General features: G+C 71.0%; 40 protein-coding genes and 1 pseudogene (1 of these 41 only partly in view). 20 read left to right on the top strand and 21 right to left on the bottom strand.

Features of this window, described 5'->3' with window-relative positions; translation table 11 throughout:
* Positions 1 to 215 carry the end of an NUDIX domain-containing protein gene (locus ACGFZS_RS03360; RefSeq protein ID WP_393793697.1) on the top strand. The gene continues 259 nt to the left of window position 1, outside the view, so the window shows 215 of its 474 coding nt (coding positions 260-474); its start codon lies off the left edge, out of view; the stop codon is at positions 213 to 215.
* Here ACGFZS_RS03360 and ACGFZS_RS03365 read toward each other — a convergent pair.
* The 3 genes from ACGFZS_RS03365 to ACGFZS_RS03375 form a co-directional block, all read right to left on the bottom strand.
* Positions 203 to 769 (bottom strand): HD domain-containing protein, encoded by a 567-nt coding sequence (locus ACGFZS_RS03365; RefSeq protein WP_393793698.1) that lies wholly within the window; start codon positions 767 to 769, stop codon positions 203 to 205. The genes ACGFZS_RS03360 and ACGFZS_RS03365 overlap by 13 nt on opposite strands.
* Position 770: 1 nt before the next feature.
* Positions 771 to 1,232 (bottom strand): GntR family transcriptional regulator, encoded by a 462-nt coding sequence (locus ACGFZS_RS03370; protein WP_393793699.1) that lies wholly within the window; start codon positions 1,230 to 1,232, stop codon positions 771 to 773.
* A 203-nt stretch (positions 1,233 to 1,435) separates the two neighbouring features.
* Positions 1,436 to 2,680, bottom strand: a complete 1,245-nt coding sequence (locus ACGFZS_RS03375; protein WP_393793700.1) for a hypothetical protein — start codon at positions 2,678 to 2,680, stop codon at positions 1,436 to 1,438.
* A gap of 500 nt (positions 2,681 to 3,180) precedes the next feature.
* Between ACGFZS_RS03375 and ACGFZS_RS03380 the strand changes: the two are divergent.
* Positions 3,181 to 3,267 (top strand): annotated as a pseudogene (locus tag ACGFZS_RS03380) (glutamine synthetase); the annotation flags it as partial.
* Positions 3,268 to 3,403: 136 nt separating this feature from the next.
* Positions 3,404 to 4,510: a PP2C family protein-serine/threonine phosphatase gene (locus tag ACGFZS_RS03385; protein ID WP_393793701.1), complete on the top strand. Its 1,107-nt coding sequence runs from the start codon at positions 3,404 to 3,406 to the stop codon at positions 4,508 to 4,510.
* 27 nt (positions 4,511 to 4,537) lie between these two features.
* Here ACGFZS_RS03385 and ACGFZS_RS03390 read toward each other — a convergent pair whose 3' ends face one another.
* The 4 genes from ACGFZS_RS03390 to ACGFZS_RS03405 all read right to left on the bottom strand — a co-directional run bounded on the left by ACGFZS_RS03390 (position 4,538) and on the right by ACGFZS_RS03405 (position 8,353).
* A complete protein-coding gene (locus ACGFZS_RS03390; RefSeq protein WP_393793702.1) occupies positions 4,538 to 5,569 on the bottom strand; it encodes a TolB family protein in 1,032 nt (343 codons plus the stop codon).
* The gene (locus ACGFZS_RS03395; RefSeq protein ID WP_393793703.1) at positions 5,566 to 6,837 is read right to left on the bottom strand and encodes an MFS transporter; all 1,272 of its coding nucleotides are present in this window, start codon (positions 6,835 to 6,837) and stop codon (positions 5,566 to 5,568) included. The genes ACGFZS_RS03390 and ACGFZS_RS03395 overlap by 4 nt, the downstream gene beginning before the upstream one ends.
* 1 nt (position 6,838) lies before the next feature.
* Positions 6,839 to 7,711, bottom strand: coding sequence for an alkaline phosphatase family protein (locus ACGFZS_RS03400; protein WP_393793704.1), 873 nt, complete (start codon positions 7,709 to 7,711; stop codon positions 6,839 to 6,841).
* Between the two features lie 141 nt (positions 7,712 to 7,852).
* Complete coding sequence (locus ACGFZS_RS03405) at positions 7,853 to 8,353, bottom strand: pyridoxamine 5'-phosphate oxidase family protein (RefSeq protein ID WP_393793705.1); 501 nt, start codon at positions 8,351 to 8,353, stop codon at positions 7,853 to 7,855.
* Between the two features lie 126 nt (positions 8,354 to 8,479).
* Here ACGFZS_RS03405 and ACGFZS_RS03410 point away from each other — a divergent pair, with 126 nt between their 5' ends.
* Positions 8,480 to 11,473 (top strand): bifunctional [glutamine synthetase] adenylyltransferase/[glutamine synthetase]-adenylyl-L-tyrosine phosphorylase, encoded by a 2,994-nt coding sequence (locus ACGFZS_RS03410; RefSeq protein ID WP_393793706.1) that lies wholly within the window; start codon positions 8,480 to 8,482, stop codon positions 11,471 to 11,473.
* On the opposite strand, the gene ACGFZS_RS03415 is transcribed toward ACGFZS_RS03410, so the two are convergent.
* From ACGFZS_RS03415 to ACGFZS_RS03425, 3 genes are all read right to left on the bottom strand, one after another.
* Entirely contained in the window at positions 11,424 to 12,578 is a 1,155-nt protein-coding gene (locus ACGFZS_RS03415) for a sensor histidine kinase (RefSeq protein WP_393793707.1), read from the bottom strand. The genes ACGFZS_RS03410 and ACGFZS_RS03415 overlap by 50 nt on opposite strands.
* Positions 12,579 to 12,597: 19 nt before the next feature.
* Entirely contained in the window at positions 12,598 to 13,317 is a 720-nt protein-coding gene (locus ACGFZS_RS03420) for a VanZ family protein (RefSeq protein ID WP_393793708.1), read from the bottom strand.
* A 78-nt stretch (positions 13,318 to 13,395) separates the two neighbouring features.
* Entirely contained in the window at positions 13,396 to 14,004 is a 609-nt protein-coding gene (locus ACGFZS_RS03425; RefSeq protein WP_393793709.1) for a TetR/AcrR family transcriptional regulator, read from the bottom strand.
* Between the two features lie 180 nt (positions 14,005 to 14,184).
* Here ACGFZS_RS03425 and ACGFZS_RS03430 point away from each other — a divergent pair, with 180 nt between their 5' ends.
* Together ACGFZS_RS03430 and ACGFZS_RS03435 are read left to right on the top strand one after the other, a co-directional pair.
* Positions 14,185 to 15,636 carry an APC family permease gene (locus tag ACGFZS_RS03430; protein ID WP_393793710.1) on the top strand — a complete coding sequence of 484 codons (1,452 nt, stop codon included), beginning with the start codon at positions 14,185 to 14,187 and terminating at the stop codon, positions 15,634 to 15,636.
* 37 nt (positions 15,637 to 15,673) lie between these two features.
* Positions 15,674 to 17,251: an amidohydrolase gene (locus tag ACGFZS_RS03435; RefSeq protein ID WP_393793711.1), complete on the top strand. Its 1,578-nt coding sequence runs from the start codon at positions 15,674 to 15,676 to the stop codon at positions 17,249 to 17,251.
* Positions 17,252 to 17,533: 282 nt separating this feature from the next.
* On the opposite strand, the gene ACGFZS_RS03440 is transcribed toward ACGFZS_RS03435, so the two are convergent.
* Together ACGFZS_RS03440 and ACGFZS_RS03445 are read right to left on the bottom strand one after the other, a co-directional pair.
* Positions 17,534 to 18,391, bottom strand: a complete 858-nt coding sequence (locus ACGFZS_RS03440) for a phosphatase PAP2 family protein (protein WP_393793712.1) — start codon at positions 18,389 to 18,391, stop codon at positions 17,534 to 17,536.
* Positions 18,392 to 18,473: 82 nt separating this feature from the next.
* Positions 18,474 to 19,523 carry a LacI family DNA-binding transcriptional regulator gene (locus tag ACGFZS_RS03445; RefSeq protein ID WP_393793713.1) on the bottom strand — a complete coding sequence of 350 codons (1,050 nt, stop codon included), beginning with the start codon at positions 19,521 to 19,523 and terminating at the stop codon, positions 18,474 to 18,476.
* A gap of 332 nt (positions 19,524 to 19,855) precedes the next feature.
* Between ACGFZS_RS03445 and ACGFZS_RS03450 the strand changes: the two genes are divergently transcribed.
* The 5 genes from ACGFZS_RS03450 to ACGFZS_RS03470 all read left to right on the top strand — a co-directional run bounded on the left by ACGFZS_RS03450 (position 19,856) and on the right by ACGFZS_RS03470 (position 26,558).
* The gene (locus tag ACGFZS_RS03450; protein ID WP_393793714.1) at positions 19,856 to 21,130 is read left to right on the top strand and encodes an extracellular solute-binding protein; all 1,275 of its coding nucleotides are present in this window, start codon (positions 19,856 to 19,858) and stop codon (positions 21,128 to 21,130) included.
* Positions 21,131 to 21,254: 124 nt separating this feature from the next.
* A complete protein-coding gene (locus tag ACGFZS_RS03455) occupies positions 21,255 to 22,259 on the top strand; it encodes a carbohydrate ABC transporter permease (protein ID WP_393655062.1) in 1,005 nt (334 codons plus the stop codon).
* A gap of 13 nt (positions 22,260 to 22,272) precedes the next feature.
* Positions 22,273 to 23,181 (top strand): sugar ABC transporter permease, encoded by a 909-nt coding sequence (locus ACGFZS_RS03460; RefSeq protein ID WP_393793715.1) that lies wholly within the window; start codon positions 22,273 to 22,275, stop codon positions 23,179 to 23,181.
* Between the two features lie 180 nt (positions 23,182 to 23,361).
* Positions 23,362 to 25,023, top strand: coding sequence for a glycoside hydrolase family 13 protein (locus ACGFZS_RS03465; protein WP_393794112.1), 1,662 nt, complete (start codon positions 23,362 to 23,364; stop codon positions 25,021 to 25,023).
* Positions 25,024 to 25,181: 158 nt separating this feature from the next.
* On the top strand, positions 25,182 to 26,558 hold the full coding sequence (locus tag ACGFZS_RS03470; RefSeq protein WP_393793716.1) for an alpha-amylase family protein: 1,377 nt from the start codon (positions 25,182 to 25,184) through the stop codon (positions 26,556 to 26,558).
* On the opposite strand, the gene ACGFZS_RS03475 is transcribed toward ACGFZS_RS03470, so the two are convergent.
* Positions 26,534 to 27,400, bottom strand: coding sequence for a helix-turn-helix transcriptional regulator (locus tag ACGFZS_RS03475; RefSeq protein WP_393793717.1), 867 nt, complete (start codon positions 27,398 to 27,400; stop codon positions 26,534 to 26,536). The two genes, ACGFZS_RS03470 and ACGFZS_RS03475, sit on opposite strands and share 25 nt — an antisense overlap.
* 86 nt (positions 27,401 to 27,486) lie before the next feature.
* Between ACGFZS_RS03475 and ACGFZS_RS03480 the strand changes: the two genes are divergently transcribed.
* Positions 27,487 to 28,272, top strand: a complete 786-nt coding sequence (locus tag ACGFZS_RS03480; protein WP_393793718.1) for an SDR family NAD(P)-dependent oxidoreductase — start codon at positions 27,487 to 27,489, stop codon at positions 28,270 to 28,272.
* Here ACGFZS_RS03480 and ACGFZS_RS03485 read toward each other — a convergent pair.
* From ACGFZS_RS03485 to ACGFZS_RS03500, 4 genes are all read right to left on the bottom strand, one after another.
* Positions 28,269 to 28,460, bottom strand: coding sequence for a DUF4232 domain-containing protein (locus tag ACGFZS_RS03485; protein WP_393793719.1), 192 nt, complete (start codon positions 28,458 to 28,460; stop codon positions 28,269 to 28,271). The two genes, ACGFZS_RS03480 and ACGFZS_RS03485, sit on opposite strands and share 4 nt — an antisense overlap.
* A gap of 122 nt (positions 28,461 to 28,582) precedes the next feature.
* Entirely contained in the window at positions 28,583 to 29,473 is an 891-nt protein-coding gene (locus tag ACGFZS_RS03490) for an RNA polymerase sigma-70 factor (RefSeq protein WP_393793720.1), read from the bottom strand.
* On the bottom strand, positions 29,470 to 30,567 hold the full coding sequence (locus ACGFZS_RS03495) for an NAD(P)/FAD-dependent oxidoreductase (protein WP_393793721.1): 1,098 nt from the start codon (positions 30,565 to 30,567) through the stop codon (positions 29,470 to 29,472). Before ACGFZS_RS03495 ends, ACGFZS_RS03490 begins: the two co-directional genes overlap by 4 nt.
* Before the next feature lie 215 nt (positions 30,568 to 30,782).
* Positions 30,783 to 32,858, bottom strand: a complete 2,076-nt coding sequence (locus ACGFZS_RS03500) for a carbohydrate-binding module family 20 domain-containing protein (RefSeq protein ID WP_393793722.1) — start codon at positions 32,856 to 32,858, stop codon at positions 30,783 to 30,785.
* 189 nt (positions 32,859 to 33,047) lie between these two features.
* Between ACGFZS_RS03500 and pulA the strand changes: the two genes are divergently transcribed.
* From pulA to ACGFZS_RS03535, 7 genes are all read left to right on the top strand, one after another.
* Complete coding sequence (pulA, locus tag ACGFZS_RS03505; RefSeq protein ID WP_393793723.1) at positions 33,048 to 38,420, top strand: pullulanase-type alpha-1,6-glucosidase; 5,373 nt, start codon at positions 33,048 to 33,050, stop codon at positions 38,418 to 38,420.
* A 73-nt stretch (positions 38,421 to 38,493) separates the two neighbouring features.
* A complete protein-coding gene (locus ACGFZS_RS03510) occupies positions 38,494 to 40,119 on the top strand; it encodes a SpoIIE family protein phosphatase (protein ID WP_393793724.1) in 1,626 nt (541 codons plus the stop codon).
* Between the two features lie 514 nt (positions 40,120 to 40,633).
* Positions 40,634 to 43,504: a class IV lanthionine synthetase LanL gene (lanL, locus tag ACGFZS_RS03515; RefSeq protein WP_393793725.1), complete on the top strand. Its 2,871-nt coding sequence runs from the start codon at positions 40,634 to 40,636 to the stop codon at positions 43,502 to 43,504.
* Between the two features lie 46 nt (positions 43,505 to 43,550).
* Positions 43,551 to 43,706, top strand: a complete 156-nt coding sequence (locus tag ACGFZS_RS03520) for a VenA family class IV lanthipeptide (protein WP_165939227.1) — start codon at positions 43,551 to 43,553, stop codon at positions 43,704 to 43,706.
* 75 nt (positions 43,707 to 43,781) lie between these two features.
* Positions 43,782 to 44,906, top strand: coding sequence for an ATP-binding cassette domain-containing protein (locus ACGFZS_RS03525; protein WP_393793726.1), 1,125 nt, complete (start codon positions 43,782 to 43,784; stop codon positions 44,904 to 44,906).
* A complete protein-coding gene (locus ACGFZS_RS03530; protein WP_393793727.1) occupies positions 44,903 to 45,787 on the top strand; it encodes an ABC transporter permease in 885 nt (294 codons plus the stop codon). The genes ACGFZS_RS03525 and ACGFZS_RS03530 overlap by 4 nt, the downstream gene beginning before the upstream one ends.
* Before the next feature lie 50 nt (positions 45,788 to 45,837).
* Positions 45,838 to 46,194 (top strand): isomerase, encoded by a 357-nt coding sequence (locus ACGFZS_RS03535; protein ID WP_355718767.1) that lies wholly within the window; start codon positions 45,838 to 45,840, stop codon positions 46,192 to 46,194.
* Between the two features lie 78 nt (positions 46,195 to 46,272).
* Here the strand turns inward: ACGFZS_RS03535 and ACGFZS_RS03540 are convergent, their stop codons facing one another.
* From ACGFZS_RS03540 to ACGFZS_RS03555, 4 genes are all read right to left on the bottom strand, one after another.
* Complete coding sequence (locus ACGFZS_RS03540; protein WP_355718765.1) at positions 46,273 to 46,962, bottom strand: TetR/AcrR family transcriptional regulator; 690 nt, start codon at positions 46,960 to 46,962, stop codon at positions 46,273 to 46,275.
* A gap of 56 nt (positions 46,963 to 47,018) precedes the next feature.
* The gene (locus ACGFZS_RS03545; protein ID WP_393793728.1) at positions 47,019 to 48,050 is read right to left on the bottom strand and encodes a PDR/VanB family oxidoreductase; all 1,032 of its coding nucleotides are present in this window, start codon (positions 48,048 to 48,050) and stop codon (positions 47,019 to 47,021) included.
* Positions 48,050 to 48,955: a metal-dependent hydrolase gene (locus ACGFZS_RS03550; RefSeq protein WP_393793729.1), complete on the bottom strand. Its 906-nt coding sequence runs from the start codon at positions 48,953 to 48,955 to the stop codon at positions 48,050 to 48,052. Before ACGFZS_RS03550 ends, ACGFZS_RS03545 begins: the two co-directional genes overlap by 1 nt.
* Before the next feature lie 79 nt (positions 48,956 to 49,034).
* Entirely contained in the window at positions 49,035 to 50,963 is a 1,929-nt protein-coding gene (locus tag ACGFZS_RS03555; protein ID WP_393793730.1) for a hypothetical protein, read from the bottom strand.
* Between the two features lie 157 nt (positions 50,964 to 51,120).
* Here ACGFZS_RS03555 and ACGFZS_RS03560 point away from each other — a divergent pair, with 157 nt between their 5' ends.
* A complete protein-coding gene (locus tag ACGFZS_RS03560; RefSeq protein WP_365680123.1) occupies positions 51,121 to 51,528 on the top strand; it encodes a hypothetical protein in 408 nt (135 codons plus the stop codon).
* Positions 51,529 to 51,660 lie beyond the last annotated feature (132 nt).

Raw genomic sequence — 51,660 nt, forward strand, 5'->3', positions numbered from 1 at the left:
ACGTGATGAAGTACGACGACGGCGAGATCCGGCAGCAGTTCAGCATCTGCTTCCGAGCACGGCCGGTCGGTGGTGAGGTCCGTACCAGCAGCGAGACGACAGAGGTCCGCTGGGTTGCCCCGGCGGACCTGTCCACGTTCGACATCCACCCGACCATGCGGCTCCGGATCGAGCACGCCTTGGACCGGACGCGTCCGGCGCCCTACATCGGCTGACGCTTGACGGCCGCCACTCGTTCGAGCACGCGCGACGTGCTCGCGAGGATCTCCGGTTCCGCCCGCCGGATGAACGTACCGATCAGGCTGTCCGGCCCGTACCGTCCGGTGATCTCGTTCACTCTGTCGATCGGGTTCGTGGGCGTGCCGTCCGGCGTGGTGTCCATGTCGCAGTAACAGAGCGCGTCGTTCAGGTGCGCACTCTCCCGCGGGAACTCGGCTTCCAATTCCTCGCGCAGGCCACGCGCCTCCGCCTCCATCCAGGCGCAGGAATGGTGAGCGACCAAGTTGGTGATCCGCGCGTCGGCGTTAGCTACATCCCGGAGGTAGCGCGCGCCGTCCAGCGAGTGAAAGCCTGTCTTGGCCAGGTCGGGAGCGTAGCCGATGTCATGGAGCACCGCTGCGGCCTCCAGCAGATCCGCGTCATCGCCAAGGATGAGCGCGATGGTGCGTGCCCTCTCGGCAACTCCGAGGCAGTGTTTCCACCGTCGCGGCAGCGGCTCGGCGAGAAGGGACTCAGCGAGGGGATAGGCCCAGTCCGTCAACGTCGGCAAGCTACGAACGCTCCTCTCGCGTCGGCACTGCGCGGACCCTCCGCACCTTGCCTTGTCCACCCTCCGCCAGCACGCCGGCGGTCTCCAACTTCTCCAACGCCTTGGTCACTGTCGGGCGCGATACTCCGAACCGCTCAGCCAGCGTGGAAGCGCTTGGGAATGCTTCCCCTACCTGAAGTCTTTCAGCCGTGATGATGTCCGCGAGCCGCTGATCGAGCGGTCGCCGGTCGACTTGCGCCCCCGTGCGCACAACGCGCCAGCGTTCGCCCGGGACCGGTTCAGCCATGCCTTCCTGCCGGAGCACGCCGAAGGCACGGAGGGCGACCCCCCGTGAGACCTTGTGGTCGCGCATGACATCAGCCAGCGACGGAAGCTCCGTCAGGTTCGGGTTGTCCTCAATCTGTCTCTTCACCAAGTCGGCGATCTTCAGGAAGGTTCCCCGAGGGTTGGCCTGCTGCGACACCCGATGTCCCTCTCCGTCCGGCTTCTCATGACTACCAGGGGTCAAGACTCCCATTATGGGACCACCGTACGGAGGCGTGGTGGTGATGTACCTGCACCAGGCGCTGCTCTTGGAAAGCTCGCTGGTGTCGGCCCAGCCTCCGGGCCCCACCCATCTCATGCGACAGTACGGCTCGCAAGCCTTTTGAGCGTCGGTTGCCACCATCAGTCGCCCTGCGGGAAGCTTTCGAGCTCGCGATCGAAGGGCCTTTCCAGGAGCCATGGCTCAACGACGCCCAAGCCGCGAATGGGACGCTGCCACATGACCTTGGCCCGAAATCTCCCGCCTGTTTCCCCCTCTATTCGCAGCGTCGATTCAGATTGAAGTTGTTCTTTCAGTGCTTGGCTGACCAAAACTGCGTCCCTTGGCGCAATTCCGGACAGTCTTTCAGCGAGGCTCACAGATTCGCCGAACATGATTCCGGCAGATGAATAGACGTGCCCATAGCAGAGTCCCACCCGAACCTCGGCGCCTATGTCCTCCCCGGTTTTCATGAGTCCGGATTCGGTCAGCAGCAAGGCTGTCTCTGCGCCAGCACTCGCAGTCGGGGCAACAAACGTAACGTCACTATTTCGCGTGTGGAAGAATCTTGCACCAGTTGTCAGTGCCACTTGCTGGCACAGCCTTCGCAAGCTCCAGACAAGGGTAATTAGCTCCGCCTGGTCGAACCTTTTGACTATACGGGTGAATCCGACTATCTCAAGCATGCCGAATGCCATCACGCCCGGCGTGAAATGGTCGGTCCCATCTGCGCTTTCGAGGGAGGCAAGCTTATTTTCAAGTGACGAGCATTCGGCTTCAAGGTCATTGGCCCGATCCACTGTCATCTTCAGTTGCCCCCTAAGGGCATCCACTTCCTCCCGCAATTGACTCCTCTGTCTTAGTAGCTGGTCACGCTCTTCCGTGAGCTTATCGATCTCCAACTCCATGATGGCATCACGGTGACGGATCTTGCGCAATTGCAGTTCGACGTCATTTAGAAGGGTTTGACGGTCCTGTACCGCCTGTGTGAGGACCTGGATTTGGATAGCACTCTGCTGGGATTTTCGATCTGCTTCAGCCAGTTGGGATTGAGTCAACTTAAGGAGGCTTGTGGGATTCCCTCCGGTCTCTACGGCCATGCGATACTGCTCCCGCAAGAGCTGCAAAGTTTCTTCCTTTATTACCTCGCCGCGATGCGCGGCCACATCTCGGGCCAGATCTAGAACGAATTCCCACGGGGGGAGTCGTGTTCCGTTGAGATACCGTGAAATCGCTCCGGCGTCGCGCGAGCGTCGAGCCGCGTACCGGCGGACAGAAATTTGAAGCCCGTTGAACAGCACGCGCAGGCTGGCAGCCAGATTCCGGGCCTCGACGGGCAACTCGCCATCCAACGGCCTGAGGAGAGCTGGCAGGTTCTCTTCCGTCACTTGTCTCCCCCTGCTCGCGTTGCCAACTCCTTGGCAGCATGTGCCACGTGGCGCAACACTGCACCAGCCGAGAAGTCTAGGCAACGGACCAATCGCCTGCAGAGGAAAGGTGTTGTTCGTTGATCCCCGTCCCTGGCGCCCGCTACCTGGCAGCAGTGCAGCGTGTAGCTGTCGTCTTGATCCTGTTGCCTCCGCTCCTGATCGTCACGGTGGCAAGTGTCCCGGCATTAGTGATCCTGCCGTTCAGTCAAGCAGGCTGTGATCGTGCTGGAATGCTGATCGGACGCCTCGCCGGCTGGACGCGCACCCTCCTTCAGGGCGTCCGCTCGATCGGCTAGAGGACTCCGGAGCGCACGCAGCACGGCGGAGGCAAGTCGGGCCGTCTGCGGGCCGTCGAAGGGCGGCCCACGGCGACCAATGACAACCCATGACGACCGTTCGGCCGCAGGCCAACGCCGCCCCGACATTGATCGCGTGAGGTCACTCCGGGCCGACGCCACTTCCTGCGCAACAAGAAGCAGGAGTGGGAGGAGTACCGCTCCGAGGTCACCGCCTTCGAACTGCGCAAGAACCTGCCGGTGCTGTAGGGGTAGGGGCAGGTCGGGGCGGGCTTCCGCTCATCGGGCGAAGGGGTCGGCGGTCACGGACCGTCGGCCCCCTGGTGTCTGCGCGTGCACTCGTATCGTGAGAAGAGCACGGACACGGTGGCGAGGCAGGAATGTCATGAAGGTACCCGCGGTCGACTACGAGGCCGTGTTCCAGACGCTTCCCGGGGCGGTGGCGCTGGTGACCCCGCAGTTGACCATCGTGGACGCCAACGCGGAGTTCGTGCGTCTGCGGGGCCTTCCGCGTGAGCAGGTGGTCGGCCGGTTCCTGCCCGACGACACTCCGCCGAAGGACCCCACCGAGCCCTTCCTGCTCAAGATCCTGGCGTCGCTGCGGCAGGCGGCGGACACCGGTGAGCACAGCATCGTGGCGATGCAGTACGACCGGGGGGACCCCGACCAGCCCGGGGCATGGGACCAGCGGTACTACGACCTGACCAACACGCCCGTGATCGGGGAGGACGGGCGGGTGACGCTGCTGCTGCACCGGGTGGAGGACGTCACCGAGCTCATCCGCGCCCGTGAGGTCGCGCTGACGCTGCAGGAGGCCATGCTGCCCGCTCCCCGCCCGGTCGGCCGGCATCCGGCGGCCGTGCGGTACCGGCCCGCCGCCGAAGCGCTGAACGTGGCCGGTGACTGGTACGACCTGGTCGACCTGCCCGGCGACCGGATCGCCGTGGCCGTCGGCGACGTCGTCGGGCACGGTCTGTCCGCCGCCGGCGTCATGGGGCAGCTGCGCAGCGCCCTCACCGCCGCCTCCCTGGTCGCCGAGGGCCCCGCCCGCGCCCTGGAGGTCCTCGGGCTGTACGCCCGTACCGTCGACGGCGCCGAGAACACGACCGTGGCCACGGCGTTCGTCGACTGGGAGAGCCGCACCCTCACCTACAGCAGCGCCGGGCACCCCCCGCCCGCGCTGCTGCACGGCGACGGGAGCGTCGAGTTCCTGGACCGGGCCACCGACCCGCCGCTGGCCGCCCGCCCGCAGCACGCGCCCCGGATCCAGGCCGACGTGGCGTTCCAGGAGGGCGCCGTCCTCGTGCTCTACACCGACGGCCTGATCGAACGCCGTGGCGAGGACATCGACACCGGCCTGGCCCGGCTGGCCGACTCCCTCGCCCGCCACCGGGCGGCCGGCCCCGAGGCCCTCGCCGACGCGGTGCTCGACGACCTGCTCCCGCCCGGCGGCGCCACCGACGACACCGCCCTGGTCATCGTGCGCCTGTGAGGAGATCCCGGGCCGCTCCCGGCCTCCTCAGCCGACGCCGGAGCCCACGTACGCCGGGGACACCGCCGAGACGCTGATCCGCCGCGAGGTTCCGGTGCCGTCCGCCGGGACCTCGTACAGGTCCGCCCCGTAGTCGCCCGGCAGGGCGTACACGACCGTGTGGGCGTCCTTCCACACCGCCTGGTCGTCCACGCTCCGGGTCTCCGCGAGGGGGGTTTCGCGCAGGGTGCGCAGGTCCAGGACGTACAGGTGCCAGGGGGCGTCCTTCGGGAGGCCCTTCACCCGCTTCTTGTAGGCGATACGGGTGCCGTCGGGGGAGAGGGACGGGCATTCGACGTTCCGGTGGAGGGTGGTGACCGTGCGGGTGCGCAGGTCGCCCCGGACCAGGTAGGTGGCGCCCTTGGTGGCCAGGGTCGCGTAGAAGGTGGTGTCGTCCGGGGCGAAGGTCACGCCCCAGAAGTTGACGTCCGCCGACCGGTACGCCCTGCCGTCCTTGCGGATGCGGAAGGCCTCCAGTGAGGGGATGTAGGCCCCCGTGCGGGTGTCCACGATCGCCGTGCGGGTCGAGAAGTTCGTGCCGGCGTAGGAGTCGCCGCCGACGAACGCCGTCCACGCCGCGTAGTGGCCGGTGGGGGAGACCCGGGCCCGGGACGGGATGCCGGGGACGTCGTAGCGGGCCCGTTCCTTCAGGTGCGCGTCCAGGATCAGGGCCCGGTAGGTGTCCGAGACCGGGCCGTGGACGGCCTGGAGGCAGACTCCGGTGCCCGAGGCGGCGTAGAAGCGCAGGCATTTGACGCCGGAGGCGGTGCGGGGGCCGGCGGGGTCCGAGGCGGGGGTGGTGGTCAGTTCGTCGCGGTGCGGGCCCCAGGCCATGTTGCGGAAGACCATGCGGCCCGGGGCGGTGAGGGTCACCGTTCCCGGGGTGATCTTCGGGCCGCCCGCCCGGGTGTGGTCGCGGAGTTCCGCCCGGGCCGACGCGTGCAGCACGGAGGCCAGCGCGATCGCCGCCAGGACGGCCAGCGCGGCGGCGAGGATCAGGATGCGGGACCTCAGGGTCATACGGCGGCCTCCCGGAAGGGGCGGAGCGTGAGGGCGTAGACGGCGCAGAGCGCCAGGGCCGCCGCGGCCGCGAGCAGCGCCGTACGGTCGCCCCACAGCGTCCAGGCCGCGCCGAACGCCAGTGAGCAGGCGAAACGTGCCCCGGCCTGACCCGTCTGGACCAGTGCAAGGCCCGAGGAGCGCAGGGCCTCCGGGACGCTGTCCGACGCGGCCGCCATCAGGACCCCGTCGGTCGCCGCGTAGAACGTGCCGTGCAGGGCGAGGACCGCGTACGGGAGCGCCGAGCCGTGCCAGGAGGTGAGCAGCAGCGTGTACGCCGCGAGGAGCGCCCCGTGCCCGGCCAGGAACACGCGCCAGCGGCCCCAGCGGTCCGCCAGCCGGCCGAGCGGTACGGCGAGCAGCAGGAACGCGGCGGCCGTGCCCAGCGGGAGCAGCGGGAACCAGCCGTCCGGGACGCCGAGGCGGCGCTGCAGCAGCAGGTACACGAACGAGTCGCTCACCGTGGCGAGGCCGAGGAGGAGGGCGCAGACGGTGATCCGGCGCAGGTCGCGGTGGGCGAGCAGGCCGAGCGCGGCGCGCAGGGTGGGGCGGGTGCCGGTGTCCGCCGCGGGGGAGCGCCGGCCCGGGACGAACAGCACCAGGACCAGGACCCCGACCACCGCCACGCAGAAGCTGACGGTGAACACCGCGTCGTAGCCGTCCACCGTGGCGCGCAGGATGAGGAACGCGGCCAGCGGGCCGAGCAGCGCGCCCGCCGTGTCCATCGCGCGGTGCACGCCGAAGGCGCGGCCCCGGGTCTCCGGGGTGGAGGAGAGGGAGATCAGGGCGTCGCGGGGAGCCGTGCGCAGGCCCTTGCCGGTGCGGTCCGCCGCCAGGATCAGGCCGATGGGGGTGAGGGTGTGGGCGATCAGCAGCAGGGGCTTGCAGAGCGCCGAGAGGGCGTAGCCCGCGCCGGCCACCCACTTGTGCCGGCCGCCGCCCCGGTCGGCCAGATGGCCCCCGACCAGGCGTACGACCGCCGAGAAGCCGTTGTAGACGCCGTCCAGGAGGCCGAAGCCCAGCGGGGACAGGCCCAGGCCCGTCACCAGGTACAGCGGGAGGACCGCCGTCACCATCTCGGAGGACACGTCCGTGACCAGGCTGACCGTGCCGAGGGCGAGGACGGTGGGGGCGATCGTGGAGCGGTACCGCCCGGCCGCGGTGGGCCGGGCGGTACCTTCCACGGACGCCGTCGCCGGAGTGCTCGCGCGGCTGTCCGCTACGTACACGTCAGGACGCCCAGATCCCGGTGATGTCGGAGGAGGACGCCGCGTTGCCCGCGTGCGCGCTCAGGCCCTGGCCGTCCTCCAGGGTGCGCAGCAGGTCGTAGTGGTCGTAGGTGGTGGCGGAGGACGAGCCCGCCGTCACCGGCTGGCCGTACAGGACCGTCGGGATGCGGTTGCCCGCCAGCCGGTTGTCCTCGTCCATGGTGACGACGAGGAGGCTGTTGTGGGTCTTGGCCCAGGTCGCGTACGCGCCGAGGTTGTTCTTCAGCCAGGTGTCACCGGTGGACACCGAGCAGTCGTGCATGTCGCTGCACAGGTTGGGGACCACGAAGGACAGCTGGGGGAGGGTGGTGTAGTCGGTGGGGAACTGGGCGAAGGTCTTCGCGGTCGACGTCGGGACGTTGCTGAAGCCGAACCACGGGTTGTGCTTGCGCGCGTAGTTGCCGCTGCTGCACGTGGTCGAGCCCTGGCTGGGCAGGGTCTCGTTGTAGCTGGCCCAGGTGCGGCCGGCGGCGAGCTGCTCGGAGGCCAGGTTGGCGGCCGAGGAGAAGCCCGCGGTGTAGCAGCTGTCGTCGGTGATGCCCTGGGTGGAGCCGGAGAACAGGGCGAAGTAGTTGGGCTGGCTCGGGTGGGTCTCGGCGTACATCTGGGTCAGGTTGGCGCCGCCGGAGACCAGCGAGTTGATGTACGGGGCGCTGGACGAGCCGATGACCTGGCTGTAGGCGTGGTTCTCGAAGACCACGACGATCACGTGGTCCGGGGTCGGTACGGCGCTCGCGGCGTGCGCGGACCCGCCGCCGAGCCCGGTCCACAGGCCGACGGCGGCCGCGGTGAAGGCGGTGGCGGAGGCCACCGCCGTACGGGCTCGGCGCAGCATCCCAGGACGTGCGGAACTGCCGGACACATCAACCTCCGGTGCTGGAGAAGGGAGGGGCTGGTGGCGGTGCGGAAAGAGCATGCACACGCCAACATTCCCCTTTTCCATCGCATCGGACCGTGCGGATGAAAACCCGGTGAACTACTCCCACTTCGTCTGGCTGAACGGCTCGCCCTTGCCGAAGCCGAGCACCCTGCGCGGCGCCACGGCGAAGACCAGGGCCCGGCCCGGACCGTGGTGGAAGTACCCGTCGGCCACCTCGTAGTGCCAGAACGGGCCGTACTTCGCCTCCCAGGCCGCCGCCAGCTCGCGCAGCCGCCCGTCGTCGGCGACCCGCACCGCCTCGCCCTCGACCGTGACGTCGTACCCCTCGGTCCAGCTGTCGGTGCCGGTCGTGAGCACGACGTGCGGGTTCCCGGCGAGGTTGCGCGCCTTGCGCTCGCCGGGGCCGGTGCCGAAGTGCAGCGCGCCGTCGTGCCAGACCGCGAGCAGCGGGGTGACATGGGGGCGCCCGTCCGGCCGTACCGTCGAGATCCAGAACAGCTCGGACTCCGTCAGCACCTTCTCCGCCTCGGACCAGTCGTGCGCCGAGGTGCCCTCGCTGCTGTACCGGGCGTCCAGTACGCCCCGGGGTTCACGCATGATGCCTCCCACCGTCGTCTGCCCGTACAGACCACGATCCGGCGCGAAACTCATCGGCGCCCGTGACAGCCTCTGCGGTTAGGCTCGTCTGGCCAGCATGATCGTGATCCCAAGGGGAGGCCGCACATGACGCCGGGGCGCAGGAGCAGTACCTTCACGCGACTGCTGCGGCACGGCTTCACCGATGCCTCGGCCGCCGAGCGGCTGCTGGACAGCCCGGAGCTGGCCGCCGTACGCGACGACCCGGTCCTCCTGGAGGCACTCGGTGCCACCGCCGACCCGGATCTCGCCCTGCACGGCCTGGTACGGCTCCTGGAGGCCCAGCCCGGCCACACCGCGCGCCGGGAACTCCTCGACACCCTGATAGCGGCCAAGCCGCTCCGGGACCGCCTCCTGGGCGTCCTGGGCGCCTCCGCCGCCCTCGCCGACCACCTCGCCCGGCACCCGCGCGACTGGGAGGCCCTGGTCACCTACGAGCCCCGGGACCTGCACCCCGGCGTCGCCGAGTTCGAACGCGGCCTGGCCGAGGCCGCCGACCCGATCTCCCTCCGGGTCGCCTACCGGCGCTGCCTGCTGTCCATCGCCGCCCGGGACGTCTGCGGCACCACGGATGTCGCCGAGACCGCCGCCGAACTCGCCGACCTGGCCACCGCCACCCTGCGCGCCGCCCTCACCCTCGCCGAGCGCGCCGCGCCCGCCGACGCCGCCGCCTGCCGGCTCGCCGTGATCGCCATGGGCAAGTGCGGCGGCCACGAGCTGAACTACGTCTCCGACGTCGACGTCATCTTCGTCGGCGAGGCCGCCGACGAAGATGACGAGGCCAAGGCGCTGCGCTCCGCCACCAAGCTCGCCTCGCACATGATGCGGATCTGCTCGGAGACGACGGTGGAGGGCTCCATCTGGCCCGTCGACGCCAACCTCCGCCCCGAGGGCCGCAACGGCCCGCTCGTGCGCACCCTCAGCAGCCACCTCGCCTACTACCAGCGCTGGGCCAAGACCTGGGAGTTCCAGGCCCTGCTCAAGGCCCGCCCGGTCGCCGGCGACCTCGGCCTCGGCGCGGAGTACATCGCCGCGCTCGACCCCCTGGTGTGGAAGGCCGCCGAGCGCGAGAACTTCGTCGCCGACGTGCAGAAGATGCGCCGCAGGGTGGTCGAGAACATCCCCGCCGCCGAGATCGAGCGCGAGCTGAAGCTCGGCCCCGGCGGCCTGCGCGACGTCGAGTTCGCCGTCCAGCTCCTCCAGTTGGTGCACGGACGCGCCGACGCCACGCTCCGCTCCGGCACCACCCTCGACGCCCTCCAGGCGCTCGCGGCCGGCGGCTACGTGGGCCGCGCCGACGCCGTCCAGCTCGACGACGCCTACCGCTTCCTGCGCTCCATGGAACACCGCATCCAGCTCTACCGGCTGCGCCGCACCCACCTGGTCCCCGAGGGCGAGGCCGACCTGCGCCGCCTCGGCCGCTCGCTGGGCCTGCGCGCCGACCCGGTGACCGAGCTGACCCGCGAGTGGAAGCGGCACTCGGGCGTCGTACGACGGCTGCACGAGAAGCTCTTCTACCGCCCGCTGCTCGACGCCGTCGCCCAACTCGGCCCCGGCGAGGCACGGTTGAGCCCCAAGGCGGCCCGGGAACGCCTGGAGGCCCTCGGCTACGCCGACCCGGCCGCCGCCCTGCGCCACCTGGAGGCCCTCGCCTCCGGCGTCACCCGCAAGGCCGCCATCCAACGCACCCTGCTGCCCGTCCTGCTGGGCTGGTTCGCCGACTCCGCCGACCCGGACGCGGGCCTGCTGAACTTCCGCAAGGTCTCCGACGCCCTCGGCAAGACCCCTTGGTATCTACGGCTGCTCAGGGACGAGGGCGCCGCCGCCGAGAACCTCGCCCGGGTGCTGTCGGCCGGCCGCCTCGCCCCCGACCTGCTGATGCGCGCCCCGGAGGCCGTGGCCCTGCTGGGCGACGGCGACGGCGGCGGACTCGAACTGCGCGGCCGCGCCCAGCTGGAGCAGGAGATCCTCGCCGCCGTCGGCCGCGCCGAGAACGCCGAGGACGGGGTACGGGCAGCGCGCGGTGTGCGCCGCCGCGAGCTGTTCCGTACGGCCGCCGCCGACATCGTCGACTCCTACGGCACCGAGACCAAGCCCGCCGAGGCCGACCAGGGCGCCCTCGTCGACCGGGTCGGCGCGGCCGTCTCCGACCTGACGGCGGCCACCCTGGCCGGCACCCTGCGGGCGGTCGTCCGCGACGGCTGGGGCGACACCCTGCCCACCCGGTTCGCGATGATCGGCATGGGCCGCTTCGGCGGGCACGAGCTGGGCTACGGCTCCGACGCCGACGTCGTGTTCGTGCACGAGCCGCAGGAGGGCGTGGACGAGCGCGAGGCCGCCGACGCCGCCAACAAGGTGGTCGCCGAGATGCGCAGGCTCCTCCAGGTACCGAGCGCCGACCCGCCGCTGCTCATCGACGCCGACCTGCGCCCCGAGGGCAAGTCCGGGCCGCTGGTGCGCACCCTCAAGTCCTACGAGGCGTACTACCGCCGCTGGTCGCTGGTGTGGGAGTCGCAGGCCCTGCTGCGCGCCGACCCGGTCGCCGGGGACGAGGAGCTGGGGCGCCGGTTCGTCGAGCTGATCGACCCGCTGCGGTACCCGGCGGAGGGGCTCGGCGAGGACGCGGTCCGCGAGATCCGGCGGCTCAAGGCCCGTATGGAGTCGGAACGGCTGCCGCGCGGCGCCGACCCGAAGCTGCACACCAAGCTCGGTCCTGGCGGGCTCTCCGACGTCGAGTGGACCGTGCAGCTGCTGCAGCTGCGCCACGGGTGGGCCGAGCCGGGGCTGCGGACCACCCGGACCCGTCAGGCGCTGGCCGCGGCGCGGGCGGCGGACCTGCTGGGGGCCGAGGACGCCGCGATACTGGACGAGGCGTGGGTGCTGGCCACCCGGGTGCGCAACGCCGTGATGCTGGTGCGGGGGCGGGCCGGCGACACGTTCCCCACCGAGAGCCGTGAACTGGCCGCCGTCGGGCGGTACCTGGGCTACGGGGACGGGCACGCCGGGGACATGCTCGACGCGTACCGGCGTACTACCCGCCGGGCCCGGGCGGTCGTGGAGGACCTTTTCTACGGGGCCTGAGGTCCGCCCCGTCCGGCAGCCGGACGGTGACCAGGAGGCCGCCGGCGGGGCGCGGCGCGAGGTCGAGGGTGCCGTCGTGCGCGCGGACGACGCTGCGCACGATGGCCAGCCCGAGGCCGACGCCCGCGTGTTCGTCGCCACGGACGCGGTCGGTTCCGCGCCGGAAGGGTTCGGTGAGGGTCGGTACCAGGTCCGGCGGCAGCGCGGGGCCGGTGTTCTCGACCCGCAGCACGCTCCCGCCGTCCCGCGGTTCGGTGTGGACCGTCACGGTGCCGCCGGCGGGAAGGTTGTGGACGATCGCGTTCTGGACGAGGTTCGTCACCATCCGCAGCAGGAGCGCCGACGAGCCGGCGGCCAGGGCCGGCCCGCCGGTGACGTCGAGCGTGATCCGGCGCCTCTCGGCGAGCGGCAGCAGCGTCTCGGCGGCCTCCTCGGCGAGGAGGGACAGGTCGACGGGCTCACGGCTGAAGCCCCTGCCGTCGGCGCGGCTGAGCAGCAGGAGCGCCTCGGTCAGGTCGATCGCCCGGGTGTTGACCGTCCGCAGGCGTTCGACGAGCGCGCCCTGGTCCTCGGTGGGATCGTGGCCGGCGGCCTCCAGGAGCGCCCGGGTGACGGCCAGCGGGGTGCGCAGCTCGTGCGAGGCGTTCGCGGCGAACCGCTGCTGTTCGCCGACCTGGGACTCCAGTCGTTCGAGCATCGTGTCGAACACGTCGGCGAGTTCACGGAACTCGTCCCTGGGGCCCCGCATACGGATCCGGTGGGAGAGCGATCCGTTCGAGGCCAGCCGGGCCGCGTACGCGATCCGGGTGAGGGGCCTCAGCATCCGCCCGGCCAGGAGCCAGCCGCCCACCAGCCCGAACACCAGGAGGAAGGCCAGCGCGGTGGCCGCGGCGGGGGCGAAGCCGTTCAGGAGGTCGGAGCGCTTGGGGCCGAGGATGATCACGGCGCCGAACCGTTTCTGGATGGACCTGGCGTCGTCGTTGGGCAGCCAGCGCAGCACGAACACCCACATCACGGCCAGCATGAGAACACCGGCGACGAGCAGGAACCCGGCGTAGCTGAGGGTGAGTTTCAGCCGGGCACTGAACTCCGGGCGCTGCTTCACGGGTGCCGCCGCGACGGGCTCAGCGCGCCGGCACCGGCGGCGCGGGGCGCGGCTCGTCCGAGGGCGCCTGCGCCGCGGAACGCCACCAGCGGCGCGACGCCAGCCCGGCCAGCACGGCGCCGACGGTGTTGACCAGGACGTCGTCCACGGAGGACACCCGGTCCAGCCGCAGCACGTACTGGGCGGTCTCCACCAGGACCGAGCAGCCCGCCCCGAGCGCGAGGACCCGGGGCAGGGACGCCAGGGCCGCCCACCGCACCGGGGCGAAGAACCCCAGCGACGCGAAGACCAGCAGGTTGCCGACGATCCCGAGCGCCCCCATCGTGACCAGGTCCCGCAGCGGTACGAGGCTCACCCGGGCCGGGGCGGTGCCGGCCCCCTCGCCGGGCATCATCGTCAGCCACAGGAACGGCACCGTCCCGTGGACCATGCCCACCTCCGCCAGCGACGTCCGCCACGCCCACGGGACACCCGCGGCCCGCCGACGGTGGGCCAGCGCCCAGGCCACCAGCACGGCCAACGGCAGCGTGGCCAACGTCATCAGCACCACACCGTTGAACGTGTCCAAGCAGCCGTGCCACTGCCCGGCCGCGCACCTCGGGGCGGCCATCATGAGCGGCCGCCGCAGGGCGAACGCGGCGCTCGCCAGGCCGAGGACCGCCAGGGAGAGGAGCAGGGCCGTGAGAGTGCGAGGGCGCGTGCGCCGGGCAGGTGCCGGCGGGGGTGCGTTTCGGTTCACGGTCCCATGACAGCCGTCGGGGCGTTGCGGCCGCGTATGCGGTTCTCGATACGCCCGCGATACACGGGACGGTGTACGTCATGGGCGCCGGAGCAGGGCCCGGGCGTGGTCCATGAGGCCCGTCAGGCCCACCTCGAACGCCCGGTCCGCCCGGCCCGCCCCCACCGCCGCCAGGGCCTCCGCCAGGTGCGGGGTCGGTGTCTCCGTGGTCAGTTCCCACATCGTCTCCGGGGCCGCCAGGTCCAGCGCCGAGCCGAGCACCAGGTTCTCCAGGGCGATCAGCAGGGGCATCACGTCCGCCGGGGCGAAACCCGCGGCCAGCAGCACCGTGACCGCGCGCTCGTACTGCTCCAGGACCCGGGGCGCCCGCACCGGCGAGGTCATCAGGAGCGGGATCGCCCTCGGGTGGGCGGCGAACGCGGCCCGGTAGGAGCGGGCCCAGGACTCCACGGCGGTGTCCCAGGGGGCCAGATCCAGGGTCGCGGGGTCGATCGCCGCCGCGACCCGTTCGCGCAGCAGCTCGACGATGCCGTCCCGGCCGTCCACATGGTGATACAGCGAACCGGCCTGGGTGCCGAGCCGCTTCGCGATCTGCGGGACGCTGAAGTCGCCCTGCTCGTCCACGAGTTGCAGCGCGGTCGTGGTGATCCGCTCCCGGTCGAGGAGCGCGGTGCGCGGCCGTCCCATGCGTGTGTTCTCCCCCGGAGGTGTGAAACGGGTCTTCCCGGATGTCCAGGAGGAGGCTACATTGCCAAAACCGAAAGGCTTTAGATTTACGGGTCCGGGGCAGTCCCTGCCCTGGTAGCGCCGGTCATCCCGCACGCCCGGAACCCTCCCCGTCCGTCGCGCTCGAAGGGCTCCCCCTCCATGTCCGTCACCGCTCGCGAGGAGAGCACGCCACCCGCCGTGGCGACCCTCCGCTCCGGCTCGCTCGGCACCGCCGACATCGCCTTCTTCGTCATCTCCGCCGCCGCCCCGCTCACGGTGATGGCCGGCGTCGCCCCCCTTGCCGTCCTGCTCGGCGGCATCGGCGCCCCGGCCGGCTACCTCATCGCCGGCATCACCCTCGCCGTCTTCGCCGTCGGCTTCACCACCATGAGCCGGCACGTCAGGAGCGGCGGCGCCTTCTACGCCTACATCACCCGCGGCCTCGGCCGCCCCGTCGGCATCGGCGCCGCCCTGCTCGCCCTCATCGGCTACAACGGCATGGAGATCGGCGTCTACGGCCTCCTCGGCAGCGCGGGCCGGGACACCGCCAAGGCCCTCTTCGGCATCGACGTCCCGTGGCTGCCGATCGCCCTCGCCGGTCTCCTCCTCATCGGCTACGGCGGCTACCGCTCCATCGAGTTCGGCGCCAAGCTGCTCGGCGTACTGCTGGTCGCCGAGACCGGCATCCTCGTCCTGCTCGCCGGCGGAGTGCTGGTGAAGGGCGGCGCGCACGGCCTGTCCGGCGCGTCCTTCGCCCCCGGCCACGTCTTCGTCTCCGGTACGGCGGTCGTCCTCGCCTTCGCCTTCGCCGCCTTCACCGGCTTCGAGTCGACCGTCATCTACCGCCGCGAGGCCCGCGACCCGAACCGCACGGTCCCGCGCGCCACCTACGTGGCCGTCGCCTTCCTCGGCCTCTTCTACGCCTTCATGGTGTGGATCATCATCCAGGCCTTCGGCAACCAGGACGTCATCGCGGCCGCCGCCAAGGACCCCGGGGGCCTCTTCTTCACCGCCATCACCACCTACGTGGGCGGCTGGGCGGCCGACCTGATGCACGTCTTCATCGTGACCAGCATCATCGCCTCGCTCCTCGCCTTCCACAACGCGATCAACCGCTACGCCCTCGCCCTCGCCGAGGAGGGCGTGCTGCCCGGGACCCTGGGCAGGATCCACCCGCGCCACCGCTCCCCGTACCTGGCCGGCATCGCCCAGACCGTCCTCGGCGCCGTCGTCGTGATCGGCTTCTGGGCGGCGGGCGCCGACCCGTACAACCAGCTGCTGCTGTGGGTCAACACGCCCGGAATGATCGGCCTGTTCGCGCTCCAGCTGCTCGCCGCGATCGCGGTGCCCTGCTACTTCCGGCGGGTACGGCACGAGGAGGGCACCCTGCGCACCGTGGTCGCCCCGACCGTCGCCGCCGTCCTCCTCGCCACCGCGATAGGGCTCGTCATCACCCACATCGACCTGTTCACCGGCGCCTCGGACACGGTCAACACCCTGCTGATCGTCATCGCGCCCGCCGTCTTCGTCGCGGGCCTGGGCCTCGCGTGGTGGCTGCGCCGCGCACGGCCCGAGGTGTACGCGGACTTCGCGTCCGAACCGACCGAGTAGCCGAACAATCCTGCCGAACAAGGGAGTTCACCGCACCATGACCGCCACCGCCGCCCCCGACCTGATCCTGACCGGCGCCGAGGTCCGCACCCTCGACCCCGCCCGGCCGCACGCCACCGCCGTCGCCGTACGCGACGGGGTGATCGCCGCGGTCGGCGACGAGCGGGACGTACGGGAGTGGCGGGGCCCCGGCACCGAGGTCGTGGCGCTGGACGGCGCGCACCTGGTGCCGGGCCTGGTGGACGCCCACAGCCACCCCGTGTGGGGCCTGGACATGGCGACCGGCGCCGACCTGTCCGGCGTCCGCGATCTGGCAGGCCTGCGGGCGGCGCTCACCGGCGCCGAACGGATCGACGGCTGGGTCATCGGCTTCGGCCTCGACCACAACGCGTTCGAGGGCCGCCCCGTCGACCGCGCCCTCGTCGAGGACGTCCTCGGCGGCGCACCCGCCTTCCTCCGGCTCTACGACGGCCACTCCGCCCTGGCCAATGGCGCGGCGCTGGCCGCGGCGGGCGTCACGGGCGCGCGGTCCTTCGCCCAGCGGGCGCAGGTCGTCTGCGATCCCTCGGGCCGCCCCACCGGGCACCTCGTCGAGCACGCGGCGATGCAACTGGTCGAGCGGGTGATGCCCCGCCCGTCGTACGCGGCCCGCCGGGCCCGCCTCGTCGAACTGCTCGCCGCGATGGCGGCCACCGGGCTCACCGGGGCGCACGTCATGGACGCGGGGGACGCGGAGCTGGTCGGGGCGGTGGCCGAGGAGACCGTGCTGCCGCTGCGGCTGCGCTTCGCGCCCTGGTGCATGCCGGGCGTGGACGGGACCGGGCTGGCGGAGCTGGTCGCGGCGCAGGGGCGGGGCGGCCGGCACTGGACGGTCGACGGGGTCAAGTTCTTCATGGACGGGACGGTGGAAGGGGGCACCGCCTGGCTGGAGCACGCGGACTGCCACGGGCAGGGCACGGAGGCGTTCTGGCCGGACCCCGAGGGGTACGCGGCGGCCGTACGGCACCTGCACGCGGCCGGGGTGCGCACGGCCACGCACGCCATCGGGGACGCGGCGGTACGGAACGTCCTGGACGTGGTGGCGGGGCTGGGGCCCGGCGCGGCCGGCCGGCACCGGATCGAGCACATCGAGACGGCGCCGGACGCGCTGCTGCCGCGCTTCGCCGAGCTGGGGGTGGCCGCGTCGATGCAGCCGCCGCACACCGCGTACACGCGCGCCGACCGCACCGACGAGTGGTCCCGCCGGCTGGGCACCGACCGCGCCGACCGCGCCTGGCGCCTCCGCGACCTCCGCGACGCCGGCGCCACGGTCGCCCTCGGCTCGGACTGGCCCATCGCCCCCTACGACGTACGCTCCGTCCTCGCCACGGCCCGCACCCCACGCGGCGCCGCCTCGGGCCCGGGCCTCACCGGCCTGGAGGCCCTCGAAGGCTGCACGAGCCACGCGGCGCGAGCAGCGGGCGAGGAGCAGCTGGCGGGCCGTATCGCGCCGGGCTGTCGCGCCGACCTCACCGCCCTGGCCCTCGACCCGGTGACCGCCCCGACGGACGAACTGACCGAGGCCCCGGTACGACTGACGGTGACCGGGGGCCACGTGGTGCACCGGGGCAAGTGAGCCGCCGGCTGGCCGAGGCGGGTCCGGCACCGCCGAGTTCCGCCGTCGTGGCTGCGCGCCGTGGCGGCGGGGAAAGGGGGCCGACGGCTGGTCTGAACCGGCGGTTCACGAACGACCTCGGCCCACAGCGTCTGCCGGCCCAGATCATCCGCCGATCCGGATCATCTGTCGGCCCCCTTCCCCCGCCGCAACGGCGCTCAGCCACCGCGGTGGTGGTCGGCGGTGCCGAACCGGCCGTTGCTCCGGACCGAAGCCCGCCCGAGCCGACCGCAGGCCCCCGTCTCAGCCGCCCGCGGGGCTTCGCAGCAGGCTCGCCCCCGTCGGCTGCCGGGGCAGGGTGTACGGGAGGGTGCCGTACCAGAGGCGGGCCACGGTGAAGCCGAAGGCGAGGCAGAGGGCGCCGCCGACCGCGTCGAGCCAGAAGTGGTTGGCGGTGGCGACGATGACGAGGAGGGTGGCGGTGGGGTAGAGGAGGCCGAGGAGGCGTACCCAGGGGACCGACGCGAGGGCGAAGACGGTCAGGCCGCACCAGAGCGACCAGCCGATGTGCATGGACGGCATCGCGGCGTACTGGTTGGACATGTGTTTGAGGTCGCCGGAGGCCATCGACCCCCAGGTGTGGTGGACCATCACCGTGTCGACGAAGCCGCCCCCGGTCATCAGGCGCGGCGGGGCGAGCGGGAACAGGTAGTAGCCGAGAAGGGCGACACCGGTCGTGGCGAAGAGGGCGAGACGGGCCGCCGCGTAGCGGCCCGGATGGCTGCGGTAGAGCCAGACCAGGACCCCCAGCGTCACCACGAAGTGCAGCGTCGCGTAGTAGTAGTTCATCCCGACGATCAGCCAAGTCACCGAGTTCACGGCGTGGTTGACCGACTCCTCGACGGCGATCCCCAGCTGGTGCTCGGTCCGCCAGATCCAGTCCGCGTTGCGCAGCGCCTGCGCCCTCTGCTCCGGTACCGCGTTGCGGATCAGCGAGTAGGTCCAGTAACTCACCGCGATCAGCAGGATCTCGAACCAGAGCCGGGGCCGGCGCGGCGTGCGCAGCCGTCGTAGGAACCCCTGTTCCCCCTCGCCCGTGACGGTCCGCGGAAGGGTCTGCTGTGCGCGACCTTCCGGCTCTGTCACGGTCGAGTCACTCATAGGCACAGAGTCTGCCAGAAAAGGCGTCCTCGACAGATCATCCCAAGGTTGGGTTCACGCCGCATGTTCTACGGCAGCGCGACTACTTCGCGAGTACCGCACGGTTGTTTCCCAGGTTCGGCGCGGACGCCGTGGAACCGCGCACCACCAACTCCGGCATGAAGACGAACTCGCTGTGCGGAGCCGGGGTGCCCCCGATCTCCTCCAGCAGGGTGCGCACCGCGGCCTGGCCCATCGCCGGGACCGGCTTGCGGATGGTGGTGAGGGGCGGGTCGGTGAAGGCGATGAGCGGGGAGTCGTCGAAGCCGACCACCGAGACGTCCCGGGGGACGTCGAGGCCGCGCTGCCGGGCCGCCCGTATCGCGCCGAGCGCCATCATGTCGCTGGCGCAGACGACCGCCGTGCAACCGCGGTCGATCAGCGCCGTGGTGGCCGCCTGGCCGCCCTCCAGGGTGTACAGCGAGTGCTGCACGAGCTCGGACTCGATCACGTCCGTCGCCAGGCCCAACTGGTCCTGCATCGCCCGCACGAAGCCCTCGATCTTGCGCTGCACGGGGACGAACCGCTTCGGGCCGAGCGCGAGGCCGATCCGGGTGTGGCCCAGGGAGACGAGGTGGGTGACGGCCAGGGTCATCGCGGCCCGGTCGTCGGGGGAGATGAACGGCGCCTGCACCTTCGGCGAGAAACCGTCCACGAGGACGTACGGCACGCCCTGCGCCCGCAGCCGCTCGTAGCGCTGCATGTCGGCGGTGGTGTCCGCGTGCAGCCCGGAGACGTAGATGATGCCCGCGACCCCGCGGTCCACCAGCATCTCGGTCAGCTCGTCCTCCGTGGACCCGCCCGGGGTCTGGGTGGCGAGCACCGGCGTGTAGCCCTGCCGGGTCAGCGCCTGCCCGATGACCTGGGCGAGCGCCGGGAATATCGGGTTCTCCAGCTCGGGGGTGATCAGGCCCACCAGGCCCTCACTGCGCTGGCGCAGCCGTACCGGACGCTCGTAGCCGAGGACGTCGAGCGCGGCCAGTACGGACTGGCGGGTGGTGGCCGCGACACCCGGCTTCCCGTTCAGGACCCGGCTCACCGTCGCCTCGCTCACCCCCGCCTGCGCTGCGATGTCGGCAAGCCGTGTGGTCACGGCACTGGACTGTACCGGCCGTATGTCCCCTTGCACACCGATCGGGCGCCTGATGCGGCCTGGGGGGCGGCCCGGTCCGGGCTGCTGCGTCATCGCACTCCCTCATGAAACGTGACAGCAAGAGCTTGCAGAGTCTTGCACAACTGGCCGCCGTGGTGCTCTACCGCCGTAAACAAGCGTCTCACGGCGGTCGCCGAGAGGTCACGCACGGATAACTTCGGAGATCTCTTGCACTTTTTTGCTGCAAGGTCTTTCGCAAGGCTTACATCGCTGTTACGTTCCCTGACGCCCGGCGGCAGCGAAGGCCCGGGCATTCACCCCAAGGAGAACTCATGCGGCGTGGCATAGCGGCCTCCGCGCTGGTGGCGTCCCTCGCCCTCACGGCGACGGCGTGCGGCGGGAGCGACAGCGACAGCAAGTCGGACGGCCCGGTCACCATCACCTGGTGGGACACCTCCAACGCCACCAATGAGGCACCGACGTACCAGGCCTTGATCAAGCAGTTCGAGGCCGCCAACAAGAACATCAAGGTCAAGTACGTCAACGTCCAGTTCGACCAGGCGCAGAACAAGTTCGACACGGCCGCCCAGTCCGGCAAGGGCGCCCCCGACGTGCTGCGCTCCGAGGTCGGCTGGACCCCCGCCTTCGCCAAGGCCGGCTACTTCGTGCCGCTGGACGGCACCGCCGCGCTCGCGGACAAGGACAAGTTCCAGTCCAGCCTGATCACCCAGGCCCAGTACGAGGGCAAGACCTACGGCGTCCCGCTGGTCACCGACACCCTCGCGCTCGTATACAACAAGGCGCTGTTCAAGAAGGCCGGCATCACCGCCGCCCCCACCACCTGGGACGAGGTCAAGGCCGACGCCGCCAAGATCCAGGACAAGGCCAAGACCACCGGCTACTGGGGCCCCGAGGCCGCGTACTACACGCAGCCCTTCCTCTACGGCGAGGGCACCGACATGGTCGACGCCTCCGCCAAGAAGATCACCATCACCTCGGCGGCGGCCAAGAAGGGCTACCAGACCTGGCTGGACCTCTACTCCGGCAAGGGCCTGCACAAGGCCGACGTCACCGCCGACGCCTACGCCCACCGCCAGGACGCCTTCGTCAACGGCAAGGTCGCGATGACCATCGAGGGTCCCTGGGAGATCACCAACTTCTACAAGGGCTCCGCGTTCAGCGACAAGTCCAACCTCGGCATCGCCACCGTCCCGGCCGGCTCCACCGGCAAGGCGGGCGCCCCGACCGGCGGTCACAACCTCTCGATCTACGCCGGCATCGACAAGGCCCACCAGGCCGCCGCCGAGACGTTCGTCGCCTTCATGACCTCCGCGAAGTCCCAGACGGAGATCGCCCTGAAGAACTCCACCCTGCCGACCCGCTCCGACGCGTACACCGCCGCGGTCAAGGCCGACCTGGGCATCGCCGGCTACCAGGCCGTCCTCGCCTCCGCCCAGCCGCGCCCGGCGCTCGCCGAGTACTCCTCCCTGTGGGGTCCGGTCGGCACCGAGCTGACCAAGATCGCCGGCGGCAAGGAGTCCCTGGACAAGGGGCTGAGCACCGCCGAACTCGGGATCGAGAAGCTCGTCCCCGACTTCAGCAAGTAGGCCCCGCGTGACCGCCGGAGCGCGCCCCGTTCAGGGGGGAGCGCTCCGGCGGTCACCGGCCTGTGTCCAGGCCGCCCGGCCCGCCCAGCCCGCCCATCCCGGATTTTCCAGAAGGTGTCGAACCATGACAGTCGCCATCGACCGCGCGACCGGCAAACGCCACGGTGACCGCGCGCCCCGCCCCGGGCTGGGCCGGCGCATCAAGAACGGCTACCAGAAGTACTGGTACGCCTACGCGATGATCGCCCCCGTCGCCGTCGTGCTCGGGGCGCTCGTCGTCTACCCGTTGGTGTACGGCTTCTACCTCACGTTGACGGACGCCAACAGCCTCAACACCGCCCGCACCATCGGCGTCAACCACATCGACGCCACCTACAAGTTCATCGGCCTGGACAACTACAAGGACATCCTGTTCGGCCCGACGTCCTACGACCGCTTCTGGTCCCACTTCCTCTGGACGATCGTCTGGACCGCGCTCTGCGTCACCCTGCACTACACGATCGGCCTCGGCCTCGCCCTGCTGCTCAACGAGAAGTTCCGCGGCCGCACCTTCTACCGCATGGTCCTGGTGCTGCCCTGGGCGGTGCCGACCTTCGTCACCGTCTTCGGCTGGCGGTTCATGCTCGCCGACGGCGGCATCATCAACGCGACCCTGCACTTCCTCCATCTGCCGCAACCCGACTGGCTGGAGGACACGTTCTGGCAGCGGGCCGCCGCGATCCTCGTCAACACCTGGTGCGGTGTGCCGTTCATGATGCTCTCGCTGCTCGGCGGCCTCCAGGCCATCGACGGCACCCTGTACGAGGCCGCCGAGATGGACGGCGCGAGCGCCTGGCAGCGGTTCCGGTACGTCACCCTGCCGGGGCTGAGGTCCGTCAGCTCCACCGTCGTCCTGCTCGGCATCATCTGGACGTTCAACCAGTTCGCCGTCATCTTCCTGCTGTTCGGCAACACCGCCCCGGACGCGCAGATCCTGGTCACCTGGGCCTACTACCTCGGCTTCGGACAGCAGCCGCGCGACTTCGCCCAGTCCGCCGCCTACGGCATGCTGCTGCTGGCCATCCTGATCGTCTTCACCTCCTTCTACCGCCGCTGGCTCAACCGCAACGACCAGCAGCTCGCGATCTGAGGCAGGAGTTCCCATGAGTACGACCACCGTCGAGACCTCCGCCCAGGTCGCCGAGGAGACCCCCGTGACCAGCACCCGCCGCCCCCGCGGCCGTGGCGAGCGCGGCCCGCTCGGCACCGCCGTCACCCACGGCGTCCTGGGCGTCGCGAGCCTGATCGCGTTCTTCCCGGTCGGCTGGCTGATCTTCCTGTCCCTCGGCCCGGACAAGGACGACTACCTGCACCCGAGCGGCATCTGGCACAAGATGACGCTGGACAACTACTCCTTCGTCCTCCAGCACACCGGCTTCTGGGACTGGTTCAGGACGACGATGATCGTCGTCGGCGGTACGACGGTCATCGGGCTGATCCTCGCCTCGACCACCGGCTACGCGGTCTCCCGGATGCGCTTCCCGGGCTACCGCAAGTTCATGTGGCTGCTGCTGGTGACCCAGATGTTCCCGATCGCCGTGCTGATCGTGCCGATGTACCAGATCATGTCCCGGCTCGGCCTCATCGACAGCTACCTCGGCCTGATCCTCGTCTACTGCACCACCGTCGTGCCCTACACGGCCTGGCTGCTCAAGGGCTACTTCGACACGATCCCCTTCGAGATCGACGAGGCCGGCCGGGTCGACGGACTCTCCCCCTTCGGCACCTTCGCCCGGCTGATCCTGCCGCTCGCCAAGCCCGGCCTCGCGGTCGCCGCGTTCTACAACTTCCTCACCGCCTTCGGCGAGGTCGCGTTCGCGTCCACGTTCATGCTCAGCGACGACAAGTACACGTTCGCGGTGGGGCTGCAGAGCTTCATCAGTGAGCACGACGCACAGCGGAACCTGATGACCGCGACGGCGGTGCTGATCGCGATACCGGTGGCCGTGTTCTTCTACCTCGTGCAGAAGAACCTGGTGACCGGGCTTACCGCCGGCGGCACGAAGGGGTAACCCCGGTTCACATGCGCCCCGCAAGGGGCGCGGGGAACTGCGCGACCAGCCCCGACGGCGCCGCACCCGAAACCCGAGGCGGCCGCGATGTCCATCCGACCCCGCTGACACCGCGGCCGTCTCGTCATCACCGTTCTACGCACACTTGATCCCATGACCCCCTTACGTACCAAGGAAGCCATGAGCCAGCAGCACTCCGCCATCGCCCCGGCACCGAACCCCGCCAAAGCCAAGCGCAGCGACTGGTGGAGGGACGCGGTGATCTACCAGGTGTATCCGCGCAGCTTCGCCGACAGCAACGGTGACGGCATGGGCGACCTGGAGGGTGTGCGCGCCAGACTCCCGTACCTGCGTGACCTCGGTGTCGACGCCGTCTGGCTGAGCCCCTTCTACGCCTCGCCGCAGGCCGACGCCGGTTACGACGTCGCCGACTACCGGGCCGTGGACCCGATGTTCGGCAACCTGCTGGACGCGGACGCGCTCATCCGGGACGCGCACGCGCTGGGGCTGCGGATCATCGTCGACCTGGTGCCCAACCACTCCTCGGACCAGCACGAGTGGTTCAAGCGGGCGCTGGCGGAGGGGCCGGGATCGCCGTCGCGCGATCGCTACCACTTCCGCCCGGGGAAGGGCGAGAACGGCGAACTCCCGCCCAACGACTGGGAGTCCATCTTCGGCGGGCCCGCGTGGACCCGGGTCGCCGACGGCGAGTGGTACCTGCACCTCTTCGCGCCCGAGCAGCCCGACTTCAACTGGGAGCACCCGGCCGTCGGCGACGAGTTCCGTTCCATCCTGCGGTTCTGGCTGGACATGGGCGTGGACGGGTTCCGGATCGACGTCGCCCACGGCCTGGTGAAGGCGGAGGGGCTCCCGGACATCGGGGACGCCGACCAGCTGAAGCTGCTGGGCAACGATGTCATGCCGTTCTTCGACCAGGACGGGGTGCACGAGGTGTACCGCCAGTGGCGGCATGTCCTCGACGAGTATGCCGGTGAGCGGATCTTCGTCGCGGAGGCGTGGACGCCGACCGTCGAGCGGACCGCGCACTACGTCCGCCCGGACGAGCTGCACCAGGCCTTCAACTTCCAGTACCTGAGCACGGACTGGGACGCGAAGGAGCTGCGGGCGGTCATCGACCGCACCCTGGAGGCGATGCGCCCGGTCGGCGCCCCCGCCACCTGGGTGCTGTCCAACCACGACGTCACCCGGCACGCCACCCGCTTCGCCAACCCGCCGGGCCTCGGCACCCAGATCCGTACGGCGGGGGACCGGGAACTGGGTCTGCGCCGGGCGCGGGCGGCCACCCTCCTCATGCTCGCGCTGCCCGGCTCGGCCTACGTCTACCAGGGCGAGGAACTGGGCCTCCCGGACGTCGTGGACCTGCCCGACGAGGTCCGCCAGGACCCCGCGTACTTCCGGGGCGCCGGCCAGGACGGGTTCCGGGACGGCTGCCGGGTGCCGATCCCGTGGACGCGGGAGGGCTCCTCGTACGGCTTCGGCGGCGGGGGCAGCTGGCTTCCGCAGCCCGCCAGTTGGGGCGAGCTGAGCGTGGAGGCGCAGACGGGGGTGGCCGGTTCGACGCTGGAGCTGTACCGCACCGCGCTGCGCACCCGCCGCGAGCAGCCCGACCTCGGTGCGGGCGACGCGGTGGAGTGGCTGCGCGCCCCCGAGGGCGTACTCGCCTTCCGGCGCGGGGAGTTCGTGTGCGTCGCCAACACGAGCGGGGAGTCGGTGACGACTCCGGCGTACGGCAGGGTGCTGCTCGCCAGCGGTGAACTGACCGAAGCGGACGGCGAGGCGAAGCTACCGGCGGACACCACCGTGTGGTGGACCACCGCCTGACATCGTCTGACGCCGCCTGACGGGGCGTCACCGGGTAACTTCTTGCAGCAACTTCACAGGGCCCGCTACCCATCCGGGGAGCGGGCCCTTAGCATCTGCGCAACCGCAAGGTTTCAGCAAGGTTTCTGCAAGAGCCTTCAAAGGTGAAGGAACCCCACATGGCACGTCGTAAGACACTCTCCGCCGCACTGGCGCTCGCCGCCTGTAGCGTTGTCATGACCCCGTCCGTCGCGTCGGCCTCCCCGCCCGGCACCAAGGACGTCACCGCCGTCCTCTTCGAGTGGAACTACGCCTCGGTCGCCAAGGAGTGCACCAACACCCTGGGCCCCGCCGGCTACGGATACGTCCAGGTCTCCCCGCCCGCCGAGCACATACAGGGCTCGCAGTGGTGGACGTCGTACCAACCGGTGTCGTACAAGATCGCCGGACGGCTCGGCGACCGCACCTCCTTCCAGAACATGGTGAGCACCTGCCACACGGCCGGGGTGAAGGTCGTCGTCGACACCGTCGTCAACCACATGTCGGCGGGCAGCGGCACCGGCACCGGCGGCTCGTCGTACACGAAGTACGACTACCCCGGCCTGTACTCCTCCTACGACTTCGACGACTGCACCTCCCTCGTCTCCAACTACGCCGACCGCTGGAACGTCCAGCACTGCGAACTCGTCGGCCTGGCCGACCTGGACACCGGCGAGGAGTACGTCCGCAAGACCATCGCCGGGTACCTGAACGACCTGCTGAGCCTCGGCGTCGACGGCTTCCGCATCGACGCGGCCAAGCACATCCCGGCCGAGGACCTCGCCAACATCAAGACGCGGCTGACCAACCCGTCCGTGTACTGGAAGCAGGAGGTCATCTACGGTTCCGGAGAGGCCGTCCAGCCCACCGAGTACACGGGCAACGGGGACGTCCAGGAGTTCCGCTACGCCTACGACCTCAAGCGCGTCTTCAACAACGAGAACCTCGCCTACCTGAAGAACTACGGCGAGGGCTGGGGGTACATGAGCAGCTCGGTCGCCGGGGTCTTCGTCGACAACCACGACACCGAGCGCAACGGCAGCACGCTCAACTACAAGGACGGCGCGAACTACACGCTCGCCAACGTCTTCATGCTCGCCTACCCCTACGGCGCCCCGGACATCAACTCCGGCTACGAGTGGTCGGACGCCGACGCGGGTCCGCCCAACAACGGGGTCGTGAACGCCTGCTGGCAGGACGGCTGGAAGTGCCAGCACGCCTGGCCCGAGATCATCCGCATGGTCGCCTTCCGCAACGCGGTGCGCGGCGAGGCGATGACGAACTGGTGGGACAACGGCGCCGACGCGATCGCCTTCGGCCGGGGCGCGAAGGGATACGTGGCCATCAACCACGAGTCGGGCTCGCTGACCCGGACCTACCAGACGTCGCTGCCGGCCGGGACGTACTGCAACGTGCAGGCGAACACCTCGGTGACGGTCGACGCGAGCGGCCAGTTCACCGCCACCCTGGCCTCGAACACCGCCCTCGCGATCTACGCCGGGAAGTCCGCCTGCTGAGGAGCCATCCGCTGGGTGCCGATCACCGACAGCAGCCGCAGCGCCTCCTCGGACGGTGAGCCCGGTGCGGCCGTGTAGATCACGACCTGCTGGTCCCGGTCCGGGACGTCGAGGACATCGCAGTTCACCGTGATGTCGCCGACCAGCGGATGGCGGAAGGTCTTGACCTGGGTCGGCTGGGTGGCCACGTCGTGCGACTCCCACAGTCGCCCGAACTCCTCGCTGCCGGCGAGGAGTTCGGCGACCAGCCCGGACACCTCGGGCGTGTCCGGGTAGCGGGCGGCGGCGGCCCGCAGCCGCTGCGCCGACACCCGGACGAACGCGTCCGGGTCCGACACCCCGTACAGCCGCTCACCCGGCGGCAGCGGATCGAGGAACGCCTTCCGCACCAGGTTGCGCTCGCGCGGCGGCAGCGCGGAGAAGTCCTCCATCAGCGCGGCCGCCAGGTCGTTCCAGGCGAGGATCTCGAAGGTCGCCGACGTCACGATCGCCGCCGCCTGCGGCAGCCGGCACAGCAGGTCGAGCAGACTCTGCCGGACCTCGCGCACGGGACCGCGCGGCGGCCCGGGCGGGGCCCCCGCCAGATGGTGCAGATGGTCCCGCTCGGCGTCCGACAGCCGCAGCGCCCGCGCCAGCCCGCCCAGCACCTCCCGCGACGGCCGCGGCCCCCGGGCCTGCTCCAGACGGGTGTAGTACTCGGTCGAGATGTACGCCAGCTGCGCCACCTCCTCCCGCCGCAGCCCCGGCGTACGGCGGCGCGGCCCGCTGGGCAGTCCCACCTCGCCCGGACCGATCCGCTCACGTCGGCTGCGCAGGAAAGCCGCGAGTTCATGCCTGTCCACGCGTCCAGTGTGCGCCGGGCGCCCGACCCCATCCAGGTACCGCCGGTGCCTGGCTGAGCCCCGCACCCCGGCGCAGGCTGAACGCCATGAACCACACACAGACCACGCATCGGCAGGGCCTGCTGGCCGGCAAGGTCGCCTTCGTCAGCGGCGCCGGACGCGGGATCGGCGCGGCGGCCGCCCGGCTCTTCGCCCGGGAGGGCGCCCGCGTCCTGCTGGCGGCCCGGACGGAGACCCAGCTCAAGGCGGTGACCGAGGAGATCCGGGCGGCCGGCGGCAGTGCCGACCACACGGTGTGCGACCTCGCCTACGCGGCGAGCGTACGGGCCGCCGTCGACCGGACCGTGGAGGTCTACGGCCGGCTCGACCTGGCCTTCAACAACGGCGGGGTGATCCAGCACCCCGGCCCCCTGGACGAACTCCCGGAAGCCGACTTCGACCGGATCACCGCCGTGAACCTCAAGGGCGTATGGCTGGCCATGGCCGCCGAGGTCGAGGCCATCCGCGCCACCGCCTCCGGCGGCGCCATCGTCAACAACTCCTCCATCGGCAGCCTGCGGGCCAACCCGGTCCTGCCGGTCTACGGCGCCCTGAAGCGCGCCGTCAACAGCCTCACCGAGTCGGCCGCCGTCACCTACGGCCCCGAAGGCATCCGCGTCAACGCCATCGCCCCCGGCGGCACCGTCACCGACATGGTCCGCGCCTGGGAGGCGGACACCCCGGGTGTCGTCGACCGCATGAAGGCGCAGACCCCCCTGGGCCGCACCGCCGACCCCGACGAGATCGCCGAGGCCGCCGCGTGGCTCCTCAGCGACCGTGCCTCCTACGTGACGGGCACGGTCCTGCGGGTGGACGGCGGGGCCCGGGCCTAGCTCACGGCGTGACGGAAGGCGAGCGTCCTGTGCTGGGTCGAGGCGGGCGGGGTGATCTCCAGGTAGGAGGCGTGCACGGCGCCCGAGGCGCCGGTGTCGGCGTGGGTCCAGGCGACGACGGCCTCGCCGCTCTGGCCGTCCTTGAGGACCAGGGTCTTCTTGCCCGGGTCCTTGGCGTACTCGGCCACACCCCGGCCGTGACGTCGGATCGACCCGTCCGCAGTCGGGATTCCCGCAGGTGTTGGAGGTGTGAAAGGCAGGAACCAGCCTCAGCTCCGACCCGTACATCCGGCTGGGCTCCCCGCGCGGTTCAGGTCTTGACGGCGGTGAGCTTCTCCGGATTGCGGACGCAGTAGACGGCCGTCACGGCACTGCCGCGGACCTCGATCGACGTCACCTGATCGAGTACGCCGTCGATGAGGACCACGACGGAGTGCATTCCGTTGTAGATGCCGAGGCGGATGTCGAGTTCGCCCAGGTGGGCACCCTTGGCCAGGAGGCCGAGGAGCAGTCTGGCCACCTTGTCGGGCCCGACCACGGGGCGCAGGGCAGTGGTCACGAGCCCGCCGCCGTCACCCAGGAACACCACGCCGGGTGCGAGCACGTCCATCAGACCCTGGACGTCGCCGGTGGCCGCCGCCGTCAGGAACCGTTCGGCGATCTGCCGTGACTCCTCGGGGGTGGCGACCGCGGTGTGCCGTTTCGCGTGCACACTGGTGCGGGCTCGCTGGTTCAGCTGCCGTACCGCGGCCTCGGACCTGCCCACCGCGGCGGCGATCTCCGGGTAGTCGAAGGCGAACACCTCCCGCAACACGAAGACCGCGCGCTGGGCCGGCGTGAGAGCCTCCAGCACCAGCAGCATCGCCGTGGTGACGGCCTCGCCGGTGAGCACATGGTCGATGCCGTCGGGTGCGTGGCCGACCGCGTCGGTCATCAACGGCTCGGGCAGCCACGGTCCCACGTACCGCTCCCGGCGGTGGACGGCCGACCGCAGGACACCGAGCGCCTGCCGGGTGACGATCTTCGCGAGATAGGCCCGTGCGTTCTCCACCGAACTGTGGCTCACCGACCGCCATCGCAGGTAACTGTCCTGGAGCACGTCCTCCGCGTCGGCCACCGATCCGAGGATCTCGTAGGCGATCGAGAACAGCAGGGCCCTGTGCGCGGTGAACTCGTCCTCGGGGTCCGGCCGTTCGCTCACTTCGGGCCCTTCAGCCAGGCGTAGGCGGCGGTCCGGGCGCCGGACCTCGCGTAGCGGCAGAGTCGTTCCTTGCCCAGGGCCGCGGTGCGCCCGGCGAGAAAGAGCCGCCGTACGGTGTCGTCCCTGCGGCCGGCCTGGAGCAGCCCGTCGCGTCGGCCCAGGCTCAGCGACTGCCCGGTGTACCCCATCGAGTAAGGCTCGGGCATACGGCCTTCGATCATCCGCACCAGCGTATCCGCCGCGTGCGCGCCCTGAGGCAGGGCCGTCGCACAGGCCGCTCGGGCGCCGGGAACCGCCGCGCAGTCACCGACGACGAAGATCCTCGGGGCGTTCACGCTGCGCAGGTACTCGTCGACCACGGCACGCCCGTCGGCATCCACCTCCAGCCCGCTGCGGGCGGCCAGCTCGGGCACGCCCCCGATGATCGCCCACAGCGTGAGGTCGGAGGCGAACCGCGCGCCCGAGTGGAGACACACCGCGTCGCCTCCGCTCTCCCCGGCGCCGGGGTCGACCCGCGCGACGGAGTCCTCCACGATCTTCACGTCCAGGCGGCCCAGTCCGGTGCGTACACGCTTCCGCGCCCCCGCCGAGAGGCTCGCGGCGATCGTCCGTCCCACGAGCCGCACTCGGAGGTCCGGGCGGCCGAAGGCGACTTCGGACGCCGTCTCGATGCCCGTCAGCCCGCCGCCGATGACGGTGACCGTCCTCCCGCCGGGCAGCCCGGCCAGCGCGGCCCTGGCCCGCTCCGCGCCCTCCCAGATCCCCACCGGAACCGTGCCCGGCAGCGGTGCGACCGTGCTGCCCACCGCCAGGAACAGGTAGTCGAAGTCGAGACGCGATCCGTCGCCGAGAACAACCTCCGCGTCGCTGATCTTGTCGACGGTGTCCAACCTCGTGGTGACCCCTTCGCGCAGCATCGACGTCAGCGGGGTCGCCGCAGCGCCGGTCCCGGCGATCTGCTCGTGCAGCCGCACCCGCTCGACGAAGTCCGGACGGGGATTGATCACCGTGATCTCCACGGCCTTCACCTTCTTGGCCAGCCGATTCGCCGCGATCGTCCCCGCATAGCCGGCGCCCACCACCACGACCCTCATGAATGCCTCCTGTTGTGGAATCAGCTCAGACACGGGATGCGGCACGTCTCGCGCCCGTGACGGACGGGCCGAGTGATCTGCATCACCGCATGCCGAACTCGCAGGGCGGCGGGCCGCCGGGCAGGTCGGGAAGTTGGAGCGGAGAGAGGCGGACGGACGGGCTCTCGTCGACGTACGCCGACGAGAGCCCGTCCGCAACTGTTGAGCTTGCGCGGCTACTTCCAGGTGTCACTGGCCGTGTAGCCGGACGAGGTGCCGGTCGTGTACGACCGGTTGGTGCCCGACTCCCAGGTCACGTTCCCGGACGAGTCCTTCTTGACGTACTTGTAGGCGAAGGTCGTGCTCTTCGGGACGATCACCAGCTTGCTCCACGTCGGGTACGACTCCGAGGACAGCGGGATCGCGTCGCTGGTGTTCCAGGAGCCCAGGGAGGCGATGGAGCCGACGACGTAGACGTTGGTGCCGTAGTCGGTGGTGGCGTATTCGTTGAAGGTGACGTCGGTGGCGTCGGCGTTCGCCACGTTCCAGGAGTTGTTGAGGGAGACCGCCGAAGTGGTGGTCGTGGCCGACCTGTTGGCGTTGGACTCCCAGGTCACATTGCCTGAACTGTCCTTCTTTATGTACTTGTACGTGAAGGACGTGTTGATCGGGACGCTCGCCGCGCCCGACCAGATCGGGTATCCGGAGGACGAGAGCTGGATGGCCTTCGAGGTGTCCCAGGCGCCGAGGGCGTCGATGGAGCCGACGACGTAGACGTTGGTGCCGGTGGTGGTGGAGGCGTACTCGTTGAAGGTCGCGGTCACCGTGGAGGTGGAGCCGCCGCCACCGCTGCCGCCGTCGTCGCAGCCGACGGTGCAGGTGTAGGAGGAGTTGTAGAAGGCGACGGCGTCCTTCGCGGGGATGGTGATCGACGCGTTGCCGCCGGAGACGGTCACCGTGCTCGCGCCGCCGTCGATGACGTTGGAGTAGGTGCCGTCGGCCATGCCCGTCGCGAAGGTGTAGGTGGCCGACGAGGAGCCGTTGTTGACGGCGAAGAACCCGGCGCCGCTGCGGCCGAAGCCGATGACGTTGGACGACATGGTCTGCCAGTTGGAGACGGCCGCGCTGCCGGCCGCGTTGTGCCAGGCGACCATGCCGACGACGGCGGTGTCGCGGTCGAGGCAGTTCCAGCCGCTGGAGCAGTTCGTGTCGGTGACGAAGCCGGACGAGTTCGGCGGTGCCTGGTCGCTCTGGGTCCACTGCCAGCTGGAGTAGATGGTCGGGGTGGACCACTTGTAGGCCAGCTCGAAGAGGTTGGCGAGCTTGTAGCTGTCGCCGTCCTTGTAGCTCATGTGCAGGCCGTTGCGCTCGGTGTCGTGGTTGGTCACGAAGGACACCGAGTTGGCGGCGGGCAGGATGCCGCTGCTTTCGAGGGAGGAGAGGTCGCTGACGTTGCCCTGGAAGGCCGACTTCATCTTGCTCGCGTAGGTGAAGTCCAGGACGTCACCCGAGCCGTAGTAGTCGCTGGGCTGCGGGGTCGAGCCCGGGTACACCTCGTCGAAGACGTACGGCGCCGTGCCGGACGTGGTGGTGTTCAGCTTGGCGACGATGGCGGCCATGTCGGTGGCCGGGATGTGCTTGGCCGAGTCGACGCGGAAGCCGTCGACGCCCAGCGCGATCTGCTTGTTGAGGAAGGCGGCGAGGCCCGAACGGACGTTGTCCGCGCTGGTCTTGAGGTCGGGCAGGCCCAGCAGTTCGCAGTTCTGGACCTGGGTGAGGTTCGAGTAGTCCTGGATGGTCAGGTCGGAGGTGGGGCAGTCGGCGGAGGTGTGGTAGTCGCTCGGGTCCCAGTCCGGGGTGTCGTACTTGTTGGTGATCGTGGTGCCGTCGTAGCCGGTGCCGGTCTGGGCGGCGGTGTGGTTGATCACCGCGTCGGTGTAGACCTTCACGCCGGCGGTGTGGCAGGCGGTGACCATCGCGGCGAACTGGGTCGCCGTCCCGAAGCGGCTGTTCAGGGTGTACGAGTAGGGCTGGTAGACGTCCCACCAGTAGTAGCTGGACTGCTTGAGGGACTCGGAGGGCGGGGCGACCTGCACCGCGCCGTACCCGGCCGGTCCGAGCACGTTGGTGCACTCGGACGCGATCGAGTTCCAGTTCCATTCCCAGAGGTTGGCGATCACATCGCCCTTGGCGGTGGTGTCCGCCTGCGCGGCGGTGGCCGGCAGGGCGACGACGCCCGCGAGGGCCAGGGCGCCCGCGGCGATCGCGACGGCCGTGCGTCTGAAGACACCCGGGGGTCGGTGTCCGGTCATGTGCGGCTCCGAAACAAGAGGGACAGGCTTCAACAACCCTGGAGCGTGGGCCAGTTGAGACATCGCGTCAATACGACCGGTGAAAGTTCTTGCTGTGAGTTTCAAGCCTCTTGCTGTAAACCTTTCGTCAGCGATACCGTCACGCGGGGTCGGACCCAAGAGAGCCGCTGTCGCTAGGAGTTCACGCCAGTGATACAAGTCAGACGGGTCGCGGCCGTGGCCGCCGCCGCCCTCGCCGCCGCGCTCGTGCAGCCCCTCGCCGCACACGCCGCCGCCCCGCCCGCACCGCCCTCCGACGCGAAGCTGGCCGCCGCGCCCGCCCGGCACGACGACACCCGCGAGCAGTTCTACTTCGTCATGCCGGACCGGTTCGCCAACGGCGACACGGGCAACGACAAGGGCGGCCTCACCGGCTCCCGCCTCTCCACCGGCTACGACCCCACCGACAAGGGCTTCTACCAGGGCGGCGACCTCAAGGGCCTGACCAACCGGCTCGACTACATCAAGGGGCTCGGCACCACCGCCATCTGGATGGCCCCGATCTTCAAGAACAAGCCGGTCCAGGGGACAGGCAGCAACGCCTCCGCCGGCTACCACGGCTACTGGATCACCGACTTCACCCAGGTCGACCCGCACTTCGGGACCAACAAGGACCTGGAGACCCTCATCTCCAAGGCGCACGCCAAGGGCATGAAGGTCTTCTTCGACGTCATCACCAACCACACCGCCGACGTCGTGGACTACGAGGAGAAGTCCTACGACTACCTCTCCAAGGGCGCCTTCCCCTACCTGACCAAGGACGGGCAGCCCTTCGACGACGCCGACTACGCGGACGGGAAGAAGAAGTTCCCGGCGGTCTCCACCGCCTCCTTCCCGCGCACCCCCACCGTCACCAGCGACAGCAAGGTGCCGTCGTGGCTCAACGACCCGACGATGTACCACAACCGGGGCGACTCCACGTACGCCGGCGAGTCCACCACCTACGGCGACTTCTCCGGGCTCGACGACCTGTGGACCGAACGGCCCGAGGTCGTCAGCGGGATGGAGAAGATCTACGAACGCTGGGTGCGGGACTTCGGCATCGACGGCTTCCGGATCGACACCGTGAAGCACGTGAACATGGAGTTCTGGACGCAGTGGGCGACCGCGCTCGACCAGTACGCGGCCCGGCACGGTCGTAAGAACTTCTTCATGTTCGGCGAGGTCTACTCCGCCGACACGTCGGTCACTTCGCCGTACGTCACCCAGGGGCGGCTCGACGCGACCCTCGACTTCCCCTTCCAGGACGCGGCCCGCTCCTACGCCTCGCAGGGCGGCAGCGCGCGGAAGCTGTCGGCGGTCTTCGGCGACGACTACAAGTACACGACCGACAAGGCCAACGCCTACGAGCAGGTCACCTTCCTCGGCAACCACGACATGGGCCGGATCGGGTCCTTCCTGGAGCAGGACAACCCGAAGGCCACCGACGCCGAACTGCTCGCCAAGGACCGGCTCGCCAACGAGGTGATGTTCCTCAGCCGGGGCAACCCGGTCGTCTACTACGGCGACGAACAGGGCTTCACCGGCTCCGGCGGCGACAAGGACGCCCGGCAGACGATGTTCGCCTCGAAGGTCGCCGACTACCTCGACGACGACGAGATCGGCACCGACCGCACGCACGCCAGTGACTCCTACGACACGAGTGCGCCGCTCTACCGGCAGATCAGCGCTCTCTCCAAGCTCCGCGCGGCCAACCCCGCCCTCGCCGACGGCGTCCAGACCGAGCGCTACGCGGCCGACGGCGCCGGGATCTACGCGTTCACCCGGACGGACGCGAAGACCGGCCAGGAGTACGTCGTCGCGTTCAACAACGCCGACACGGCGAAGACGGCGAGCTTCGCCACCGGGTCGGCCGGTATGCGCTACCGCGCGATCCACGGCGCTGACGGCACCCTCACCTCCGGCCAGGACAACGGCCTCACCGTCACCGTCCCGGCCGAGTCCGCCGTCGTCTACAAGGCCGCCGGCGCCCTCGCCAGGCCCACCACGGCCCCCTCCCTGACCCTCACCGCCCCGGCCGCCGGCGCCACCGGCACCGTCGACCTCACCGCGGACGTCACCGGCGGACAGCTCGACCGCGTCGTCTTCGCCGCCCAGGTCGGCAACGGGAAGTGGACCGTCCTCGGCTCCGCCGACCACGCCCCCTACAAGGTCACCCAGACCATCGCCAAGGACGTCCCGGCCGGTACCGCCCTGCGCTACAAGGCGGTCGTGGTCGACTCCGCCGGGCACACCGCCGGCGCCCTGGCCGCGAGCACCAGCGGCACCCCGCCCGCCGCCGAGACGCCCACCGCCTCCTCCCGCGACTACGCGGTCGTCCACTACAAGCGCACCGACGGCGACTACGCCGACTGGGGCCTGTACGCCTGGGGCGACCTCGCCGACGGCGAGGCGACCACCTGGCCCGCGAGCCACCCCTTCACCGGCCGGGACGCCTACGGCGCCTTCGCCTACGTCAAGCTGAAGTCGGGCGCCTCGAACGTCGGCTTCCTCGTCATCGACAAGGACGGGAACAAGGACGTCTCCGCCGACCGCTCCATCGACGTCACCCAGACCGGCGAGGTCTGGATCGAGCAGGGCAAGGCGGACGTCCTGACCGAGCGGCCGGCCGCGGACTACCCCGCCCAGGACACCACCAAGGCGGTCATCCACTACCACCGCGCCGACGGGGACTACGACGGCTGGGGCCTGCACGTCTGGACGGGTGCCGCGAACCCCACCGACTGGTCGAACCCGCTGAAGCCGGTGAAGACTGATGCCTATGGCGCGGTCTTCGAGGTACCGCTCACCGAGGGTGCCACCAGCCTCAGCTACATCATCCACAACGGCGACGAGAAGGACCTCTCCGCCGACCAGTCGCTGGACCTCACGTCCGACGGCTACGAGGTGTGGCTGTTGAACGGCCAGGAGAAGCACCTGCTCCCGCAGCCCGCCGGCAGCGCCGCCGCGCTCGACCTGACCACCTCCAAGGCGGTCTGGATCGACCGGGACACGGTCGCCTGGAACGGCGTCGACGGTGCCGCCTCCACCCAGCTGCTGTACTCCCACGACGGTTCGATCGCCGTCCAGGACGGGACGCTGACCAGCGACGACGAACGCTGGCTGCGGCTGACGAAGACCGCCCTCACCGACGCCCAGAAGGCGAAGTTCCCGCACCTGAAGGACTACACGGCCTGGTCGGTCGACCCGCGCGACCGCGGCCGGGTGCGGGAGGCCCTGAGCGGCCAGCTCGTCGCCTCCCAGCGCGCGGTGAACGGTGCGGTGCTGGCCGCGACCGGGGTACAGATCGCCGGGGTCCTCGACGACGTGTACGCGACGGCCACCAAGGCCGCCCTCGGCCCGGTCTTCCACCACGGGAAGCCCACCCTCTCCGTCTGGGCCCCGACCGCGCAGTCCGTCGCCCTCGAACTCGACGGCGCGGTCCAGCCGATGCACCGCGACCCGGCCACCGGCGTCTGGTCCGTCACCGGCCCCGGGTCCTGGAAGAACAAGCCCTACCGGTACGTCGTGAAGGTCTGGGCGCCCAGCGTCCGGAAGATCGTCACCAACAAGGTCACCGACCCCTACTCGGTCGCCCTCACCGCGAACTCCGAGCGCAGTCTCGTCGTCGACCTGGACGACCGGTCGCTGGCGCCGGGCGGCTGGTCGACGTACACCAAGCCCAAGGCCGTACCGCTGAAGGACGCGCAGATCCAGGAGCTGCACGTGCGGGACTTCTCGGTGGCGGACAGCACGGTCCCGGCCGCGGACCGGGGCACGTACCTGGCCTTCACCGACCAGGGCAGCGACGGCTCGAAGCACCTCAAGTCCCTTGCCAAGTCCGGGACTTCGTACGTGCATCTGCTCCCGGCCTTCGACTTCGCCACGGTCCCCGAGAAGAAGGCCGACCAGGCGAGCCCCGACTGCGACCTCGCCTCCTACGCGGCCGACTCCGAGAAGCAGCAGGAGTGCGTCTCGGCGGTCGCCGCGAAGGACGCCTACAACTGGGGCTACGACCCGTACCACTTCACGGTCCCCGAGGGGTCGTACGCGACCGATCCGGACGGCACCGCGCGTACCGTCCAGTTCCGGAAGATGGTCAAGTCGCTCAACGACGACGGTCTGCGGGTCGTCATGGACGTCGTCTACAACCACACGGCGGCCGCCGGGGAGGCGGACACCAGCGTCCTCGACCAGATCGTGCCCGGCTACTACCAGCGGCTGCTCGCCGACGGCAGCGTCGCCAACAGCACCTGCTGCGCCAACACCGCGCCCGAGAACGCCATGATGGGCAAGCTGGTGGTCGACTCGATCGTCACCTGGGCCAAGGAGTACAAGGTCGACGGCTTCCGCTTCGACCTGATGGGCCACCACCCGAAGGCCAACATCCTGGCGGTCCGCAAGGCGCTGGACGCGCTGACCCCGAAGAAGGACGGCGTCGACGGCAAGAAGATCATCCTGTACGGCGAGGGCTGGAACTTCGGCGAGGTCGCCAACGACGCCCGGTTCGTGCAGGCCACCCAGCAGAACATGGCGGGCACGGGCATCGCGACCTTCTCCGACCGGGCCCGGGACGCGGTCCGCGGCGGCGGCCCCTTCGACGACGACCCCGGCGTCCAGGGCTTCGCCTCCGGCCTGTACACCGACCCCAACTCCTCCACCGCCAACGGCACGACGGCCGAGCAGAAGGCCCGGCTGCTGCACTACCAGGACCTGATCAAGGTCGGTCTGACCGGCAACCTCGCGAAGTACCGGTTCACCGACGACGACGGCAAGGAGGTCACCGGCGCCGAGGTCGACTACAACGGCTCGCCCGCCGGATACGCGGACGCCCCCGGTGACGCCCTCGCCTATGTCGACGCGCACGACAACGAGTCGCTGTTCGACGCGCTGACGTACAAGCTGCCGTCCGGCACCTCCGCCTCGGACCGGGCCCGGATGCAGGTCCTGGCGATGGCCACGGCCGCCCTCTCGCAGGGCCCGTCGCTCTCCCAGGCGGGCACGGACCTGCTGCGCTCCAAGTCCCTGGACCGCAACTCCTTCGACAGCGGAGACTGGTTCAACGCCATCCACTGGAACTGCGCCGACGGCAACGGCTTCGGGCGCGGGCTGCCGGCGGCCGCCGACAACGAGTCCAAGTGGCCGTACGCCAAACCCCTGCTGAGCTCGGTGAGCGTCGGCTGCGCACAGATCGAGGGAGCCTCGGCCGCCTACCGTGATCTGCTGAGAATCCGTACGACCGAGAGCGCGTTCTCGCTGGACACCGCTGGACAGGTGCAGTCGACGCTCTCCTTCCCGCTGTCCGGGAAGGACGAGACACCCGGTGTCATCACCATGCGGCTCGGTGACCTCGTCGTCGTGTTCAACGCGACGCCGGACCAGCAGGAGCAGCGGGTGGCGGCCCTGGCCGGTACCGGCTACCGGCTGCACCCGGTGCAGGCCTCGGGGGCGGACTCCGTTGTCAAGTCCGCTTCGTACGCGGCGGACACGGGTACGTTCCTGGTCCCGGGACGCACGGTGGCGGTGTTCTCCCGGACCAGGTGACAGTGGCGTTAGGTTGGTGGGGCAGGCCCGGTATCGGGTGCTGCCCCACCGGCGTTGTCCAGGGGCTGGGAGAATGGACGTCAACGGCAAGCTGACAGACACGACCGTCCTGGTCGTGGACGACGAGCCCGCGAGCCGGTACGCGATCGGCACCGCGCTGCGCCGGGCCGGGCACGAGGTCGTCGCGGTCGGCGGCGGCGCGGAGGCGCTCAGCGAACTCGACGTACGGCTGCGCAAGGGCCGTCTGCCCGACGTGGCCCTCATAGACGTGCGCCTGCCGGACATGAGCGGCTTCGAGCTGTGCCGCCGGCTCAGGGAACGGCCGCACATGGCCGGGCTGCCCGTCGTCCACTTCTCCGCCCTCGCCGTCGCCCCGGCGGACCGCTGCCCGGGACTGGACACCGGGGCCGAGGCGTATCTGACGGTGCCCGCCGAGCCGGAGGACATCGACGCGGCCGTCCGGGCCGCGGTCCGCGCCGCCCGGCTGCGCGCCGACGACCAGGCGCTGGTACGGCGGCTGAAACTGCTGTCGGAGACGATCGTCTCCATCCAGGCGGCGCGCTCGCTGCACGAACTGGCCGACGCCGCCGCGGACGGCGCCGCCCGCCTCCTGGGCACCCCCGCCGCCGTCTTCGTCCTCGACCAGGACGACGAGCTGTACCGCGGCCTGTGCCGGGAACGCACCTCCCTCGCCCTCCCGGACGAGGGCGCCCACCGGGAGGTGGCCGGCCTGCTGCGGCGGCTCACCCGGGGGCAGTCCGGGGTGCGGATCACCACCGTGCCGGCGCCGCTGTGGCCCACCGGGTTCTTCCGGCCGGGCGTCCAGCACGACGCCCGGCTGACGCTGGTCCTCACCCAGGACGGCAAGGTCCCGGTCTGCCTGGCCACGCCCACCCGCGGGCAGCGCAGGATCAACCCCGAGAACGAGGCACTGCTGGCCCAGCTGGCCCAGGCCACCGCGCTCACCGCCGAGCCCCTGCTCATGTACCAGGTGGAACGGCATGTCGCGCTCACCCTCCAGCACAGCTTCCTGCCCCGCCCGCACCAGCTGCCCGAACTGCCGGGCGTCGACATAGCGGTGCGCTACGAGCCCGCCTCTCAAGAGACCGAGATCGGCGGCGACTTCTACGCCGCGCTCCGGGTCGGCGACGAGGTGCTCACCGCGGTCGGGGACGTCGTGGGGCACTCGCTGGAGGCGGCCACCGTGATGGTCGAGCTGCGGCACGCGCTGCGCGCCTACTGTCTCGCGGAGAGCGACCCGGCCGCGCTCGCCGAGCGGCTCGACCAGCTCCTGCAGCACTACCACGCCGAGGTCACGGCCACCGTCTGCCTGGCCCTGATCGATCCGGCGACCGGACGCACCCGCATCGCCAACGCGGGCCACATCCCGCCGCTGATACTCGGCGAGGACGGCAGCGCCGAGTACGTCAAGGCGTCCGGTCCGCTGCTGGGGGTGGGCCTGCCCCACCCGCCGCCCACCGAGCTGGTCCTCCAGCCCGCCGACCGGCTCCTCATGGTCACCGACGGCCTGATCGAGACCCGAGGCACCGACCTCACGGTCTCGATGGAACACCTCCGCTCCGCCGCCGTCGGCGCGCTGCCCGGCCTGGACGCCCTCTGCGACACCCTCCTCGCCTGCTTCGGCCGCGACCGCGAGGACGACGTCGCCCTGCTGGCGCTGAGCCTGGCGCGGAGCTAGGCCGGCCTCCCCGGCACACCCGTCGCACCGCCGACGCACCTCGATTCCCCATGCCGTAACCGAGCGGAATCGGGCGGAGCCGAGCGGAATCGAGCGGAATCGAAAGATGTGCGGGAAGAGGTCCGGAGATCGAAATGGCGGACCGGCCGATAAAGAAGGAATGAATGCCTCCTCTTTGTCGTCGATGGCATAAGATCCGCTGTGGAGGTTGAGGTCAACGTGTCACCGCAGGTCTCCTGAATCCCTCTTTATCGCCGGGATTTGATTCAGAGTTAATTGGTGCACACTGTTTATTGTTCCGATGCACGGCCGGCGGTGCCGGTCGAACGCGTGGATTATTTTCCGGTACGGTCGCGTTTATACGCCTCCATTCGCGCCGGACTGCGCCACCTATTGCCGGTGCGACACCGTGCGCTCTCACGGGGCAAATGACTTACGGCGGGGACGTGTTGTACGTTTTTTCTCGCCGAGGAGAAATTCCAGCCAGCGGTTCTCGGCGGTGAGGGGGACACGCATGACGAGTCACGCAACCGAAGTCGACCTCGAAAGTCTGCTCCGCCGGGCGTTACAGACCACAGGCGCCGACGCCCGTTGGACGACCGACGCGCACGAGATGTGGTGCCTCCTTGTGCACCAGTCCGGAATGCAGCGCCGGCAAGGCTGGAAATTGCACGTCTCCGCGACGTCCGCCTCCGCACCGGAAGTGCTGGAGAAGGCCCTGGAAGTGCTGCTCCGCGAGGATTCGGGATTCAAGTTCGTCCGCTCGCTCGAACAGGTGAGCGCGCTCAATTCCCGCGCCACGCCACGAGGGAGCTCGGGCAAGTTCATCACCGTATACCCGTCCTCCGACGAGGCCGCGGCGCGGCTGGCGCTGGAACTGCACAAGGCCACGCTGGGACTCGCCGGCCCCCGGATCCTGTCCGACCAGCCCTATGCCCCGAACAGCCTGGTGCACTACCGCTACGGCGCCTTCGTCGGCCGGCGGCGGCTTTCGGACCAGGGACTGCTGGTGTGGTTCATCGAGGACCCGGACGGCAATCCCGTGGAGGACAAGCGCACCGGACAGTATTCTCCGCCCTCCTGGGCGGTCAGCCCCTTTCCCGCCGCGGTGCCGTCGCCACCACGCCAGAAGAAGCCGGCCAGCGGCCCGGTGCTGCTCGGCGGCCGGTTCTCGGTACGGGAGGCGATCCGGCACACCAACAAGGGCGGTGTCTACCGCGGGACCGACGTCACCACGGGCGCACCCGTGGTGATCAAGGAGGCCCGGCCGCACGTCGAGGGCGACGCGTCCGGCTCCGACGTCCGCGACTGGCTGCGGGCCGAGGCCGCGACGCTGGAGAAGCTCAAGGGCACGGGGCTGGCACCGGAACCGCTCGCCATGTTCGAGACGGGCGGGCACCTGTTCCTCGCCCAGGAGGAAGTCCCGGGCGTGCCGCTGCGCAACTGGGTCGCCGAGCGCTTCCGCGACGTCGGCGGCGAACGCTACCGGGCGGACGCGCTCGCCCAGGCCGGACGGCTGGTGGAGCTGGTCGCGGCGGCCCACGCCCGCGGCTGCGTGCTGCGGGACTTCACGCCCGGCAACGTCATGGTCCGCCCCGACGGCGAACTGCGCCTCATCGACCTGGAACTCGCCGTCCTGGAGGACGACGCCCCGCTCCCGACCCGGGTCGGCACCCCCGGCTTCAGCGCCCCCGAGCGCCTCACGGACGCTCCGGTCTCCCGGACCGCCGACTACTACAGCCTCGGCGCCACCGTCTGCTTCGTGCTCGCCGGGAAGGTGCCCAACCTGCTGCCCGAGAAACCGGCCGACAGGCCCGACGAACAACGGTTCGCCGACTGGCTCGCCGCCTGCGACGAAACGTTGCGTCTACCACCTGGCCTGCCGGACATGCTCCTCGGACTGATGAAGGACGACCCCAACCAACGCTGGAACCCCACCAGGGCACGCGCCGCTCTCCACCCGACGAATCCGGCATGTCTGGGGCAGCCCGCCGAGGGTCCGGCACGGCCGGGGCAGCCCGCCGCGAGGCCGAAGCAACCCGACACCGGCCTGGGGAGTCCTGAGGCTGGGCCGGGGGGTTCCGTCGTCGGGCCGGGGAGTTCGGATGCGGGGCCGGGGGGTTCCGTAGCCGGGCCGCAGGGCTCCGATGCCAGCCCGGGGGGTTCCGTCGCCGGGCCGGGGAGTCTGGTCGCAGGGCCGGCGCGGACAGGCGATCCGGGTGTGGTGACGTGGGTCACGGTGGCCGGCATGGTGGAGCACCTTGTCGATTCGATGACTCCGGGCGACGGCCGGCGGCTGTGGCCCGTGTCCACCCTGGCGGGGGAGACCGACCCCTGTACCGTGCAGCAGGGCGCGGCGGGTGTACTGGCGGTCCTCACCCGGTACTTCGAGCTCACCGGCGACCCCCGGCTGCCGGAAGCGATCTCCGCCGCGGGCCACTGGATCGTCGAGCGCACCGACACCCGCTCCATCCGCCCCGGCCTGCACTTCGGCGGCCGCGGCATCGCCTGGGCGCTGTACGACGCCGGACGTGCCGTCGACGACCGTACGCTCACCGACCACGCCCTGGCCCTGGCGCTGGCCCCGCTGGAGCCGACGCCCAGTCACGACATCACCCACGGCTGCGCGGGCAGCGGACTCGCCGCCGCCCACCTGTGGCACCGCACCCGCGACCCACGCCTGGCCGAGCTGGTCGTGGACGCGGCCGACCGGCTGGCCGCCGCCGCACAGCCCGAGCCGTCCGGAGTCAGCTGGCCCGTCCCCGCGGAAGCCGTCTCCGAAGAGGCCGGCAAGCGCTACCTGGGCTTCGCCCACGGCTCGGCCGGCATCGGCAGCTTCCTGCTCACCGCCGCCGCCGTCTCCGGCCGGCCGGAACACCTGGAGCTGGCCCTGGCGGCGGGCGAGCACCTGGTGGCCCACGCCGTACCGGTCGGGCACACGGCCCAGTGGCCGGCCCAGGCCTCGGACCCGCCCACGGCCCCCTACTGGTGCCACGGTTCGGCGGGCATCGGCTCCTTCCTCGTCCGGCTCTGGCAGCGGACCGGGGACAAACGATTCGGCGAACTCGCCCGCGGCGCCGCCCACGCCGTCGTGGAGCGCGCCTCCCGGGCCGCCGTCGCCCAGTGCCACGGCCTCGCGGGCAACGGCGACTTCCTCCTCGACATGGCCGAGGCCACCGGCGATCCCGCCTACCGGGCGATGGCCGAGGACCTGGCCCGCCTCATCGTCGCCGAACGGGCCCACCGCGACAGCCACGTCGTCTTCCCCAACGAGTACGGGGACGTCTCGACGAGCTGGAGCGACGGCTCCGCGGGAATCCTCGCGTTCCTCCTGAGGACCCGCCACACAGACTCCCGGCACTGGTCCGTCCAGCAGCCGGGATGAGCGACAGGCACCCACCTGTCGCAACCGCTCACAGAAGGAGAAAGTCATGGAGAACCAGGCCCTTGAGCTGCTGGCCGAACTGCACGCCCTTCCGGAGACCGACCCGGTCGACTTCGACGGAGCATCGTTCTCCGGGACGTGCGCGTGCGTCGGCCTGCTGACGCTGCTCAACACGGTCTGCGTCGGCATCAGCTGCGCGTAGTCGAGAACCTCCGGCCGGTGGGCGCCCTCGGGCGGCCACCGGCCGGAGCCGCACCCCGTGGACGAGGACCCGACCATGCAGCCACCCGCCGGTGACGACGCCCGCACCCGGACCACCATGCCGACCGCCGCCGTCCGCCACCCGGACGCCCACCCGGACGCCCCCCGGTCCGCCGCCCGGCCGGTGTCCGCCATCAGCACGCGCGGCCTGGTCAAGAGCTACCCGGGCCCGGACGGAACCACCACCCACGCCGTCCGCGGCCTGGACCTGGACGTGCTCGAAGGGGAGACGTACGCCTTCCTCGGCCCCAACGGCGCCGGGAAGTCCACCACCCTCGCCCTGCTGTGCGCGCTGGCCCGCCCCACCGCCGGACAGGCCACGGTGGCGGGCATCGACGTGCTCGGCCGCCCGGACCGGGTCCGCGGCGCCGTCGGGATGCTCTTCCAGCACAGCGCCCTGGACCCGGACCTGACCGCCGAACAGAACCTGTACATCCACGCCCGCCTCTACGGACTGCGCCGCCGCCACGCCCGGCCGCGCGTCGCCGAGATGCTCGACACGGTCGGACTGGCCGACCGGCGGCGCTCCCCGGTCCGCACCCTGTCCGGCGGCATGCGCCGCCGCCTGGAACTCGCCCGCGGCCTGCTGCACGCGCCCCGGGTGCTGTTCCTCGACGAGCCGACCACCGGACTCGACCCGCACGCCCGCGCCCAGGTCTGGGACCACCTGCGCCTGCTGCGCGACCGGTACGGCTGCACGCTCTTCGTCACCACCCACTACCTGGAGGAGGCGGAGAACTGCGACCGCCTCGGCATCATCGACCAGGGCCGGCTGGTCGCCGAGGGCACGCCCCTCGCGCTGAAGGCCGCGGTCGGCGACGACCGGGTGGTGCTGCGCACCGGCGACGACGCGGCCGCACGACAGGTCGTGGACCGGACCGCACCGCCGGGCCGCGCCGTCACCCTGGACGACGCGGGGGTGTCCCTGCGGGTGCCCGACGGCAGCGCCTGGATCCCCCGCCTGTGCGTGGCGCTGCAGGCCCACGGCATCGCGGTGCTCGCCGCGTCCGCGACACCGCCCACGCTCGACGACGTCTTCTTCCACCACACCGGCCGCAGCATCGACGTCCCCGGGCCGCACCGGACACCGGCCGCCCCCGTCCCGGACGGCCCCACGGCACCGCCCGAGGAGGCCCCGTGACCGCACCCGCCCGCCCGGCCCCGGACACCGCCGCCGAGGCCCCCGGCGACCCCGGCTCCACCGACCCCACGCCCGGGGCGCGCCTGCGCCGCGAACTGCGCGCGGTCCATGCCCTGGTCCACCGCGATCTGCTGCGCCTGTCGGTCCAGCGGGTGCACACCGCCCTGATGCTGCTCCAGCCGGTGCTCTACCTCTTCGTCCTGGGCGGCGGTCTGGCCGCCCTGATCCCGAACTCCACGCTGGGCGTCGGCTACCAGGCCTACCTCTTCCCGGGCATGCTGATCATGACGGTGCAGGCGCCGGCCATCATCGTCGGCATCCGCCTGATCACCGACCGGCAGAGCGGCTACCTGCGCGAACTCCTGCTGGCCCCGGTCAGCCGGTCCACCCTCCTGCTCGGCAGCTGCGCCGGCGGCACCCTCGTCTCCACGGTCCAGGGCGCCGTCCTGCTGGGCCTCGGCGGTGCCGTCGGCCTGCCCTACGACCCGCTCCTGCTGGTCCTGCTGCTCGCCGCCCTGGTCCTGGCCTCCTTCACCATCACGGCCCTGTCCCTGCTGCTGGCCGTGAGCCTCGACCGGCCCGAGATCTTCCAGATGCTGCTCGGCCTGGTGATGATGCCGCTGCTGTTCCTCTCCGGGGGTTTCTTCCCGCTGGCGAACCTGCCGGGCTGGGCCCACACCCTGTCCGCCGTCAATCCGCTCGCCTACGGGGTGGACCTGATCCGCCGCTGTATCGCGCTGCGGGTACCGCACCAGTCGACCGCCGTGGGCATCGAGTGGGCGGGCCGGCAGCCTCCCCTGCTCCTGGAGGGCGGCCTCCTGCTGGCCGGCGGAGTGCTGGCCCTGCTCTGGGCCGCCCACCGCTTCGGCCGCCCCGAATGACCGGCCCTGGCTCTAGGCTGGACCCCAGTTGCCGTAGAACAGGAGTGCTCATGCCGCAGATCACCGTCGACTACTCCGCCACGGCGGACGCCGCCTTCGACCGGGCCGGCTTCGCCAGGGCACTGCACACCGCCGTCGTCGAGATCGCGGCCGCCAAGCCCGAGGCCTGCAAGACCCTCTTCCGCGCCGCCGACGCCACGGCCTACTCCTACGACGAGGACGGCGGCCACATCATCGTCCACATCACCTTCGGCCTCCTCGCCGGCCGCACCGACGAGACCAAGGCGAAACTCACCGAGGCGACCCTGGAGTTGCTGCGCGACCACCTCAAGCCGGAGGGCCACGTCCTCCACGCCTCGGCAGAGGTCAGGGACCTGGACCCGTCGTACCGGAAATACGAGGGATAACTGCAGCGCCCCGTAAGGGGCGCGGGGAACTGCGCGACCAGCCCCCACCGGCCCGCAGCCGCCCCACGACCCGCCTACTCACCCGGCCAGTGCGATGAGCCGGCCCGCCAGATCCGCGAACGGACCGTCCCCCGGCTCGTCCTGCACCATCCGCTTCACCAACGCGCTCATCTCCTCGTCGTACGCCGCGCTGACCGCCGTCAGCGCGGCGAAGTCATGGACGAGCTGGATCTCCAGCTCGCCGCGCGGGATCCGGCGGCCGTCCAGCCAGATCAGCGCGGTCGACTCGGCGAGCGATATCCAGGAGCGGATGACGAGTTCGAGGCGGGCAGGGGCCTCGGTGACCTCCAGATGCGAGAGGATCTGCTCGTAGGCGGCCTGCCGCACGGAGTCGATGAGCGCGTTGGTCGCGGAGGAGCCGACCGCGGGGCCGCCGCGCATCAACGCGGCGAAACCGGGCCCGTGTTCGTCGACGAAGTCGAAGAAGCGGCGCATCACCCGCAGCAGCCGGGCCCCGAGCGGCCCCTCCCGCGGCTCGGCGAACCGCCCCGCGAGATCCTCCGAGGCACGCTTCAACGCGGCCTCGTACAGGCTGAGTTTGCCGGGGAAGTAGTGGTAGACCAGCGGCCGCGAGATGCCCGCGGCCGCGGCTATCTCGTCGATGGAGACCTCGTCGGGCGAGCGGCGGCTGAACAGTTCGAGGGCGACGCCGATCAACTGCTGCCGCCGCTCGTCGACTCCCATTCTGCGGCGTACCCCGGTACTCATACGAACACCTTACCGATCGGATCCGGCCTCCCAGGGACCTGACCCGGCACGGGCGTTCACAGATCCAGCACAAGTCTCCCACTTCGCGCCCGCGATACACAGATCAGCATCGAGTCCGCGCGCTCCGCGTCCGTCAGCAGCTCGTCCCGGTGTTCCACTTCCCCTTCCAGCACCCGCTGTTGGCAGGTCCCGCAGAACCCCTGGGCGCAGGAGTAGGCCGTGTCGGGCAGCTCCGCGTGCACCGCCGCCAGCACCGTCGTGTCGGCGGGGACGGTCAACGTCCGCCCGCTGCGCCGGAGTTCGAGTTCGAACGGATGGTCGCCGCCGGTGCCGGCGCGCGGCGCGAACCGTTCGAGCCGTACGGCGGGGAACCGCTCCTCCACCGCGGCCATCAGCCCCTCGGGACCGCAGCAGTACACCGCCGCGCCCTCGGGAACCGTCAGCGCGTCGAGGTCCGGGCGCCCGTCCTCGTCCTCCGCGAGGACCGTGACCCGGTCGTCGTCGGCCAGTTCCGCCAGGAACGGCATCGAGGCCCGGCTGCGCCCGCAGTACAGCAGCCGCCACCGCGTACCCTCCGGCAGGGCCCGCACCATCGACAGGATCGGGGTGATGCCGATGCCCCCGGCGACGAACACGTACGACGCGGCCCCGACGAGCGGGAAACGGTTGCGCGGCCCGCGCACCTCCAGCTCCATGCCCTCGACCACCTGCTCGTGGACCTCCCGCGAACCGCCCCGCCCGTCCGCGACCAGCCGCGCGGCGATCGTGTACGAGGAGGTGTCGGCCGGGTCCCCGCAGAGCGAGTACTGCCGGACCAGCCCCGAGGGCAGGACGACGTCCAGATGGGCGCCGGGCTCCCAGCCCGGCAACCGCCGCCCCTCCAGGCGCAGTTGTACGACCCCGTCGGCGACCGTCCGGTGCGAGGCGACCAGCAGCCGCAGCGCCCGGGACCGCGGCTGCCCGGAGGTCGGCGGGTCCAGCGCCGGCATCGGCCACAGCGGGGACGCCTCGATCCGGCGCCGCATCGCCCGCCGGACCAGCAGCGCGGCGCCCGCGACGGCGACGACGGTGCGCAGCCTCGGTGCCATCACTCGGCCCCCTTCTCGGCGTGCTCGGCGGCCAGTGCGGCGGGGGAGGACGCCAGGTAGGCGACGGCCTGCTCGGTGGAGCCCTCCTGGGAGGGGTGGTAGGTGCGGCTGAGGTAGCGCGGGATGGACTTCAGCATGTCGCCGGTGGCCGGAAGCGTGCCGCGCCGGCCCGCCAGGTAGAAGTCCCGGAACCGGGCCCGGCCCCCGGTCAGCGTGGGGTCGTTGGCCATGAAGAAGCGGGAGCCGCGCTGCCACAGGAACACGATCGCCGTGAACGCCGTCGCCCAGGTCCGCACCCGGCGCCGGTAGCCGCCGTCGAGGTGCACGAAGAGGTCGAAGGCGACCGACCGGTGCTCCACCTCCTCGGCGCCGTGCCAGCGCAGCAGGTCCAGCATCATCGGGTCGGCGCCGCGCCGGTCCAGCTCGCCGGCGTTGAGCACCCAGTCGCCGAGGAAGGCGGTGTAGTGCTCGATGGCCGCGATCAGCGCGACCCGTTCCAGGAGCCACCAGCGCCGGGCCCGCCCGGGCGGCAGCGTCCGGTCGCCGAGCAGCTTCTCGAAGAACCAGTCGACCTGCGCGGTGTACGGCGTCGGGTCGAGGCCCAGCTCCCTGAGGTGGGGCAGCACCTCGTCATGGGCCTGGGAGTGCATCGCCTCCTGCCCGATGAACCCGATGACGTCCTCGCGCAGCCGCTCGTCGCGGATGAGCGGCAGCACCTGCTTGTAGACGTGCACGAACCACCGCTCGCCGGCCGGCAGCAGCAGATGCAGCACATTGATGGTGTGCGTGGCGAAGGGGTCGCCGGGCACCCAGTGCAGCGGGGTGTCCTCCCAGGCGAAGGACACATTGCGGGCCTTGAGCGCTATGTGCTCGGACGCGACCGGCTGGGGCTGCTTGTTGGACATGGCGTCAATGTACTGACGGGTAGGTCCGCTGAGAACCCCTGGGACGGAGCTTGTTTACACCGATGTCAGCAAGGGGTGCTCAGTGCAGCCCGCTGATCTCGGTCCCGTCCTCCAGCGTCCCCGTCAGGTCGGCCTGCGCCCCCTGCTTCGCCCTGGCCACCAGCTGCGTCCCCTCGGCCGAGGCGGTCACCCCGCCGGTCGCCCGGACCGACGCGGTGTCGCGGCCGCCCGCGGCCAGCAGATACCACTGCCCGCCCCCAGACTTCCACAGCACCCCGGCCAGCACCTGCGGATCGCGCGGACCGCACGCCGTCACATCGGACCCCTTGGCCGCGACCGCCCCGTACGGGCTGCCCGGCGTCCGGAACTGCGCCAGCGCCATCGTCCCGTCGCCCCGCCAGGTCTCCGCACGGGTGCACACCCACGCCCCGGTGCCGCCGGACTCCGGCAGCGTCTGCTCGGCGAACGCCCAGGCGTTGACGCTGCGCACCCCGGCGGAGCGCTCCGCGGCCAGCGAGCAGGCGAACGGCGCCCAGTCACGCAGCCCGGCCGCACCGGACGCCTCGCCGGTGTACCCGGGGCGCCCCGAGGTGAGATGCGCCGGGACCAGCTCGCCGAGGTCGGTGGAGAGCCGGGTGCCGTCCGCGTCGGTCAGCTGCAGCACGTTCCAGGACGTGCACGCGCCCTGCTGCATCGCCGGACTGGCCATCGGCCCGGTCACCCCGTCGGTCAGCCCGAGGTCCATCGCCCCCGAGGTCGGCTTCATCAGGTCCCGCTCGGCCGCCCTGGTCACCCACGGGGCCGTCAGATACCGGACGTTGCCGTCGGCGCGGCCGAGGACCAGCGCGCCGGCCTCCGCGTCGGTCGCGCCGTCGACGCGGGCGAAGTCCAGGGCCGCGCCCGCCGTGCCGTCCTTCGGCTCGGCGTAGCGGGCGATGCGCAGACCATCGTAGAAGACCACCACCCGGGCGCTGTCGACCACGCCCGCGTACAGCAGCTGGGGCGGTCCGGCGGGGCCGCCGGTCTGGGTGCCGGGGGTGGCCGAGACGCGGACGGTGGCGCCGGGGCGGGCCCAGACGGCGAGGGCGCGGCGCAGCAGCGAGGTGTTGCCGGTGAGGGTGCCGCGCGCGGGCCAGACGGAGAAGTCGGCGCGGGCGGCGGTCCGCCAGGCGGTCGCGGGGATCTTCGTCACCTGGGCGGGGTCCAGGGCGGCCTCGGCGGCCGCGTTCCGGGCGTACGGCGGGGCGGCGGCACCGTCGGCGCCCCAGCCGCCGCTCGGCAGCACGACCAGCGCGCCGCACACCGCGAGCGCGGCGGCCGCGGCCAGTGCGGCCTTGGTGTGCTGGCGGCGCCGCATCAGGTCGGTGGGCCGGGCCTGCAGGGAGCAGGGGTCGAACTCGGGGGAGTCCAGCAGCGGGTACTCGGCCGGGACGCCGTTCGCCTCGGCGAGCGCGCCCTCCGGGTGCTCGACCCCGGCCGCGCGCAGGATCTTGCGGACGTCGCCGTCGGGGAGCTGCTCCAGACCGCGCAGCGCGTAGGCCGCCCGGGCCGGGCCGGAGAGGGTCGCGAGCCGCTGGTCCAGGGCGAGTTCGTCGGCGCCGCCGGAGCGCGGGAAGAGCCGGAGCCCCCACACCTGGGGCAGCAGCGGCGGCAGCTGGGCGCGCCTGGGCCACGCGCTGAACCTCAGCGGCAGGCCCGCCTCCAGCGCCGTACGCACCACTTCGAGGCGGACCAGGGCGTACCCGGGGTCGGTGTCGCGGCCGGTCGACTGGGCCGGGATCACCGGCGCCTGCCGGCGGCTGCGGGGCAGGGCCCGCTGGACCAGGGAGTGTGCGGTCAGCACGCGACGGCCGCGCGCCAGACCCGGCGGCAGCACCAGATAGGCGAGCCGGACCAGCCGCGGGTAGTGCTCGACGAGCGCGGCCTCGGCCTGCTCGACATCGACCGCCGGACCGAGGGCTCCGGTGGCGCCGGCTGCGTGACGCTGGGCTACATGCTGTGACTGCACGTCCTGAAGAACGAGCGACCCGTTGGTTGGTCACCGCCACACAGGTGACACTGCCGTATCCGTATCGGCACGATGTGAGCGCTTCGCGCCCCACAGCCGTATCGAAGGGGACGGGCCCCCGAAGGCACCGGGGCCGGCAATGCGACCGGAGGAACAGATGAGGTTGACCCGACCGATGCTCGCCGTGGCCGGCGCCGTGGCCGTACTGGCGCTGGCGGGCTGTGGATCCGGAGACAGCAAGGCGGAGGTCAAGGTGCCGGCCACGGCGACCGGCAGCCTGGAGAGCCTGGCCGCCAAGGTGAAGTGCACCCCCGACATGCAGATCGACTCCGACGAGGTCCGCCAGGCCATCTGCAAGACCTCCGCCGGGAAGTTCGTCTTCGCCACCTTCGCCACCGACCGCGGCCAGCGCGAGTGGATCAACGACGCCAAGGACTACGGCGGTTACTACCTCGTCGGCCGCAAGTGGGTCGCCGTCGGCACCGACAAGGTGGTCAAGGCGCTGCAGCCCACGCTGGGCGGCTGGGAGGAGATCGGCACCGACCACAGCCAGCACACCAGCTGAGCCGTACGGCACGCACACACGGAAGCGGGGGGGGGGGGTTATGAACCGCCCCCGGCAGGGGGGTTAGCGGAGCCCGGGCGCCCGGGGTGGCTGGACATGGGCGAGATTTCGGGGGTGTTTGGGTTTGGGGGT

The organism is Streptomyces sp. NPDC048288, from assembly GCF_043201555.1.
GTDB lineage: Bacteria > Actinomycetota > Actinomycetes > Streptomycetales > Streptomycetaceae > Streptomyces.

What these genes read in the sequence shown, in the direction of transcription:
- ACGFZS_RS03510 (WP_393793724.1), top strand. Translation starts at nt 38,494, where the DNA reads ATGGACGTCAACGGCAAGCTGACAGACACGACCGTCCTGGTCGTGGAC.
- ACGFZS_RS03390 (WP_393793702.1), bottom strand. Translation starts at nt 5,569, where the DNA reads ATGACCCTGAGGTCCCGCATCCTGATCCTCGCCGCCGCGCTGGCCGTC.
- ACGFZS_RS03520 (WP_165939227.1), top strand. Translation starts at nt 43,551, where the DNA reads ATGGAGAACCAGGCCCTTGAGCTGCTGGCCGAACTGCACGCCCTTCCG.
- ACGFZS_RS03480 (WP_393793718.1), top strand. Translation starts at nt 27,487, where the DNA reads ATGAACCACACACAGACCACGCATCGGCAGGGCCTGCTGGCCGGCAAG.
- ACGFZS_RS03455 (WP_393655062.1), top strand. Translation starts at nt 21,255, where the DNA reads ATGACAGTCGCCATCGACCGCGCGACCGGCAAACGCCACGGTGACCGC.
- ACGFZS_RS03550 (WP_393793729.1), bottom strand. Translation starts at nt 48,955, where the DNA reads ATGTCCAACAAGCAGCCCCAGCCGGTCGCGTCCGAGCACATAGCGCTC.
- ACGFZS_RS03460 (WP_393793715.1), top strand. Translation starts at nt 22,273, where the DNA reads ATGAGTACGACCACCGTCGAGACCTCCGCCCAGGTCGCCGAGGAGACC.
- ACGFZS_RS03500 (WP_393793722.1), bottom strand. Translation starts at nt 32,858, where the DNA reads ATGACCGGACACCGACCCCCGGGTGTCTTCAGACGCACGGCCGTCGCG.
- ACGFZS_RS03540 (WP_355718765.1), bottom strand. Translation starts at nt 46,962, where the DNA reads ATGAGTACCGGGGTACGCCGCAGAATGGGAGTCGACGAGCGGCGGCAG.
- ACGFZS_RS03465 (WP_393794112.1), top strand. Translation starts at nt 23,362, where the DNA reads ATGAGCCAGCAGCACTCCGCCATCGCCCCGGCACCGAACCCCGCCAAA.
- ACGFZS_RS03535 (WP_355718767.1), top strand. Translation starts at nt 45,838, where the DNA reads ATGCCGCAGATCACCGTCGACTACTCCGCCACGGCGGACGCCGCCTTC.
- ACGFZS_RS03545 (WP_393793728.1), bottom strand. Translation starts at nt 48,050, where the DNA reads ATGGCACCGAGGCTGCGCACCGTCGTCGCCGTCGCGGGCGCCGCGCTG.
- lanL (WP_393793725.1), top strand. Translation starts at nt 40,634, where the DNA reads ATGACGAGTCACGCAACCGAAGTCGACCTCGAAAGTCTGCTCCGCCGG.
- ACGFZS_RS03410 (WP_393793706.1), top strand. Translation starts at nt 8,480, where the DNA reads ATGACGCCGGGGCGCAGGAGCAGTACCTTCACGCGACTGCTGCGGCAC.
- ACGFZS_RS03385 (WP_393793701.1), top strand. Translation starts at nt 3,404, where the DNA reads ATGAAGGTACCCGCGGTCGACTACGAGGCCGTGTTCCAGACGCTTCCC.
- ACGFZS_RS03425 (WP_393793709.1), bottom strand. Translation starts at nt 14,004, where the DNA reads ATGGGACGGCCGCGCACCGCGCTCCTCGACCGGGAGCGGATCACCACG.
- ACGFZS_RS03400 (WP_393793704.1), bottom strand. Translation starts at nt 7,711, where the DNA reads ATGCTGCGCCGAGCCCGTACGGCGGTGGCCTCCGCCACCGCCTTCACC.
- ACGFZS_RS03525 (WP_393793726.1), top strand. Translation starts at nt 43,782, where the DNA reads ATGCAGCCACCCGCCGGTGACGACGCCCGCACCCGGACCACCATGCCG.
- ACGFZS_RS03430 (WP_393793710.1), top strand. Translation starts at nt 14,185, where the DNA reads ATGTCCGTCACCGCTCGCGAGGAGAGCACGCCACCCGCCGTGGCGACC.
- ACGFZS_RS03450 (WP_393793714.1), top strand. Translation starts at nt 19,856, where the DNA reads ATGCGGCGTGGCATAGCGGCCTCCGCGCTGGTGGCGTCCCTCGCCCTC.
- ACGFZS_RS03470 (WP_393793716.1), top strand. Translation starts at nt 25,182, where the DNA reads ATGGCACGTCGTAAGACACTCTCCGCCGCACTGGCGCTCGCCGCCTGT.
- ACGFZS_RS03440 (WP_393793712.1), bottom strand. Translation starts at nt 18,391, where the DNA reads ATGAGTGACTCGACCGTGACAGAGCCGGAAGGTCGCGCACAGCAGACC.
- ACGFZS_RS03560 (WP_365680123.1), top strand. Translation starts at nt 51,121, where the DNA reads ATGAGGTTGACCCGACCGATGCTCGCCGTGGCCGGCGCCGTGGCCGTA.
- ACGFZS_RS03435 (WP_393793711.1), top strand. Translation starts at nt 15,674, where the DNA reads ATGACCGCCACCGCCGCCCCCGACCTGATCCTGACCGGCGCCGAGGTC.
- ACGFZS_RS03405 (WP_393793705.1), bottom strand. Translation starts at nt 8,353, where the DNA reads ATGCGTGAACCCCGGGGCGTACTGGACGCCCGGTACAGCAGCGAGGGC.
- ACGFZS_RS03495 (WP_393793721.1), bottom strand. Translation starts at nt 30,567, where the DNA reads ATGAGGGTCGTGGTGGTGGGCGCCGGCTATGCGGGGACGATCGCGGCG.